The 57,301-nt window shown below is 60.8% G+C and carries 51 protein-coding genes and 3 pseudogenes (1 of these 54 cut by a window edge); 28 read left to right on the forward strand and 26 right to left on the reverse strand.

The genetic code is table 11. From position 1 onward, the window contains the following. Positions 1-146: 146 nt before the first annotated feature. Entirely contained in the window at positions 147-1,010 is an 864-nt protein-coding gene (locus AO268_RS33750; RefSeq protein WP_373562129.1) for a methyl-accepting chemotaxis protein, read from the reverse strand. After that, positions 1,005-1,760: pseudogene (locus tag AO268_RS33755) on the reverse strand (HAMP domain-containing protein); the annotation flags it as partial. The pseudogene AO268_RS33755 and the gene AO268_RS33750, both read right to left, overlap by 6 nt. A gap of 399 nt (positions 1,761-2,159) precedes the next feature. Between AO268_RS33755 and AO268_RS13335 the strand changes: the two are divergent. The 8 genes from AO268_RS13335 (at position 2,160) to AO268_RS13370 (ending at position 12,791) form a co-directional block, all read left to right on the forward strand. Further along, positions 2,160-2,567 carry a GtrA family protein gene (locus tag AO268_RS13335; protein WP_076960880.1) on the forward strand — a complete coding sequence of 136 codons (408 nt, stop codon included), beginning with the start codon at positions 2,160-2,162 and terminating at the stop codon, positions 2,565-2,567. Beyond that, complete coding sequence (locus AO268_RS13340) at positions 2,548-3,534, forward strand: glycosyltransferase family 2 protein (RefSeq protein WP_236309530.1); 987 nt, start codon at positions 2,548-2,550, stop codon at positions 3,532-3,534. The genes AO268_RS13335 and AO268_RS13340 overlap by 20 nt, the downstream gene beginning before the upstream one ends. Beyond that, entirely contained in the window at positions 3,534-4,946 is a 1,413-nt protein-coding gene (locus AO268_RS13345) for an ArnT family glycosyltransferase (protein WP_076960879.1), read from the forward strand. Before AO268_RS13340 ends, AO268_RS13345 begins: the two co-directional genes overlap by 1 nt. A 96-nt stretch (positions 4,947-5,042) precedes the next feature. Beyond that, the gene (locus tag AO268_RS13350; RefSeq protein WP_099168943.1) at positions 5,043-5,669 is read left to right on the forward strand and encodes a LysE family translocator; all 627 of its coding nucleotides are present in this window, start codon (positions 5,043-5,045) and stop codon (positions 5,667-5,669) included. A 62-nt stretch (positions 5,670-5,731) separates the two neighbouring features. Then, positions 5,732-6,694 (forward strand): arsenic resistance protein, encoded by a 963-nt coding sequence (locus AO268_RS13355; RefSeq protein WP_099168944.1) that lies wholly within the window; start codon positions 5,732-5,734, stop codon positions 6,692-6,694. Between the two features lie 242 nt (positions 6,695-6,936). Continuing rightward, positions 6,937-8,184, forward strand: a complete 1,248-nt coding sequence (gene mexE, locus AO268_RS13360; RefSeq protein WP_076961133.1) for a multidrug efflux RND transporter periplasmic adaptor subunit MexE — start codon at positions 6,937-6,939, stop codon at positions 8,182-8,184. A gap of 15 nt (positions 8,185-8,199) precedes the next feature. After that, positions 8,200-11,379, forward strand: a complete 3,180-nt coding sequence (locus AO268_RS13365; RefSeq protein ID WP_099168945.1) for an efflux RND transporter permease subunit — start codon at positions 8,200-8,202, stop codon at positions 11,377-11,379. Continuing rightward, positions 11,376-12,791: an efflux transporter outer membrane subunit gene (locus AO268_RS13370; protein ID WP_076960875.1), complete on the forward strand. Its 1,416-nt coding sequence runs from the start codon at positions 11,376-11,378 to the stop codon at positions 12,789-12,791. The genes AO268_RS13365 and AO268_RS13370 overlap by 4 nt, the downstream gene beginning before the upstream one ends. An 88-nt stretch (positions 12,792-12,879) precedes the next feature. Here AO268_RS13370 and AO268_RS13375 read toward each other — a convergent pair whose 3' ends face one another. Beyond that, complete coding sequence (locus tag AO268_RS13375; RefSeq protein WP_099168946.1) at positions 12,880-13,896, reverse strand: AraC family transcriptional regulator; 1,017 nt, start codon at positions 13,894-13,896, stop codon at positions 12,880-12,882. Between the two features lie 183 nt (positions 13,897-14,079). On the opposite strand from AO268_RS13375, the gene AO268_RS13380 reads away from it, so the two are divergent. Further along, entirely contained in the window at positions 14,080-15,282 is a 1,203-nt protein-coding gene (locus AO268_RS13380) for an MFS transporter (RefSeq protein WP_076960873.1), read from the forward strand. Here the strand turns inward: AO268_RS13380 and pssA are convergent. Then, positions 15,279-16,622 (reverse strand): CDP-diacylglycerol--serine O-phosphatidyltransferase, encoded by a 1,344-nt coding sequence (pssA, locus tag AO268_RS13385; protein ID WP_099168947.1) that lies wholly within the window; start codon positions 16,620-16,622, stop codon positions 15,279-15,281. The two genes, AO268_RS13380 and pssA, sit on opposite strands and share 4 nt — an antisense overlap. A 124-nt stretch (positions 16,623-16,746) precedes the next feature. Between pssA and AO268_RS13390 the strand changes: the two genes are divergently transcribed. Both AO268_RS13390 and AO268_RS13395 read left to right on the forward strand, forming a co-directional pair. After that, complete coding sequence (locus AO268_RS13390) at positions 16,747-17,310, forward strand: TetR/AcrR family transcriptional regulator (protein ID WP_099168948.1); 564 nt, start codon at positions 16,747-16,749, stop codon at positions 17,308-17,310. 44 nt (positions 17,311-17,354) lie between these two features. Then, complete coding sequence (locus AO268_RS13395) at positions 17,355-17,834, forward strand: nuclear transport factor 2 family protein (RefSeq protein WP_076960870.1); 480 nt, start codon at positions 17,355-17,357, stop codon at positions 17,832-17,834. A gap of 42 nt (positions 17,835-17,876) precedes the next feature. On the opposite strand, the gene AO268_RS13400 is transcribed toward AO268_RS13395, so the two are convergent. The 4 genes from AO268_RS13400 to AO268_RS13415 all read right to left on the reverse strand — a co-directional run bounded on the left by AO268_RS13400 (position 17,877) and on the right by AO268_RS13415 (position 22,085). Next, a complete protein-coding gene (locus tag AO268_RS13400) occupies positions 17,877-19,034 on the reverse strand; it encodes a PQQ-dependent sugar dehydrogenase (protein ID WP_099168949.1) in 1,158 nt (385 codons plus the stop codon). 19 nt (positions 19,035-19,053) lie between these two features. Next, complete coding sequence (locus tag AO268_RS13405; protein ID WP_099168950.1) at positions 19,054-19,371, reverse strand: hypothetical protein; 318 nt, start codon at positions 19,369-19,371, stop codon at positions 19,054-19,056. Positions 19,372-19,560: 189 nt separating this feature from the next. Continuing rightward, entirely contained in the window at positions 19,561-20,460 is a 900-nt protein-coding gene (gene lpxO / locus AO268_RS13410; RefSeq protein WP_076960867.1) for a lipid A hydroxylase LpxO, read from the reverse strand. Between the two features lie 284 nt (positions 20,461-20,744). Next, positions 20,745-22,085: an LPS O-antigen chain length determinant protein WzzB gene (locus tag AO268_RS13415; RefSeq protein WP_099168951.1), complete on the reverse strand. Its 1,341-nt coding sequence runs from the start codon at positions 22,083-22,085 to the stop codon at positions 20,745-20,747. A gap of 405 nt (positions 22,086-22,490) precedes the next feature. Here AO268_RS13415 and AO268_RS13420 point away from each other — a divergent pair, with 405 nt between their 5' ends. After that, the gene (locus AO268_RS13420; RefSeq protein WP_099168952.1) at positions 22,491-22,901 is read left to right on the forward strand and encodes a TIGR03067 domain-containing protein; all 411 of its coding nucleotides are present in this window, start codon (positions 22,491-22,493) and stop codon (positions 22,899-22,901) included. 134 nt (positions 22,902-23,035) lie between these two features. Here AO268_RS13420 and AO268_RS13425 read toward each other — a convergent pair whose 3' ends face one another. Beyond that, positions 23,036-23,848, reverse strand: coding sequence for a class I SAM-dependent methyltransferase (locus AO268_RS13425; RefSeq protein ID WP_076960864.1), 813 nt, complete (start codon positions 23,846-23,848; stop codon positions 23,036-23,038). A gap of 477 nt (positions 23,849-24,325) precedes the next feature. On the opposite strand from AO268_RS13425, the gene AO268_RS13430 reads away from it, so the two are divergent. Next, positions 24,326-24,736, forward strand: a complete 411-nt coding sequence (locus AO268_RS13430) for an Imm70 family immunity protein (protein WP_099168953.1) — start codon at positions 24,326-24,328, stop codon at positions 24,734-24,736. A 100-nt stretch (positions 24,737-24,836) separates the two neighbouring features. On the opposite strand, the gene AO268_RS13435 is transcribed toward AO268_RS13430, so the two are convergent. Continuing rightward, positions 24,837-25,493, reverse strand: coding sequence for a hypothetical protein (locus AO268_RS13435; RefSeq protein ID WP_099168954.1), 657 nt, complete (start codon positions 25,491-25,493; stop codon positions 24,837-24,839). Between the two features lie 144 nt (positions 25,494-25,637). Here AO268_RS13435 and AO268_RS33550 point away from each other — a divergent pair. The 5 genes and pseudogenes from AO268_RS33550 to AO268_RS13460 form a co-directional block, all read left to right on the forward strand. Beyond that, positions 25,638-25,855 (forward strand): annotated as a pseudogene (locus AO268_RS33550) (hypothetical protein); the annotation flags it as partial. Positions 25,856-26,406: 551 nt separating this feature from the next. Next, a complete protein-coding gene (locus AO268_RS13445) occupies positions 26,407-27,627 on the forward strand; it encodes a DUF4765 family protein (RefSeq protein WP_099168955.1) in 1,221 nt (406 codons plus the stop codon). Between the two features lie 281 nt (positions 27,628-27,908). Further along, positions 27,909-28,250: pseudogene (locus AO268_RS33180) on the forward strand (site-specific integrase); the annotation flags it as partial. 5 nt (positions 28,251-28,255) lie between these two features. Further along, positions 28,256-29,842, forward strand: coding sequence for an ABC-F family ATPase (locus AO268_RS13455; protein ID WP_076960863.1), 1,587 nt, complete (start codon positions 28,256-28,258; stop codon positions 29,840-29,842). Between the two features lie 167 nt (positions 29,843-30,009). Continuing rightward, positions 30,010-31,182, forward strand: coding sequence for an MFS transporter (locus AO268_RS13460; RefSeq protein WP_099168957.1), 1,173 nt, complete (start codon positions 30,010-30,012; stop codon positions 31,180-31,182). Here the strand turns inward: AO268_RS13460 and AO268_RS13465 are convergent. Both AO268_RS13465 and AO268_RS13470 read right to left on the reverse strand, forming a co-directional pair. Beyond that, positions 31,176-32,213, reverse strand: a complete 1,038-nt coding sequence (locus tag AO268_RS13465; protein WP_099168958.1) for an alpha/beta hydrolase family protein — start codon at positions 32,211-32,213, stop codon at positions 31,176-31,178. The two genes, AO268_RS13460 and AO268_RS13465, sit on opposite strands and share 7 nt — an antisense overlap. Positions 32,214-32,414: 201 nt before the next feature. After that, positions 32,415-33,026: an FMN-dependent NADH-azoreductase gene (locus tag AO268_RS13470; RefSeq protein WP_099168959.1), complete on the reverse strand. Its 612-nt coding sequence runs from the start codon at positions 33,024-33,026 to the stop codon at positions 32,415-32,417. A gap of 126 nt (positions 33,027-33,152) precedes the next feature. Here AO268_RS13470 and AO268_RS13475 point away from each other — a divergent pair, with 126 nt between their 5' ends. After that, on the forward strand, positions 33,153-34,061 hold the full coding sequence (locus AO268_RS13475; RefSeq protein WP_099168960.1) for a LysR substrate-binding domain-containing protein: 909 nt from the start codon (positions 33,153-33,155) through the stop codon (positions 34,059-34,061). Between the two features lie 11 nt (positions 34,062-34,072). Further along, positions 34,073-34,423, forward strand: coding sequence for an MmcQ/YjbR family DNA-binding protein (locus AO268_RS13480; protein WP_076961132.1), 351 nt, complete (start codon positions 34,073-34,075; stop codon positions 34,421-34,423). Positions 34,424-34,598: 175 nt separating this feature from the next. On the opposite strand, the gene AO268_RS13485 is transcribed toward AO268_RS13480, so the two are convergent. Further along, a complete protein-coding gene (locus AO268_RS13485; RefSeq protein WP_076960858.1) occupies positions 34,599-34,982 on the reverse strand; it encodes a DUF1294 domain-containing protein in 384 nt (127 codons plus the stop codon). Further along, positions 34,982-35,812 carry an undecaprenyl-diphosphate phosphatase gene (locus AO268_RS13490; protein WP_076960857.1) on the reverse strand — a complete coding sequence of 277 codons (831 nt, stop codon included), beginning with the start codon at positions 35,810-35,812 and terminating at the stop codon, positions 34,982-34,984. Before AO268_RS13490 ends, AO268_RS13485 begins: the two co-directional genes overlap by 1 nt. Positions 35,813-36,062: 250 nt before the next feature. Between AO268_RS13490 and AO268_RS13495 the strand changes: the two genes are divergently transcribed. The 3 genes from AO268_RS13495 to AO268_RS13505 all read left to right on the forward strand — a co-directional run bounded on the left by AO268_RS13495 (position 36,063) and on the right by AO268_RS13505 (position 38,887). Next, positions 36,063-37,697, forward strand: a complete 1,635-nt coding sequence (locus tag AO268_RS13495; RefSeq protein ID WP_099168961.1) for a methyl-accepting chemotaxis protein — start codon at positions 36,063-36,065, stop codon at positions 37,695-37,697. Positions 37,698-37,802: 105 nt separating this feature from the next. Beyond that, complete coding sequence (gene pnuC / locus AO268_RS13500; protein WP_099168962.1) at positions 37,803-38,366, forward strand: nicotinamide riboside transporter PnuC; 564 nt, start codon at positions 37,803-37,805, stop codon at positions 38,364-38,366. Continuing rightward, positions 38,363-38,887, forward strand: a complete 525-nt coding sequence (locus tag AO268_RS13505) for an AAA family ATPase (RefSeq protein ID WP_076960854.1) — start codon at positions 38,363-38,365, stop codon at positions 38,885-38,887. Before pnuC ends, AO268_RS13505 begins: the two co-directional genes overlap by 4 nt. Before the next feature lie 6 nt (positions 38,888-38,893). Here the strand turns inward: AO268_RS13505 and pvdQ are convergent, their stop codons facing one another. Then, positions 38,894-41,182 carry a bifunctional acylase PvdQ gene (gene pvdQ / locus AO268_RS13510; RefSeq protein ID WP_099168963.1) on the reverse strand — a complete coding sequence of 763 codons (2,289 nt, stop codon included), beginning with the start codon at positions 41,180-41,182 and terminating at the stop codon, positions 38,894-38,896. Positions 41,183-41,435: 253 nt separating this feature from the next. On the opposite strand from pvdQ, the gene AO268_RS13515 reads away from it, so the two are divergent. Beyond that, complete coding sequence (locus tag AO268_RS13515) at positions 41,436-41,798, forward strand: fe2+ zn2+ uptake regulation protein (protein ID WP_076960852.1); 363 nt, start codon at positions 41,436-41,438, stop codon at positions 41,796-41,798. On the opposite strand, the gene AO268_RS13520 is transcribed toward AO268_RS13515, so the two are convergent. From AO268_RS13520 to AO268_RS13545, 6 genes are all read right to left on the reverse strand, one after another. Then, positions 41,788-41,982, reverse strand: a complete 195-nt coding sequence (locus tag AO268_RS13520; RefSeq protein ID WP_099168964.1) for a hypothetical protein — start codon at positions 41,980-41,982, stop codon at positions 41,788-41,790. The two genes, AO268_RS13515 and AO268_RS13520, sit on opposite strands and share 11 nt — an antisense overlap. A 129-nt stretch (positions 41,983-42,111) precedes the next feature. Continuing rightward, entirely contained in the window at positions 42,112-42,885 is a 774-nt protein-coding gene (locus AO268_RS13525; protein ID WP_076960850.1) for an enoyl-CoA hydratase, read from the reverse strand. Between the two features lie 14 nt (positions 42,886-42,899). Further along, the gene (locus AO268_RS13530; RefSeq protein WP_076960849.1) at positions 42,900-44,027 is read right to left on the reverse strand and encodes an acyl-CoA dehydrogenase; all 1,128 of its coding nucleotides are present in this window, start codon (positions 44,025-44,027) and stop codon (positions 42,900-42,902) included. A gap of 9 nt (positions 44,028-44,036) precedes the next feature. Continuing rightward, positions 44,037-45,230 (reverse strand): acetyl-CoA C-acyltransferase, encoded by a 1,194-nt coding sequence (locus AO268_RS13535; RefSeq protein ID WP_099168965.1) that lies wholly within the window; start codon positions 45,228-45,230, stop codon positions 44,037-44,039. A gap of 12 nt (positions 45,231-45,242) precedes the next feature. After that, positions 45,243-46,010 (reverse strand): SDR family NAD(P)-dependent oxidoreductase, encoded by a 768-nt coding sequence (locus AO268_RS13540; RefSeq protein ID WP_076960847.1) that lies wholly within the window; start codon positions 46,008-46,010, stop codon positions 45,243-45,245. Between the two features lie 22 nt (positions 46,011-46,032). Then, entirely contained in the window at positions 46,033-47,685 is a 1,653-nt protein-coding gene (locus AO268_RS13545) for an AMP-binding protein (protein WP_099168966.1), read from the reverse strand. Positions 47,686-47,939: 254 nt separating this feature from the next. Between AO268_RS13545 and AO268_RS13550 the strand changes: the two genes are divergently transcribed. The 4 genes from AO268_RS13550 (at position 47,940) to AO268_RS13565 (ending at position 53,283) form a co-directional block, all read left to right on the forward strand. Then, positions 47,940-48,833 (forward strand): bestrophin family protein, encoded by an 894-nt coding sequence (locus AO268_RS13550; RefSeq protein WP_099168967.1) that lies wholly within the window; start codon positions 47,940-47,942, stop codon positions 48,831-48,833. 75 nt (positions 48,834-48,908) lie between these two features. Then, complete coding sequence (locus AO268_RS13555; protein ID WP_099168968.1) at positions 48,909-49,967, forward strand: tetratricopeptide repeat protein; 1,059 nt, start codon at positions 48,909-48,911, stop codon at positions 49,965-49,967. A 143-nt stretch (positions 49,968-50,110) separates the two neighbouring features. After that, positions 50,111-51,613 (forward strand): ATPase domain-containing protein, encoded by a 1,503-nt coding sequence (locus AO268_RS13560; RefSeq protein WP_076960843.1) that lies wholly within the window; start codon positions 50,111-50,113, stop codon positions 51,611-51,613. Further along, positions 51,613-53,283: an ATP-binding protein gene (locus AO268_RS13565; RefSeq protein ID WP_076960842.1), complete on the forward strand. Its 1,671-nt coding sequence runs from the start codon at positions 51,613-51,615 to the stop codon at positions 53,281-53,283. The genes AO268_RS13560 and AO268_RS13565 overlap by 1 nt, the downstream gene beginning before the upstream one ends. Positions 53,284-53,367: 84 nt before the next feature. Here AO268_RS13565 and AO268_RS13570 read toward each other — a convergent pair whose 3' ends face one another. From AO268_RS13570 to AO268_RS13590, 5 genes are all read right to left on the reverse strand, one after another. After that, a complete protein-coding gene (locus AO268_RS13570; protein WP_076960841.1) occupies positions 53,368-53,745 on the reverse strand; it encodes a response regulator in 378 nt (125 codons plus the stop codon). 78 nt (positions 53,746-53,823) lie between these two features. Continuing rightward, on the reverse strand, positions 53,824-55,017 hold the full coding sequence (locus AO268_RS13575) for a hybrid sensor histidine kinase/response regulator (protein WP_099168969.1): 1,194 nt from the start codon (positions 55,015-55,017) through the stop codon (positions 53,824-53,826). Beyond that, entirely contained in the window at positions 55,011-55,616 is a 606-nt protein-coding gene (locus tag AO268_RS13580; RefSeq protein ID WP_099168970.1) for a chemotaxis protein CheB, read from the reverse strand. Before AO268_RS13580 ends, AO268_RS13575 begins: the two co-directional genes overlap by 7 nt. Further along, the gene (locus AO268_RS13585; protein WP_099168971.1) at positions 55,613-56,428 is read right to left on the reverse strand and encodes a CheR family methyltransferase; all 816 of its coding nucleotides are present in this window, start codon (positions 56,426-56,428) and stop codon (positions 55,613-55,615) included. Before AO268_RS13585 ends, AO268_RS13580 begins: the two co-directional genes overlap by 4 nt. A gap of 15 nt (positions 56,429-56,443) precedes the next feature. Further along, positions 56,444-57,301, reverse strand: partial view of a response regulator gene (locus AO268_RS13590; RefSeq protein ID WP_099168972.1) — the 3' end only. It continues 2,643 nt past the right edge of the window; the window shows 858 of its 3,501 coding nt (coding positions 2,644-3,501); its start codon lies off the right edge, out of view; its stop codon occupies positions 56,444-56,446.

Here is a 57,301-nt window from a genome sequence, read left to right on the forward strand (position 1 = left end):
CTCGGCGTCGGCGAAGGTCATCTGCTTCATCGGGAAACTCGGTGGGTGGGGTCGCGGTATTTTGCCAAATCAGAAAGTCTTTTTCAGAGTTTCCCTAAGCGTTAGCGCCTTGGGGCGCCGTACATTGCTGACAACGCCCGCCCCCCTCAAAGCCGAAACCGCCCCACCGACTGCGCCAACTGCCCCGCCAGTGCCGACAACTCATCCGTCGTCCCCGCCGTCTGGCCAATCACCCGGGTATTGCCCTCCGACATCCCGGCAATCATCTCGACCTGATGCGCAATTTCATTACTGGCCAGGCTTTGTTCGCCAATGGTGCGCGTGATGTCGTGGACCAGTTGTGTGGTGTTCAACGTCGCATCCAGAATCTCGCGAATCGCACGTTCCACATCGGCCGTGACCGCCATGCCTTTATCCACCTGGGCCACACCGGCTTCCATGCTGGTCACCGCCTCGCGGGTACTTTGCTGGATGCGCGAGACCATGCTGGCGATTTCCTGGGTGGAAGCACTGGTGCGCCCCGCCAGGCTGCGCACTTCGTCGGCCACTACGGCAAAACCGCGGCCCTGCTCGCCAGCGCGGGCGGCTTCAATGGCCGCGTTGAGCGCCAGCAGGTTGGTCTGGTCGGCGATGCCCTTGATCACCTGGATAATGCTGTAGATCCCTTCGGACTCCTTGTCCAGCGTGCGGATCACCTGGGCCGACTGTTGCGCCGACTGGGCGATGCCGTCCATATCGCTCACAACCTGGTGAATGACCTGCCCGCCGTTCTTGGCCAGGGTTTCGGCCTGGTTGGCCATTTCCAGGGCGTGCACGGCATGCCGGGTGATTTCCTCGATGCTGGCGGTCATTTGGCTGGTGGCGGCCGACATGGTCCCCGCCGCCGAACTCTGCTGCTGGCTGCTGACGGCCACCTCATGGCAACCGCTGCTCAACTGCTGGCTCATACGGGTGATGCCCTGGGCGTTGTTGCGCACCGCCTCAATCATGCCGCGCAAGTCATGCTGCATGACCGCCAGGCTGCGGATCAGCATACTGGCCTCATCGCGGCCGACAGCTTCGGGAATCGATTCGCTGAGGTTGCCGTGGGCAATGCTCTCGGCAATCTGCCGCGCCAATTGCAACGGCCGCATGATGCTGCGGGTAACCCAATAGCCTTGGGCGCTCAGTAACAACAGGCACAACACCAGCACCACGCCAAGGGTGAAGTTGGCGCTGCGCACGGTTTGACGGGTCTGCTCGCCACTGGCCTTGGAGTTGTTTTCGATCAGCTCGCTCAAACTGGCCAGTTGGCCTTCCAGCTGGGTGAACGCGTTGGTAAAACCGCCCAGCTCTTGTTGCGCAGCGACGGGATCGTCCATCGCCACACCGACAAGCCGCTCACCCGAGGCAATGTACGTGTCGAGGCTGGGCTTGATACCGCTCAGCGCGGTCTTGAGGGTGTCGTTGAGGGGAAGCCCGAGGTTATCACTCAGCGCCTTGCGAAAATGCCCCGCATGTTCAGTGAGGGCTTCCTGCACTTGCTCCCGGCTGCTGACACTTTTGCCCAGCCCCACCAGCATCGCCGACAGTACATCGGCGCGCAGCGCGTCGTGCATCATGTCGGCCTCCAGGTGATTGCTCAATGCGGTCATGCTGACCTCACTGTCAATCATCGCCGCCTCCATGCGCGCATTCCCCAGGTAGTTCACCAGGCTGATGATAAGAACCGTAAGCACACTGGTGCCGATCAGCAATAACAGACGTAGTTTTATCGACATCCCTGAACCCTCTGCGGTTACGGACTAAAACAAGGTGCTGATGGCTGTCGTGTAAAACACATCGACGCGTTCGCTACCCATGATTTAAGCCTACTTGCAGGTTTTCGCTGCGGTAATGGCGATTTAGGTCTCGGTGTCTTTTGAGCCTGGCGCTCCGTAGCCACGACCGAGCCCATCCACTCGCCCCCCAGGGAGTCGCCACGCGCCAGGTAGAAACGCGGACCACTGGAATAAACAACAGTGCTTTTTCGGCTATAACTCGCAAACTCTTACAGTCAACCAACGCCAAAATTACACTTTGGTAATATAAGCGTTATTAAACACTTTTTTCACACGCTGGCTCCCATAAATAGTTAAAGTCAACGCCACACAGACTCTTGAATACGCGTAGTTCTTTCGATGAAGCCCCCTGCATACCGTGACACTTACACCCCCCTACCTTGCTATTTAACAGTTGGAATACTTGCCACCGGCACTCATTACATAACACTTTTGTTATTGTCGCAGGTTCTACCGGCACTCATTGCGACGCTGCTGGGAGCCATAGCCGGAACCGCCGTAAGTTACCAAGGCAATAAACGCTGGACGTTTACAAAAAACCACCCACCCGACGCTTATCAATGGTTGCGTTTTTGCATCACGGCCCTCGCCTATAACTGCGCAAACCTGGCGCTGATGGCCGTCCTGCTGGAGCTCTGGCCCCAGCACCTTTGGCCGATGCAAGTGATGACCACCCTCGCCCTGACGTTGATCACTTATCGAATCAATCAGTACTGGAGCTTTCGCCATGAACCCGTCAAGACCTGAGCGCCCCCCTCGCCCGCTGCTCAGTGTGGTTATCTGCTGTTATAACGAAGCCAAGGTACTCCCGATCTTTCATAAGCGTCTCATGGCAGTACTCAAGACACTAAGCATTCACCACGAAGTGTTGTATGTGAATGATGGCAGTCGCGATGGAACGCTGTCTTTACTGGACGGTTATTGCCAGACGCCCGGTGTTCGATGCCTGAATCTAAGCCGCAATTTCGGCAAGGAAGCGGCCATGGTTGCCGGTCTGGATTACGCGGCCGGGAATGCGGTGTTATTTATTGATGCAGACTTGCAAGACCCACCCGAACTTATTCCATTAATGGTTCATCATTGGCTTGCCGGCAGCGATATTGTCAATATGCAGCGCCGCAGTCGCCTATCGGATACCTCAAGCAAACGCATCAGTGCCCATCTCTACTACAAACTGATGAACTTCCTGGCTGACAAGTTTGATGTTCCCGCCGACGTCAGCGACTTCCGCCTGATCGGCCCTGCGCCCCTGGCAGCGTTGCGAGCCATGCCAGAGCGCACACGGTTCATGAAAGGCCTGATCAGTTGGCTGGGGTTCAATACCATCGAGTTGCCCTACGACCGTGAGCCGCGCAGCGCCGGCCTCAGCAAGTGGGGGCCGCTGGCATTGATCGACCTAGGCATCGAAGGTGTATTGGCGCTTTCGCGCAAGCCGTTGCGCTGGTTCAGCCTGCTCAGCCTGGTGATTTTTGTCGCGACCCTGGTCTTTCTCATCCATCAGATGAGCGTCAGCACCGTCAGCTCCCATCACGTGATCATGGGCATTGCCGCGTTTATTGCCCTGGGCATCGCCATGATCGGCGAATACCTGGGGGCCACGCTGAGCGAGGTCCGGCAACGCCCCATCTATCTGCTCAACAACCTGCTCGGCGAAGCCCCCAAGCGGCCAGAACACACCTGCCCAACCCCTCCTCGTGAACAAGAAAAGCATTGATGACCATGACAACCCGTACGCTATGGCTGCTATTGATTGCCATTTTGGGCCTGCGCCTGGCCAGCCTGGGCCTCTACCCGCTGATGGACACCTCCGAAGCCCGTTACGCTGAAATGGCGCGCAAGATGCTGGTCCTCGGGAACTGGGTAACCCCACTGTTCCAGGTGGATGTGCCTTTTTGGGGCAAGCCACCACTGTCGTTCTGGAGCCAGGCGCTGGGCATGAAGCTGCTGGGCATCAATGAATTCGCCATTCGCTTTCCGGCATGGCTGTTTCATGTTGCCAGTTGCCTGCTCATCATCCGTTTTGCCCGTGAGCAAGTGGACGAAAAAACCGCGCTCTTGGCGGCGATTATCTTTTCCAGTTCGACCCTCGGTCTGTTGTCGGCCGGTGTGGTGTTGACCGACCCGGCGCTGAGTTTCTCGGTCCTGCTGGCCAGCTATGGTTTTTGGCGCGGCATAACCCAGGGGGACCGGCGCTGGGCGCTGGCCGGGTTTGCCGGGCTGGGGCTTGGGCTGCTGGCGAAGGGGCCGTTGGCGGTCGTGTTGGTGGCGATTCCAGCGCTCATCTGGACCCTCTGCTACCGCCCATGGCGCGCGTTTTGGCGCTTGCCCTGGATCACCGGCCTCTTGCTGATGCTGCTGATCGCCGTGCCCTGGTACCTGATTGCCGAACAGCGTACGCCTGGTTTTCTCGATTACTTCCTCGTGGGAGAGCATTGGAAACGCTATGTGGTCAGTGATTGGGCCGGCGACTTGTATGGCAGTGCCCATGCCCGGCCAATCGGGGCGATCTGGCTGGACCTGTTGCTCGCCTTTTTCCCATGGACGCTGCTGTTGCCCGCGCTTTACTTTGGTTTTCGACGCTCGGCACTGGCGGGGCGCTACTACGCGTTCATTGCCCTGTGGGCCCTGGCCACGCCGGTGTTTTTCACGTTCTCCGGCAATATCCTGTGGACTTACCTGCTGCCGTCGCTGCCAGCCTGGAGCCTGTTGCTGGCGGGCGCACTCAATCACGGGCCTTGGCGTACCGGCAAAACCGTCACCGGGTTGAGCCTGGCACTGCTGCTGCCGGTGTGGCTGCCGATTGCCGCCATCGATGGCCGCGTCTTTGACCGGCCGAACAACCAGCGCGACCTTGCCAATGCCTGGCAGCAATTGCAGGCAAGCAAACCTGGAAACCTTTACTACTGGGGCCGTCGCTCCTATGCGGGGGAGTTCTATACCAATGGCCAGGCTCGCCAGGTAAAGGACTTCAGCACCCTGCCGGATGACCCCAGGTTCTATATCGCCCGTCGTGAACGCGACCTCAAGCGTGGCATCCAGGCCTTGCAGCCGTTCAACTGTGTCGAACAGCTGCGTGCCAGCCAGAGTGTGTTGTTCAGGTGCGAACCGCTCAAGCCTCCTGCCTGAGCATACCGGCCTGGGCGGTGGCGACAGCGCTCTTGATCTCGGGGCGCCCGCGGGAGCAGGATAGCTGCCTTCGCCCTGACGAAAAGGACTGTCGTTATGTTCCCCCTGGATATCTGGCTGACCTATAGCGCCGCCTGCCTGTTGCTGGTGCTCTCCCCCGGCCCGGACAACCTGCTGGCCATCGCCAGGGGCCTGAGCCAGGGGCGCATGGCGGCGGCCGTTTCGGGGCTCGCATCGGGCACCGGGATTTTGTTTCATGTGGCCACGGCCTCACTGGGCTTGACCCTGTTGATGCAGACCTCTGCCGTGGCTTTCTGGGTCGTCAAGGTCATCGGCGCCAGCTACCTGTTGTGGCTGGGCATCAAGGTCTTGCGTTCGCGCAGCCTGATCAACTTCAAGCCGGCGGCACGGCAACCGCTCAACAGCATCTTCCTCACCGGTTTCCTGTCGGCGGCGCTGAACCCTAAGCCTGGGCTGTTTGTGCTCGCGTTCATTCCGCAATTCGTCAACCCGTCACTGGGCTCGGTCACGCTACAAATGATGGTCTACGGTGCCTGGTTCGCCGCGTTGACCGCCCTGGGCTTCGCGCTCATGGGGATTTTTGCGACACGCCTCTCGACGTGGCTGCAGCGCAAGCCCAAAGTCATCAATGGGTTGAATGTGGGGGCCGGACTGACCTTCGTCGCGTCCGGGCTTTCGGTGGCGGCACTCAGTCAAAAATAAGGGCCTTGTTTCGGTTACCCTGCACGGCGCAGACCGCCCCGCCTCCGTGACCAGGACACCCCGTGACCCGAGAGCAACTTGAGCAGAACCAGATCCCCGTCTACCTCGTCGCCGTTATCGGCGCGGCCCTCGCAGGCCTGCTCGCCCCGCAGGCCGCACCGGGTCTTGGCGCCCTGGTAACCCCGGCAATTGCCGTGCTGATGTACGCCATGTTCCTGCAGATCCCGTTTCTGCAACTGCGCCAGGGGCTTGCCAACAAACGCTTTATGGCGGCGCTGCTGGTCGCCAACTTTGTGTTGATCCCGCTGCTGGTCTGGGGCCTGACCCTCGGCTTACACGACCGGCCGGCCATCCTGATCGGTGCATTGCTGGTGCTGCTCACGCCGTGCATCGACTACGTGGTGGTGTTTACCCATCTTGGCAAAGGCGATGCCCGGCTGACGCTGGCCGCCACCCCGGTCTTGCTGTTGCTGCAATTGGCGCTGCTGCCGCTGTACCTGGCGTTGATACCGGCCGGCGACGCGGCGGTGGCGATCGCCATCGGCCCGTTTGTCGAGGCCTTTTTGCTGCTGATCGTGCTGCCACTGCTGCTGGCGGTGCTGACCGGCGCCGGGGCCCGGCGCTCGCGCCTGGTCGAACGCTGGAACGACGCCTGGGCGTGGATGCCCGTGCCGGCCATGGCGGCGGTGCTGATCGTGGTGATGGGGTCGCAGATCGCCTTGGTTGCGCAGGCGTTTACACAGTTGCTGCCGGTGGTGCCCGTCTATTTAGGCTTTATGCTGCTGGCGCCCGTGGTCGGCGCGCTGACGGCCCGGGCCTTTGGTTTGCCGGCAACCACCGCGCGTTCGGTTACGTTCAGCAGTGCAACCCGCAACTCGCTGGTGGTCCTGCCGCTGGCGCTGGCGCTGCCGGAAGAGCTCCGCGCGCTGGCCGCCGCTGCCGTCATCACCCAGACCTTGATCGAGCTGGTGTTTGAGCTGATTTATATCCGCCTCATCCCGGCCCTGGTCTGGCGCAGCCGCTAGGGTTGCGCCCGTGTCGCATGCCAGCGTACCAGCAAGCCGGCGTTTTGCTGGGTTGCAGTTCGCGCAACAGTGTCTTGTCATCAATGGGATTGATAGCCCCCTAACAAAACCCCCATCCTAGAAGGCTTGGCTGACGCTTATATCATTCCGAATGATAGTTACCTTTGTTTCATTCGATTCGTGAGATAGCACACAGGCCGAGCATGATCCGCCCATCTCAAATAGATTGGCGGATGCACCTCATGGAACAGTCACTCAAACATTTGCGCTATCCCCTGGCCCTTTTGGCCGTGCTGGTGTTAAGCGCATGCGGCAAGGCCCCTGAGCAGGCCGCTGCCATGCCCGCCAGCAAAGTCAGCGTTGCCAAGGTCCTGGAACAACCGGTCAACGAATGGGATGAATTCACCGGCCGCCTGGAAGCGCCGGAAACCGTGCAAATCCGTCCACGCGTGTCGGGCCAGATCGATCAGGTAGCCTTTACCGAGGGCGCGCTGGTGAAAAAAGGCGATCTGCTGTTCCAGATCGACCCGCGTCCGTTCCAGGCTGAAGTGCGTCGCCTTGAAGCCCAGTTGCAACAAACCCGCGCCGCCGCCTCGCGCAGTGACAACGAGGCCCAGCGTGGCGAGCGCCTGCGCCAGAGCAATGCGATTTCCGCCGAACTGGCCGACTCGCGCACCACCGCCGCCCAGGAAGCCCGCGCCGCCGTGGCCGGGATTCAGGCACAACTGGACCTGGCCCGCCTGAACCTGAGTTTCACCCGGGTCACCTCGCCCATCAGTGGCCGTGTCAGCCGCGCCGCGATCACCGCCGGCAACCTGGTCACCGCCGATGTCACCGAGTTGACCAGCGTGGTCTCCACCGACAAGGTCTACGCCTATTTCGACGCCGATGAGCGTGTGTACCTCAAGTACACCGAGCTGGCGCGCCAGGGCCGTCGCGGCGCGACCACCCCGGTGTACCTGGGCCTGTCCAATGAAGATGGCAACCCGCACCTGGGTCAGATGAACTTTGTCGACAACCAGGTCAACCCGGCCACCGGCACCATCCGTGGCCGTGCCGTGTTCGATAACACTGACGGGCGTTTCACTCCCGGCCTGTATGCGCGCCTTAAATTGGTGGGCAGCGGCACCTACTCCGCCGTGTTGATCACTGACGAAGCCGTGGGCACCGACCTGGGCAAGAAATTCGTGCTGGTGATGGAGGGCGACAACAAGGCGGCCTACCGCGCCGTGGAACTGGGGCCGAAGATCGAAGGCCTGCGTATCGTGCGCAGCGGCTTGAGCAAGGACGACACCATTATCGTCAAGGGCCTGCAGCGGGTACGCCCGGGATCGCCGGTCGCCCCGCAAACCGTCCCGATGGCCAGCCAGGCCACCCTCGCCGCCTTGGCCAAACAACGACAAGCACTTGAAGCCAGCAACCTGGAACAAGTCGCCCCGCAAAATAAAACCGCGTCCAAGCTCGCCAGTGTCACGACTCCACGCGGTTAAGGGACTACACACAAGATGAATTTTTCCAAGTTCTTCATTTCGCGGCCGATCTTCGCAGCGGTCCTGTCGCTGCTGATCCTGATCGCCGGCGCGATTTCGCTGTTCCAATTACCGATCAGCGAATACCCGGAAGTGGTGCCGCCGACCGTGGTCGTGCGTGCCAACTTCCCCGGCGCCAACCCCAAGGTCATCGGGGAAACCGTGGCCGCGCCGCTGGAACAGGCAATCACCGGCGTCGAGAACATGCTCTACATGTCCTCGCAGTCGACCGCCGACGGCAAGCTCACCCTGACCATCACCTTCGCCCTGGGCACTGACCTGGACAATGCACAGGTGCAGGTGCAGAACCGGGTGACCCGCACCCAGCCCAAACTGCCGGAAGAAGTGACGCGCATCGGGATCACCGTGGACAAGGCCTCTCCCGACCTGACCATGGTGGTGCACTTGACCTCCCCGGACCAGCGCTACGACATGCTCTACCTGTCCAACTACGCCATCCTCAATATCAAGGATGAGCTGGCGCGCCTGGGGGGTGTCGGTGATGTGCAGTTGTTCGGTATGGGCGACTACTCGTTGCGGGTGTGGCTGGATCCGAACAAGACCGCCTCGCGCAACCTGACCGCCACCGATGTGGTAACCGCGATCCGTGAACAGAACCGCCAGGTAGCGGCCGGTGCGCTGGGCGCGCCACCCGCGCCGACGGCAACCAGCTTCCAGCTGTCTGTCAACACCCAGGGGCGCCTGGTCACCGAGGACGAGTTCGAGAACATCATTATCCGTGCCGGCGATAACGGTGAAATCACCCGCCTCAAGGACATCGCCCGGGTCGAATTGGGCTCCAGCCAATACGCCTTGCGCTCATTGCTCAACAACCAGCCGGCGGTCGCACTGCCGATTTTCCAGCGCCCTGGCTCCAACGCGATCCAGATCTCCAACGAAGTGCGCGACAAGATGGCGGAGCTGAAAAAGAGCTTCCCCGAAGGCATGGACTTCAGCATCGTCTATGACCCGACCATCTTCGTGCGTGGCTCCATCGAGGCCGTGGTGCATACCCTGTTTGAAGCCTTGATTCTCGTGGTGCTGGTGGTGATCCTGTTCCTGCAGACCTGGCGCGCCTCGATCATTCCGTTGGTGGCCGTGCCGGTTTCGTTGATCGGCACCTTTGCCGTGATGCACCTGTTTGGCTTCTCGCTCAATGCGCTGTCACTGTTCGGCCTGGTGCTGGCCATCGGTATCGTGGTGGACGACGCCATCGTGGTGGTGGAGAACGTCGAACGTAATATCGAGCTGGGCCTGGAGCCGTTCCCGGCCACCGAAAAGGCCATGAGCGAAGTGACCGGCCCGATCATTGCCACCGCGTTGGTGCTGTGTGCGGTGTTTGTTCCGGCGGCCTTTATCAGTGGCCTGACCGGGCAGTTCTACAAGCAGTTTGCCTTGACCATTGCGATTTCCACCGTGATCTCGGCCTTCAACTCCCTGACCTTGTCCCCGGCCCTGGCCGCCGTGTTGCTGCGCAGCCATGACGCGCCCAAGGATCGCTTCTCCAAGGTGCTCGACAAGCTGTTCGGAGGCTGGCTGTTCCGCCCGTTCAACCGCTTCTTCGAGCGGGCCAGCGGTGGCTACGTCAGCACCGTGCGCCGGGTGATCCGTGGCAGTGGCATCGCCCTGTTCCTGTATGCCGGCCTGATGGTCCTGACCTGGTTTGGCTTTGCCCACACCCCGACCGGTTTCGTCCCGGCCCAGGACAAGCAATACCTGGTGGCCTTCGCCCAACTGCCGGACGCTTCCAGCCTGGATCGCACCGAAGACGTGATCAAGCGCATGTCGGATATCGCCCTCAAGCAACCGGGTGTGGAAAGCGCCGTGGCCTTCCCCGGCCTGTCGATCAACGGCTTCACCAACAGCCCCAACAGCGGCATTGTGTTCGTGACCTTGAAGCCGTTTGACCAGCGCAAGGACGCGAGTATGTCCGCCGGTGCAATCGCGGGCGCCCTGAACGGCAAGTACGCCGATATCCAGGAAGCCTACATGGCGATCTTCCCACCGCCGCCGGTACAGGGCCTGGGCACCATCGGCGGGTTCCGACTGCAAGTCGAAGACCGCGGCAACCTGGGCTACGAGGAACTGTACAAAGAAGTGCAGAACATCATCACCAAGAGCCACAACGTGCCGGAACTGTTTGGCCTGTTCACCAGCTACACGGTCAACGTGCCCCAGGTCGATGCCGCCATCGACCGTGAAAAGGCCAAGACCCACGGCGTGGCGATCAGCGACATCTTCGACACCCTGCAGATCTACCTGGGCTCGTTGTATGCCAACGACTTCAACCGCTTTGGCCGTACCTACCAGGTCAACGTCCAGGCCGAGCAGCAGTTCCGTCTTGAAGACGAGCAGATCGGCCAGTTGAAAGTGCGCAACAACAAGGGCGAGATGATCCCGCTGGCGACCTTTATCAAGGTCAGCGACACCTCGGGGCCGGACCGCGTGATGCACTACAACGGCTTTATCACTGCCGAGATCAACGGCAACGCCGCCCCCGGCTACAGCTCGGGCCAGGCGCAAGAAGCGATCGAGAAACTGTTGAAAGAGGAACTGCCCAACGGCATGACCTACGAGTGGACCGACCTGACCTATCAGCAAATCCTCTCGGGCAATACCGCGCTGTTCGTGTTCCCGCTGTGTGTCTTGCTGGCGTTCCTGGTACTGGCCGCCCAATACGAAAGCTGGAGCCTGCCGCTGGCGGTGATCCTGATTGTGCCGATGACCCTGCTGTCGGCCATTACCGGGGTGATTCTGTCCGGCGGCGACAACAACATCTTTACCCAGATCGGCTTGATCGTCCTGGTGGGCCTGGCCTGTAAGAACGCGATTCTGATCGTCGAATTTGCCAAGGATAAACAGCAAGAAGGCCTCGACCCGCTGGCTGCGGTGCTGGAAGCCTGCCGCCTGCGTCTGCGGCCGATCCTGATGACCTCGTTCGCCTTCATCATGGGCGTGGTGCCCCTGGTGCTCTCCAGCGGCGCGGGGGCCGAGATGCGTCATGCCATGGGTGTGGCCGTGTTCTCCGGGATGATCGGGGTGACTTTCTTCGGCCTGTTGCTGACGCCCGTGTTCTACGTGTTGATCCGTCGTTATGTGGAGCGCAGCGATGCGCGCAAAGCGGCCAAGGCCTTGAAGCTGGAGACACAGCAATGAGTGTGAAGGTGTTCCTGCCGAGCCTGCTGGTATTGGCGCTCAGCGCCTGTGCCGTGGGCCCGGACTATAAAACCCAGCCATTGGAGGCGGCCACTATCACGGCCGCCGCCGATGCCCGGCAGTACGACCACGCCAAGTTTGAAGGCATCTGGTGGCAGCAGTTCGAGGACCCGACCCTTAACCAGTTGGTCCTCCAGTCGTTGAGTGGCAACCGCGACTTGCGGGTCGCCTTTGCCCGCCTGCGGGCCGCCCGGGCGATTCGCGATGACGCCAGCAATGATGCAATGCCAACTATCACCAGCCGTGCCAGCAGTGATTTGGCCAAGGGCCAGATCCCCGGCCAGACTACCCGCCGGGTCAGTAGCGAACGCTATGACCTGGGCCTGGACATGGCCTGGGAGTTGGACCTGTTTGGCCGTATCCAACGTAACCTGCAAGCCAGTGACGCCGACCAGCAAGCGGCCGAGGCCGACCTCTATCAACTGCAAGTCACGATGATTGCCGAACTGGTGGACGCCTACGGCCAACTGCGCGGCGCGCAACTGCGGGAAAAAATCGCCCTGGCCAACCTGAAGAACCAGCAGGATTCGCGCACCATCACCGAAAGCCTGCGCGATGCCGGCGTCGGCGATCAACTGGACGTGGTGCGTGCCGATGCGCGCCTGGCGGCGGTCGAGGCCAGCGTGCCGCAATTGCAGGCCGAACAAGTGCGCGAGCGCAATCGCATCGCCACCCTGCTCGGCCAGCGCCCGGACAAACTCACGGTGGACCTGAGCCCGGCCGACCTGCCGGCGATTGCCAAGGCCTTGCCGATTGGCGACCCGGGGCAACTGCTGCAACGGCGCCCGGACATTCTCAGCGCCGAACGCAAACTGGCAGCCGCCACCGCGCGTATCGGCGTGGCCAAGGCCGACCTGTTTCCACGGGTCAGCCTCAGTGGTTTCCTCGGGTTTACGGCTGGCCGCGGTTCGCAGATCGGTTCATCGGCCGCCAATGCCTGGGCCCTGGGCCCGAGCATCACCTGGGCCGCCTTTGACCTGGGCAGCGTGCGCGCCCGTTTGCGCGGCGCCGATGCCGAGGCCGACGGCGCCCTGGCCACCTACGAGCAGCAAGTCTTGCTGGCCTTGGAAGAGTCAGAGAACGCCTTCAGCGACTACGGCAAGCGCCAGCAGCGCCTGGTCTCGCTGATCCGCCAGAGCGAATCCAGCCGCGCCGCCGCCGACCTGGCCGAGATCCGCTACCGCGAAGGCACCGCCGACTTCCTCGTGCTACTCGACGCCCAGCGCGAGCGCCTGCTCGCCGAAGACGCCCAGGCCCTGGCCGAAGTGGACCTGTATCGCGGCATCGTGGCGATCTACAAGGCACTGGGTGGTGGCTGGCAGCCCGAAACGGTGGTCGCCAGCCGCCAATGATGTAGACAGAGCTCCTTTGGTTGGTCGCATCCAACCAATTTTTAGCCCCGTGGTCCATTCGGTCATGGGGCTTTTTTTGTCTGTGCGATCAGTTGACTTCGGTGAGGATCAAACTACGGTAATGCCCAGGATTGGATCCCGACCATTTGCGAAAAGCCTTGTAGAACGAACTCACATCGGCAAAGCCCAGGCGACTGGCAATCTCGGCAAAGCTGATCTCGGCTTCGGCCAGCCAGACAATCGCCAACTCCTTGCGCACGCTGTCCTTGAGCCCCTGGTAGGTCTGCCCTTCTTCCGCCAGCCGCCGACGCAGGGTGGACGCGGACATGCATAATTGCTGGGCCAGGCTTTCGGTTTCCGGCCACTGCTGGGCCGGCTGTTGGCGCAGGTCATGCTTGATGCGCATCGCCAGGCTGTCCGGGTCGCGGTATTTGACCAGGATGTTGGCGGGCGCATGGGCCAGGAAGCGCTTGAGCTCCTCGGGGCTGCGCTTGATCGGCAGGTCGAGGCAGTCGGCCGAGAAGATCATCCGGGTGCGGGGCCGGTCGAAGCGCAGGTTGTCAGAGAACATCACCTGGTAATCATCACAAAACGCCGGCTGCGCGCCGCGCAGTTCAATCGCCAGGATCGGGATGCGCCGGCCGGCCAACCAGCAAGCGACACCGTGGACGATCATCCAGTAGCAAAAATAGGTGAACGCCCGCCGCGGTTCGGGCTCGGGTTCCAGCAAGACGATTTCCGCCAAGCTTTGCTGGCGCACCAATTGCGCGGGCAGGTGTTCGAGCATCAACGACAGGAAGCCCAGGCCGGTTTCCAGGGCCTCGCCCAGGGTGGGCTGGGCCATGGAGGCATGACACAGGAACGCCAGGCTGCCGGATTTGAGCTTGCGTGGGTCCATGCCAAAGAACTCATCATCCCGGCGCCGCGCCAGCAAGCGCCAGAGCCGGGCGTACGCCAGCGCCGGGACCCGGGCGGCGGGCTGCTCCAGCAACACGGGGTCGATCCCGACCTTGTTCAGGGCCTCCCACGTCGCTGCACCGGGGGCACAGCTCTGCAACAGGGCTTCGCCAACCAGGTGGATGGAGATTGTGTCTTTTTCCGACATGGGCCAGGGCTCAAGCTTGTAGGTTGGCCATTGTAGGAGCGTGTGGGCAGATGAGAAACCCAAATTGCGCACCGATGCCGCGCGCGCGTGGGCTGTGGATTTGTATCATCGTGGTTAATCGCGCTTTGTGTTTAGCCGTCTTACCTATAACGTTCAATCGATCCTATTCACGGAAGATTTCCCATGCCTGATTCAGCCGCCAGCCTTGATGCTGCCTTGCCCACTCCAGTGACATTCAACCTGCGCCCCCTGCTGATCGCCAATATGGCCTGCACCATGGCGATGATGGCGTTTGTCTCGCTGATCGGCCCCATCGCCCGGGTGCTGGGGCTGGCGACCTGGCAGGCGGGGGCGGCGGTGACGGTGTCCGGGGTGATCTGGATGCTGCTGGCGCGCCCCTGGGGCCAGGCCAGTGACCGCCTGGGCCGGCGGCGGGTGCTGCTGCTGGGCACCGGCGGCTTCACCCTGGCGTACTGGGCGCTGTGCGTGTTTATCGATGCCTCCCTGCAACTGCTGCCCTCGGCCATGCTGGCGTTTATCGGGCTGGTGCTGGGGCGCGGGTTGATCGGGGTGTTCTACGCCGCGATCCCGGTCGGTGGCTACGCGCTGATCGCGGACAATATCGAGCCGGCCCACCGCACCCAGGCCATGGCCTCGCTGGGGGCGGCCAACGCCTGTGGCCTGGTGCTGGGGCCGGCGATTGCCGCGCTGCTGGCCCGCTACAGCCTGAGCCTGCCGTTCTATGCCATGGCGCTGTTGCCAATGGCGGGCTTTTTGGTGCTGCTGGTAAAACTGCCCCGCCAGGAACTGCACCTCAAGCAACCGCCCAAGGCCGTCAACCTCGCGGACCCACGCCTGCGCCGCCCGCTGGTGGTGGCCTTTGTCGCCATGTTGTGTGTGTCCATCGCCCAGATCACCGTGGGTTTTTTCGCCCTTGATCGCCTGAAAATGAACCCGGCTGACGCCGCCCAAACCGCCGGGATCGCCCTGACGATGGTGGGCCTGGCCTTGATCTGCTCGCAGTTGCTGGTGCGTAAACTGGAGTGGCCACCGCTGCGGATGATCCGCGTCGGCGCCATCGTCGCCGCCCTGGGCTTTGCCGGCAGCATGTTCGCCGATACGGCGTGGATCCTCTGGCTGTGCTTCTTCGTCTCGGCGGCGGGCATGGGCTGGATCTTCCCGGCGTTTGCCGCCCTGGCGGCCAATGCGGTGGAGGCCTCGGAACAAGGGGCCACCGCCGGCTCGGTGGGTGCGGCGCAAGGCTTGGGCGTGGTGGTCGGGCCCCTGGCCGCCACCCTGATCTATGCCGTCGAACCGCGGCTACCCTACCTGGTCGCCGCCGCCCTGTTGTTGCTCGTTGCGCTCTGGCCGGCACCGCGCCACTAGAGGATCCGGTACAGCAAGCGCTCGACCCGCACCCGGCTGACCCGGCGCAAGAACTTGCCAACGGCTTCGGGGTAATCCACCAGCGTCTGCAACTGCTGGTAGCCCTGGATCCGCGTGGCATGCCGGAAAATCTCTGCAAGCTCGCTGCGCCGTGGCGCCAGCCACTGGCCCTGGGGGTCGTCGATCAGCAAGGCGTTTTCCAGGTCCAGGCGGAAGGCTCGGGGGTTGAGGTTGTTGCCGGTGAGCAAGGTGTAGCGCTCGTCGACCCACATGCCCTTGAGGTGATAGGTGTTATCCCCGTCGCGCCACAGGTGCAGGCTGAGCTGGCCGCTGTCAATCATGCGCTGGTGGCGCTTGGCAAAGCGGCGCAGGCTGATTTCGTAGAGATACGGCAGCGCGGCGATGATCCTGAAGGGTTCGCTGGGCGGGATGTAGAAGTCGTTGGCGGTCTTGTCGCCGACGATGATGTCGATCTTCACCCCACGGGCCAGCGCACGGTTGATTTCCCGGGTCACCGGCAGCGGCAGGTTGAAATACGGGGTACAGAGGGTCAACTGCTGCTGGGCGCTGGCGATCAGCTCGCAGATCACCCGGCTCAGCGGGTTGTTCTTGCCCACCCCCAGCAACGGGCTGACCGACAACCCGCCAATGCCAGCCTGGCCGACCGTGGTGTCATAGGTCGCGTGCTTGAGCCGGCTGCGCAAGTCACCGATGTCATTGCGCAGGCTACGGGTGGTGGGCAGGTTGGGCAGGTCCAGGCGGTGTACCGCCTTGGACGCTACCAGCCCGTGCTCCACCAGGTGTTGCATGGAGTCGGCCAATGGTTTGTTGTGGATCAGGTGATAACGGTCGAAACGGTATTTGTCGAACTTGTGCAGGTACACATTATTCAAGCTGGCGCCGCTGTACAGCACGCTGTCATCGATCACGAAGCCCTTCAGGTGCAGCACACCAAACAGCTCGCGGGTTTGCACCGGCACCCCGTACACCGGCACGTGCGTGGGGTGTGCCTGGGTCATCGCCTGGTACCAGGCGCTGTTGCCCGGCTGCTTGCCCGCGCCGATCAGGCCGCGCTGGGCGCGCAGCCAGTCCACCATCACCACGATCTCCAGCTCGGGCCGCGCAGCCTTGGCGGCATGCAGCGCGTCAAACACCTCCTGGCCCGCTTCGTCCTGTTGCAGGTACAAGGCGACAAGGTAGATACGGTGTTGGGCCTGGGCGATGTTCTCCAGCAGGCCACGGCGAAACTCAGCGGCGCCGGACAGCACCTCGATAGCATCGGCGGTCAGGGGAAAACCGCGCAACTTGGGTAACAGGGAACGTTTGAATAACGACGGCATAGGGCCCGCAATGATCGAATCCGAAGAGCCCGAGAGCTTACACCATGGGGGTGGCCAGGTCTGCCCACGGGATGCCGAAAATAATTGATTGACCAAGAAGAACGATCGTTCTACTGTTGGCGACATGAACGATATGACCAGCAGTGAAACCCGCGACATTATCCTGGACGTCACCGAAAAGTTGATCTACCGGCATGGCATTGCGGCCACCGGCATGGATCTGCTGGTGAAAACCGCCGGCGTCTCCAGAAAAAGCATCTACCGCTACTTCGCCAACAAGGACGAACTGGTGATCGCCGCCCTGCAGCGGCGCGACGAGCGCTGGCTGCAGTGGCTGCGCAGCGAGGTCGAGCCCTACGCCGACAGCGGCGCGCGCTTGCTTGGCGTGTTCAGCGCCCTCAAGCGCTGGTTTGGCTCCGCGGACTTTCGCGGCTGCGCCTTTATCAACACCAGCGGCGAGACCGGCAACCCGCAAGACCCGGTACGCCTGCTGGCCAAGGCGCACAAACAGAAACTGTTCGAGTACCTGCTCGAACTGTGCAAGGCACATGGCACTCCCGCCCCGGAGCAACAGGCCGCGCACCTGCTGATCCTGGTGGATGGCGCCATTACCATGGCCCTGATCATGGGCGATGTAACCGCTGCTGATAATGCGCAATGCATGGCGCGAACGTTATTGGCACTTTGAACGTTGGATGGGTTTAACGATTAATGTTCTGAAGGAACTCTCAAATGTCAGACAATGCACACCTGCGTCCGCCATTACCGCCCTTTACTCGGGAATCGGCGCTTGAAAAGATCCGCCTGGCCGAAGACGGCTGGAACTCCCGTGACCCGCAACGCGTGTCGCTGGCCTACACCCTGGACACACAGTGGCGTAACCGCGCCGAATTCGCCCACAACCGCGAGCAGGCCCGGGCATTGCTCACACGCAAGTGGGCCAGGGAGTTGGACTATCGCCTGATCAAGGAGCTGTGGGCCTTTACCGGCAACCGCATCGCCGTGCGTTATGCCTATGAATGGCACGACGACTCCGGCAACTGGTTCCGCTCCTACGGTAACGAGAATTGGGAGTTTGACCAGGATGGCCTGATGTCCAACCGGTATGCGTGCATCAACGACATGCCGATTAAGGAAAGCGAACGCAAATTCCACTGGCCACTGGGCCGGCGCCCGGATGATCACCCGGGGTTGTCGGAATTGGGGTTGTAGGGGGTTTCGCGGCAAGCACCCAGTGTGCTTGCCGCTTATAGCTCAATCCTGCTGCAAACCCACCTGATACAACACGCCATCCGCTTCATCCGTGAGCACGTACAGGAAGCCATCCGGGCCCTGGCGTACGTCGCGGATGCGCGCCTTCAACTCGCCCAGCAGGCGCTCTTCGTGCACCACCCGATCGCCGTCGAACTGCAAGCGGATCAGCTCCTGGCTGGCCAAGGCGCCGATAAACAAGTTGTGCTGCCAGGCCTTGAACCGGTCGGCGTCGTAGAACGCCATGCCGCTGATGGCCGGCGACTTTTCCCATACATGGTGCGGGCCGACCGTGCCGTCTGCTGTCTTGCCAAGGGCCTCGGGAATCGGCAGCAAGGAATAGTTGATGCCATGGGTCGCCAGTGGCCAGCCGTAGTTCTTGCCACGCTCGATGATATTGATTTCATCGCCACCGCGCGGGCCGTGTTCGTTTTCCCAGAGGGTGCCGGTCCAGGGGTTCAGTGCGGCACCTTGGGGGTTGCGCTGGCCATAGGACCAGATCTCCGGCCGGGCCCCCGGCTGACCGACAAACGGGTTGTCATCCGGCACGCGGCCATCCGGGTAGATCCGCACGACCTTGCCTTGCAACTTGTCCAGGTCCTGGGCTGTGGAACGCTGGTTGTTTTCCCCCAATGTCACAAACAGGTAGCCATCGCGGTCAAACACCAGGCGTGAACCAAAGTGATTGCTGGTAGACAACTTGGGCTCCTGGCGCAGGATCACCTGGAAGTCCTGCAAGCCGCTCAGGTCCGCGCTCAAGCGGCCACGCCCCACCGCCGTGCCAGCCGTCCCGCCCTCGCCGCCGCCTTCCGCGTAAGACAGATAAACCAGGCGGTCCTCCTTGAAATCAGGCGACAGCACCACATCCAGCAAGCCCCCCTGCCCCTTGGCCCACACGTGCGGCACGCCACTCAGGGGGGCGGATAACTTGCCATCACTGCTCACAAAGCGCAGCGCGCCAGGACGCTCGGTAACCAGGAAGCCCTGCTTGTCTGGCAAGAACGCCACGGCCCAGGGGTGGTCCAGGCCTTTGACAATCGGGGTGACGCTGATGCTGCCTTGCTCGCTGGGAAACTGCCGGGTATCGGCAGCAAACGCGGGCAGTGCGGCGGCCAAGACACTGGCACAGCAGGTCGCTAAAAGAGATTTGCGTAGAAACATACCGTGGGGCTCCTTGCGTTCAGGGCCGGCGATTGCCGTTGGCATCTTGCGTCGGGGCTGAGGGTTGCGGGGCAGGACGTGCGGGGGCTGCATCACGCTGCGGGTAGCGGTTGCCGATGCCACCGTTTTCCAGGGTCGGCGGCCGAGGCACAGGCGCGGTGTAGGTGCCACGCGTGGCGGGCATCGAGGGCTGCGTGCCCTGCATGCTGTTGGGGTTGGCCCGCTTGATCGGGCTGTTATACGGGTTGTTGTTGCCGGGCAGGTTCTGCGCCTGGGCCCCGCCACTCAAGGCGAGGCCCAGGACCAGCACCACAAGGCTGCGTGTACGGCAGTTCATGACAAAGCCTCTCTGGGGCGAGGAATACCTGCATTCGATAACACGCTACGCGTTGGGTTCGGGCTGGGTAACTAAATAGTTTCCAGGCAGGTGTAACACGGCTTTGCAAAGCCTGGGCAACAGCCAGCAGATGGCGCAGAGACTGGGGGACGAATCCGTCGGACTGATATGCCCCCCCCCCGGATGAGATCAGATCAATATGAAGAGCAGCGCCAACCCGGCGAAGATCGCCCACTTTTCCAGGTAGTAGCGGCTACGGTTGCGCTTTTTCAGTTCCTTGCCCCGCAGGCGGATTTTGTACAGGCGGGTAAAGGCGCGGTTCAAGCCGCCGGTCTTGTCCCCGGCATCATTGGGCGAGCCGGCAGCGGCCATGACGTTGCGGCTGAACCAGCGATTGAACGCCGCCGCCCAGCGATACTTCATGGGCCGCTCGATATCGCAGAACAGAATGATGCGGTTTTGCGTCGTGGTGTTTTCGGCGTAGTGGATGTACGTCTCATCGAACATCACCGCCTCGCCGTCACGCCAGTAGTAGTTCTCACCGTCCACATTGATATAGCAGCCTGGATCGTTGGGAGTATCCAGGCCCAGGTGGTAACGATAGGAACCCGCGTAGGGATCACGATGGCGCACCAGCCTGGAACCTGGCGGCAATTCGGCAAACATCGCGGCCTTGATCGAACCGATACTTTGCACCAGCTCGGTGGTGCGTGGGCACAGTTTCATGGCCGAAGGGTGACTGTCGCCGTACCACTTGAGGTAGAAACGCTTCCAGCCCGACTTGAAAAACGAGTTGAAACCCACGTCGTTGTATTGATCCGAACGCTTGATCTCCCCGGCCCGCATCAGGTTCTGGCCTTCCTCGCGAATCACCTGCCAATGCTCCTGCAGCGGGCTCAGGTCGGGGAAGTCACTGGGCGACAAGTAAGGCCGGCCGGGCAACCTGGAGAACGCGTAGAGGAAGCAGTTGACCGGTGCAAGGAAGGTCGAGTGGTCGCTTAACTGCCGGCCCAGCTTATGTCGCACCCGGCCACGCAGGTGTACATACGCAATGGAGACAACGTAAAGGGCAACAATGATGAGTTTCACGGGAATTCGTCACATATCAGAAGAGTACTGGCTGCCCCTTTAGGCCCTGCCGAGCCCGGAATGGAAAATGCAGCCCCTGAAATCACAATTCGTTAACAGGCCCACGAGTGTCTTGGAGACCATTCGGATAGTGGCCAATGGCAGTTATTTTAGCCACAGATTGTAACCAAAGGTTAACTAAGAATTGTGAAAAGGTGTCTTCCAACTGTATAGCCGCGCCACCCCGAAAGTGCGGTGGCGGGTATGCCGGGCTGCGACGCAGCCCGGGAAAGGCCTCGCGCGACTCAGCCCAATGGCTGGTCATCCTTGCGTTCGCGCCGGGTAAAGCGGTCATCGTCCAGGGCTGGATAGCCCACGGTGCGGCGTGTCAGGACCAGATGGCGAACCAGCGCAATAAACATCCCCAACAGCAACCCGGCCACCAGGCTCAAGGCAACCACCAGGACTTTCTTCGGCTTGATCGGGCTCAGCGGTTCCTGGGCGCGCCGGTCAATCGTCACCAGCTTCAAGGCACTCATATCGATATTCAGGCCGCGCAGGCGGGCCACTTCAGCACGCAAGGGCTCGACATCCTGCAGGAAAATATCTTCATTGCCCCGCCGCTTCATAACCTCGACCTGGCGATTGACCTCCAGCAACTGCAGTTCCTTGCCGATTTCCGCGACACGGCTGTTGGTGAAGTCGTCGCTGGTCCGCTGCTGCAAGGCCGTGCGCTCGGCTTCCAGGGCCTCAGTACCAAGGAAGTACAGGGGAATCTGCTGGTTGTTGACCTCGGTGCGCATCACCTGGCTGGAGCCGTTGCGCCCGGCATCGGCCATGGACGACGGGGTGGTCGGGTTCTTGATGCCCATGGACTTGGCAATCGAAATGGCTTCATTGAGCTCGGCCAAGCGGTTGGAGCGCTGCATTTTCATCTGCAGGCGCAAGGCGCTGAGTTCATCTTCAAGCTGGGCGCGCTTGAGCTTGTCGCCTTCGAGCAGCTTGGCGATTTTCGATTCCTTGTCGGTTTCGTAATTGGCGCGTGCTGCGTCAATCTTGCCTTTGAGCTCAGTGAGGCGATTGTTGACGATCACCTTCAGGTCGGCGCCCACTTGCTCGCGCTCGGCGGCAATGGCGTAGTCGACAAACCCGTTGAGAATCGCCACCCCGTCCATATCCGTGGGGTATTGCAGTTCGAGGCGAATATAGCTGCTCAAGGAGTCCGCTTTCTTCGGGTCAGGCAGGATCAGCTTGATCGAGTTGCGGTTGAACGCCTCGAAACTCTGTTCCAGGCTGCGCCCCGGCTCCTGGAACGCCTGGAACAACGCCGGGTTGGCCTTGAAGAAGCTCAGTCGCGCATCGTACGAATCCAGTTGCGCGCCCACTTTGGCCAGCGCGTCCGCCGGCGGCAACTTGTAGACTTCGGAACGATTGAGGGCATCCAACTCATTGATAGCCGCAGGGCGCAGCACACTGCTGACCTGGTACTCACGGGGGGCCAACAACGCGTAGCCAACGCCCACCAGGCCTGCAAAAAGGGTACAACCGATTACCAGTTTCTTTTGCCGCCAGATCGAGTGGAACAGGTCAAATAAATCAATTTCATCAGACACCACGGGGGCTTGAACCTGAGGAGTTCTATTCAAAATGGGGACACCCTTCAAAAAGTGGACACTGGCTGCCCACTACACAATAGATCTGAATAACCAATTGAGAATGCAGGGACAACGCCCTGGATATGGCTAATACGACATAAGGCAACGGTCATCCGACCATTCAGTCACTGAAAAAGTCCCTACCGCATCGAGATTGTTTTCCTTCAGAAAGATTAATGTCATATAGGACGCCGCTCAGCGTAGATGACATATCAAGAAACATCCTTCTCACGATAGGCCAAAATCGTTTTAAATATCTGCTGGCAAAGGAAAAAACCCGACAGGCGCACAACTTTGGGAGATTTCCTACGAAACCTAATAACCAAACTCGACAGGAAACATTTCTTGCTGTCGGCGAGCCCGCCATTGAGGCCTTATCAAAACAGGAGTTTTTGCATGCCATTGCCCTCTTCCCACGCCACCCCGTGCCCGACCGAACGGGATCGACAGGCCCTGCAAGGCACTTGGGAGCAGATCGCCCTGGAAGACAGCGGCATCACCAACCCACCGGATGAACACAGTGCGCCCGGTGCGCTAACCACAATTGAGGGGGATCGATTCCAGGTCATGACCCTCGATGGCAAGGTCTTGCTGGAGGGGTGTTTTACCCTGGACGCCCGCACCACGCCCAAGAGCATTACCTGGATCGATGCCATCGGGGCCGACGCCGGCAAATGTCTGCCTGCGAGCTACACCCTGGAAGATGAGCGCTTCGTGTTTATCGCGGCAGATGAAGGCATGCCCCGGCCGACGCATTTCAGTACGACGCCAGGGCAGACAATGCGCACCTTCGTGCGCCGGGCTTGAGGGGGTTGGGTGGCATCCGTTTTAGCGACAGGATTTTCACAAACGCTTCACGTTTGGCGCGATAGGTTGAACCCAACTCCTCAAGTAAATCCCTTGGCCCGCCGCCCCAGCGGGCCTTTTTTTGCCTGGCTTTTTCAGGCCGGGCACTTGACGGCGGTCAGGGTGTAGCACATCGGCAATTGCGCCGCCTGGTCCTCGTACTGGTCGTAGACTTCTTCACGATTGGAGTGTGGGTACTCCTGCAGATGCCGCAGTTGCAACCCCGCCGCGATGGCCGCGCTGACAATCTCCCCCAGGGTATGCACGAACCAGTAAGAGGCAGCCGCGGCCCCCTTGCTCGCCCCCTCATAGACAATTGCCTCGTGCTGCACAAAAGGCTCGCGGCGAAAGTATGAAGTGGCCGGCAACATCGGGTTGGCAGCTTGGGGGTCGAACACTTCCAGGAACGGATGGGTCTCGTAGATCACCAGCGTCCCCCCTGCTTTCAGGGTGCTGGCGACATGCCGCATAAACAGCGCGATATCCGGCATCCAATTCAGCACGCCGATGGTGATCAGGGCGATGTCAAACCGCCCGTGCAGGCGCTCGGGTAAATGATGAATATCGGTTTCGATAAACTCAGGTGAATGTGGCGACCGGCTGGCCAGTTCCGCAGCCTGGGCAAGAAACGCATCGGACTGGTCGATCCCGACCACGCTGCTGGCGCCAAGCCCATACAGCGACAGGCTTTCACGGCCGTTATTGCACCCCAGTTGTACCGCGTCCCGGCCCTTGATCCCCACTTGCAACAATAGGGCGGTCAGGGTCGGATCCAGGCAACTGAACCCCGGCTCGCCAACGGCCTCAAGCAGGCCTTGCCAGTGCTCGGTCGCTTTATGGTGTGCGGCGGATTCGTTCCAGGCGGCCTTGTTACTGGCGATGGCCTGTTGAGCAGACAGCGTGTCCATTGCGTCTCCAAACGGTTGAGCGTGCGCAACACAATGGCAATGAGCGCCGTCAAAAAATAAAAAGGTGGTTCGCCCCGCACCGACAGCCTCGCCATCCCTGAACCGGTAAAGAGCCATCACTGCAGGGCGAACGGTGGAAACTTAATCCACGGCCATTGGATGTTCAACTGTTATCAACACGGGATCGGACAATCGAGACAATTTCGATACAACTTGATGAATTTTGTAGAATTTACAGCCCAAATAACCAAGCCAGGCACTGCTCGCCGTCCGACAGGCCTGCCTGTCATATAACTCGCGCCTCACCTATGCGACAATGCGCGCCAAATTCCAACATGCACCCCATATTTTCCTGTTAACTTTGGCCCGCCAAAATACTGGATATATACAGGTTTAACGGTGTTCGCAGGGAAGCGCTATACTCAATATCCAACGGTTAATCACACAGGCCGCAACGCCACGTCACGAGGATCGCAGATGACAGTCGGAGTAACAGTGGGGTCAATCACAGAAGAACTTGGCGCGCCATCGTTCGTGCACTCTTTTTTCTCAACCATCAGCGCTCATTGCGAACCCACTGGTTGGGGGCGCAGCCTTCCACACCTGATGAATGAACTCTACCAGGGCCGCCTCGCTCATGTGAGCGCCCTGTTTGCACTTACGGAACTACGGATGGCGAAAGCCACGTTGAGCAACTTACCTCCCTCATCTGTTGTCTGGGACATCGAGAACCGCTTGGCCAAACCACCTTGGGGCGACAACATCGCACCACACATTACGAACCTTGGTAACTACTTCGTATCGAGTACCGGGCGCGACGTTTTCCACATACTTGAAGAGGTGTTAGCCACCTCTATCGAAGAGCGACGGGATGTCCTTCTTCAGTGACAGGCTGTAGCCGGCCGCTATAGGACACAGGGGTTGTAGATTTCAACTTGGACTTTCAAACCCCTTGAAGTTTTCAATTATAAAAATCTGAAAATCCCCCTCAGCGCCGCCTTAATGCTTCCTCAATAAGTGATGAGGGATCAATGGCATAGCCCTTTTGCCCAAGCAATTTATAAAAATCTTTATTGCTATTTTCAAATACTGCCAAATTCGAGGTCTTGACACCAGAAGCATCTAACTCCTGCAAAATAAAATAAATAACATCTCCTTTTGCCCACACGGCTTGTTTGAAGCTGATGCCATTCTCATTATCAGTGCTGAGTTTTGTAACAAGCGGCAGACCCATTTTTTCCTGGATCTCCCCGACTAGACCGCTACTCTGTGAACGTGAATAAATTCTCAGTTCGTACATTGACAATATTTCTTCCACTTCAGAATAATGGAAAACTATTTTATTCTTCTTTTCTTCAAATTCGCCAGAAAGACTCAGACCATTGTAATTTAATAAATTCGGCGAAGAGCTTTCCGATCTCTCATACCCAAACAATGTTTTTTCTTCCGATGAAACTGCATCAACACCAGCTACCTTATAAATAGATTGAATATTTTCTTTAAATGTAAGATTTGCCAAGTCCAGGCCATCAGAAACGGGTTTTGAGCTTTGGGTGGTATTCCCCCCAACGTCCTTATCATTATTTTTTGAAAAGCAAACCGGAGCAATGACAAACAGAAGAACAATGAAAGCAATTTTTTTCATGTCTACTTGCCTCATAAAAATTTACTGAATTAGATTTTCAAAAAACGATGATCAATTAAGCACAGGGAGGCCGCCAAGGTCAAAAACTCCGATGTTTAGCAAGCCTCCCCCTATCATCACTCATTCCGTGCTCGCGCAGGTCCTATGAGCAAACGCAAACCTTACAACCTCAAAGTCCGTATTGACCGATCCTACCGGTCGCGATTGATTGCCAACCACGTCACAGTAGTGAACACCGACCCCAGTGGCCATCAGGGCATGGTCAATCACAAGTCGCTGAAGACATCGCGCCGGAGAAGATTGGCCAGGCCGTTTGCAGCATTCCCCACCGATGGACGATCTACCTGAGCACCCTGTGGGTTTTGCCAAATCGCTCCAAATGAACGCCTGTGACGGCGACGAATAACCCTCCCTGCTCGCTGCATCCGGTCACGGAGGGCGGCGCCTGAATATGGTAACTGCAAACGAATCAAATAATTCCCCTAATGCGTAGCAATGCATTTATCAGTGTGTCTGCTCAGGCGCCTCAGTCAGAGATAAATATCCAAGCAGTTCCCCTCTCCTGTGTTGTAGCTAAAAAACCTTAATCATCAGAGCGAATTCGGAAGTTACCTCGCCATCATTAAAAAATAACTCCCACCTAAACTTCACCTCTTTCAAATCCAGAAAACCAATTAACTTACTGAAATAAAAAGTTAATAAAAATTAATAAATATCTTCTATTACCCCAATAGACCCCCACTATTTGAAACACTCTTGACACAATATTTCCTGGATGCAACTTTGTGTCTCGAATGTTTGATAAAGGAACTACTGATGGCCAAATGATTATATAAAAATCTTAATCTGACTTGCCATAAGCACGCTCTAGTTGCTTACGGCTTCGTACAATTAAATATAGGCAGATATACACATGAAAAACATCAAGCTACTCTCTTTGCTGGCACTGGCTATTTCAGGTGTAGCACTCGCGGCGCCGCCCCCTCGTGAGGAACCTTCCGATAAGCCACCGACCACTCAGACCCCGACAATAGATCATGACAAAGCTCTTGAAGATGCAAAGAACAACCCCGGGAAAGTAGTCGATCTAGGAGGTGGAGTTACCACCACAACCGCCCCGTATGATCCGAGAATTAGAACCGACTATACTTTCAACGACTTTCTGAAAATCGTAAATAAAGCATTTACTCAGCCAGTTACCTCCTTCTTTGAGTCTGCTGATGATCTCCATGCTGCGTTAAATAATAAAACTCCAACCTTTGACCCATCGGATCGGGAGGTTTTAAGCAAGGTAGGTCAAGTGATTGCAACGGTGGTCGGAGCCTCAGGCGGCGTGGGAGCCGTTATGGTCACTACTGGCCAGGTTGCAGGCATCGCCAGTGACGAAGTTCAGACAAAAATGAACTCTTTCCCTCTTGGTTTTAGGCTTCAGGGAAAGGAAGTTATTACCATTGAGCCTCTTGGTGGCCCTCGAAAGGTGAGTTCCTCTGGTGAAACTGTAAATCCAGACGGTAAACCAATCACAAGTATCCTTAAGAGGATAAACGGCCGGATAGGAATTCCACTGAGCCCCGTAAACCCACCAAGACTTCCATCTAATTTGGAGCTTGAACGTCTGCCCTCATATGCTGAGTTACCGCCAGATCACCCAGAATTTCTTATTGACGAAAGTGAAGACGGACCTTTGCCTAGTGAACTGACAGACAAAAGCAACAGCCTTTCTGCGACGCCAACTAAAGAAGTAATGAATAGGGCAGTCAATCCGCAGCGCGGAGAGGAACTTGTTACTTTATTTCGGGGAACCTCAAAATTATCAATAGAATCGATGGCTGCAAATGGAAGTGCTGGAGGGGAGCCAGTCAATGTACTTGCAGCTCCACCTACTACCAACGAAGTTAAAAGACAAGTTGGAAGAGGGGCCTTTCTTCCAGAATTTTCCACGAGTATAGATACTGCAAATCGATTCTCCAGAGGCCGCTATCTAGTTGTGGCCCGCATAAAGGCTAAGTACCTTAGTAGAGGTAGCAAGGTGGAGCATGGATTCATTGCAAATAAAAATGCGCCTATTGAAATCTTAAAAATATATGATCGGACTTTTGGACAACCTGAGCGTAATATTCCAAACGCATCATAAATTTTAATCAATCGTAAATGACGGGGCGACCATGCCCCGTCATCTTTCTGTCTGGGTGAGGCTCTACCAAACCTGAAACATGAGTAGTCCGGTTTACTCATGCGGGCTCCCAAACGCCAGCCTGTCAACTCTTATTCTCCGGTCTACGGCTCCGCACCATAGGCAAGCCTACGCCATGGAGCAAGATCAGCAATCGGCGACAAGTAGACCAGGTACGAGAGTGGGAACGCCTGGTAAGCCTCGTCAGCAAGCGCGGAGCGACCGCGTTCTTCGCCACCGTAAGGGTGCTGGAAACACCTTTCGTTTTTCCGCCCTCGAAGCACTCGGAGTACGTGAAACAGACATCCGACCTGCACAAACAATGGACTCCGGCGTTAAAAGCTTTGAACATCCGTCGTCGCCCGCCATACAACTGTCGCCACACCTATGCGACAATATGCATTATGTCTGGCATGAACCCCGCCTTCATCTCCCAGCAGCTCGGCCATAGCGTGCAGATGCTGCTCTCGACTTATGCGCGTTGGATCAACTCAAGCTCGGACTGGAGCGAAATGCAAAAGCTCCAGATTGGTCCCAAATTGGTCCCAGCTCAAATAAGCGCACCCCAAGCTATTGATAGGTAAAGTAATTGATCTCCACAGCTAACATCACCATGCAGTTCGGCGCCAAGCCGCTGTTTGAGAACGTCTCGGTCAAGTTCGGCGCCGGTAACCGTTATGGTTTGATCGGTGCCAACGGTTGCGGCAAGTCGACCTTCATGAAAATTCTCGGGGGCGACCTCGATCCGTCCGGCGGCCAGGTCATGCTGGAGCCGAACGTGCGCCTGGGTAAACTGCGCCAGGATCAGTTCGCCTACGAAGAATTCAACGTGATCGACACCGTGATCATGGGTCACGAAGAGCTGTGGAAGGTCAAGGCCGAGCGCGATCGCATCTACTCGCTGGCGGAAATGAGCGAAGAAGATGGCATGGCCGTGGCCGAGCTGGAAACCGAGTTCGCCGAAATGGACGGCTACACCGCCGAATCCCGTGCCGGTGAACTGCTGCTGGGCCTGGGTATCGGCATCGAGCAGCACTTCGGCCCGATGAGCGAAGTGTCGCCAGGCTGGAAGCTGCGTGTATTGCTGGCCCAGGCGCTGTTCTCGGACCCGGAAGTGTTGCTGCTCGACGAACCGACGAACCACCTGGACATCAACACCATCCGCTGGCTGGAAAACGTCCTGACCCAACGTAACAGCCTGATGATCATCATCTCTCACGACCGTCACTTCCTGAACAGCGTGTGCACCCACATGGCTGACCTGGACTACGGCGAACTGCGCCTGTTCCCGGGCAACTACGACGAGTACATGACCGTGGCGACCCAGTCCCGCGAGCAGTTGCTGTCGGACAACGCCAAGAAGAAAGCGCAGATCTCCGAACTGCAATCGTTCGTCAGCCGCTTCTCGGCCAACGCCTCGAAAGCCAAGCAGGCCACGTCCCGCGCCAAGGCGATCGACAAGATCCAATTGGCCGAGGTCAAGCCTTCGAGCCGTGTGAGCCCGTTCATCCGCTTCGAGCAAACCAAGAAGCTGCACCGCCAGGCGGTCATCGTCGAGCGCATGGCCAAAGGCTTTGACGGCAAGCCGCTGTTCAAGGACTTCAGCTTCCAGGTTGAAGCCGGCGAGCGCGTGGCGATCATCGGCCCGAACGGTATCGGCAAGACCACCCTGCTGCGCACCCTGGTCAACGAACTGACCCCGGACGCCGGTAGCGTGAAGTGGACCGATGCGGCTGAACTGGGTTACTACGCCCAGGACCACGCCCATGACTTTGAAGACGACATGAGCCTGTTCGACTGGATGGGTCAATGGACTCAAGGCGAACAAGTGATCCGTGGCACCCTTGGCCGCATGCTGTTCTCCAACGACGAGATCCTCAAGTCGGTCAAGGTCATCTCCGGTGGCGAACAAGGTCGCATGCTGTTCGGCAAGCTGATCCTGCAAAAGCCCAACGTGCTGATCATGGACGAACCGACCAACCACTTGGACATGGAATCCATCGAGGCGCTGAACCTGGCGCTGGAGAACTACCCGGGCACGCTGATTTTCGTCAGCCACGACCGTGAGTTCGTATCGTCCCTGGCCACCCGTATCATCGAGCTGAGCCCAAGCGGCGTGATCGACTTCAGCGGCACCTACGACGACTACCTGCGTAGCCAGGGTGTGGTGTTTTAAGGGCAGCCAATAGCGGTTAGCCACAAGCTGCAAGTAAAAGCCCCGTCAGCAGTGACGGGGCTTTTTGCATTGACGGAAATGACGCTGTCGTTGGATCGTTAGCCTGCTTCCTTTTTCCCCATGCCCTTGCCATGATGCGTTCACCGCCCTGCCGCGAATAAGCCTCCATGCCTGCCGCCCCCAGCTCCCTGTCGATCACCCTGCAGATCGTCTCCATCGTCTTCTATACCTTTATCGCGTTTATCTGCATCGGCCTGCCGATTGCGGTGATTCCCGGCTACGTCCATGAACAACTGGGCTTCAGCGCCGTGGTGGCAGGCATCACCATCGGTTCGCAGTACCTGGCCACCCTTCTCAGCCGCCCCATGGCTGGGCGTATCTCGGACAACCTCGGCACCAAACGGGCGATCGTGCTCGGTTTGAGCGGCATCCTGCTCGGCGGCGTGTTGACCTTTTTCGCCACGCTGCTGCACAGCCTGCCCAGCCTGAGCCTGGGGGTCCTGCTGGTCGGCCGCGTGCTACTGGGCGTGGCCCAGGGCCTGATCGGCGTGGGCACCATCAGTTGGTGCATGGGCCAGGTCGGCGCCGAACACACCGCGCGCTCGATCTCCTGGAACGGTATCGCGTCCTATGGTGCTATCGCCATTGGCGCACCGCTGGGCGTGGTGATGGTTGCGCAATACGGCTACAACAGCCTGGGCCTGGCCCTGGCGCTGCTGGCCGGGCTGGGCCTGGTGCTGATCCGCAAAAAAACCTCGGTGCCGGTGGTGCGCGGCGAGCGCCTGCCGTTCTGGGCGGTGTTCGGGCGGATTGCACCGTTTGGCGCCAGCCTGTGCCTGGCCTCCATCGGCTACGGCACCCTGACCACCTTTATTACCCTGTTCTACCTCAGTCGCGGCTGGACCGACGCCGCCTGGTGCCTGACGGTGTTTGGAATCTGTTTTATCCTCTCGCGCCTGCTGTTTATCTCCAGCATCAACCGTTTTGGCGGCTTTCGCGCAGCAATTGCCTGCATGAGCCTGGAAACCCTCGGCCTGGCCCTGCTATGGCTCGCGCCCTCTCCCGCCATCGCCCTGATCGGTGCCGGCCTCACCGGGTTTGGCCTGTCGCTGGTGTACCCGGCACTGGGCGTCGAAGCCATCAAACAGGTGCCCAACAGCAGCCGCGGCGCGGGGCTGAGTGCCTATGCGGTGTTTTTCGACCTGGCGCTGGCGATTGCCGGGCCATTGATGGGCGCGGTGGCATTGAACCTGGGTTACTCGTGGATCTTCTTCGGCGCGGCGCTGCTCTGCGTCACGGGCCTGGGCCTGACCTTGCTGCTGATGCGCCGGGCCTACTGATCCGCGGTCTGCATGCCGGCCCGCGCGTGCTGGCCGAGGGTGCGGCTGAAAAAACGCCCGGCCTCGGAGACCAGGTCGCGGTGGATGCCCTCGCGGTCCACCCCATCGGCATCGGTACACAGCGCTGGCATCAGCGCCAGTTGCTCGTCATCGCAGGGCGCCATGAAGATAAAGTGCCCGGCTCCGGCCAACAGTTTGAAATCCGGCGGCTGCGGCAGCTTGCGCGCCAGGGCGGCGGCGTTTTTGTCCACGGCCACCAGCTTGTCGCCATCGCCGCTGTACAGCAGCACCGGCACATGTACGTCGCCCAGGGTATGACGACCAAACATCAGGCTCAGCGGGGCCATCAGCATCAACGCGTGGATCCGGGGATCGGCCTGGGGTTGCAGGTCATCGCGGTCGACCACCAGCTCACCCTTGGTCGTACAGGCGTCGCGGTCTTCGGGACGTTCCTGGCAATAGCGGCGCAGGCGCTCGAAATCCGGCCTGGCCCCGGCCAGGATCAGTGCCGTCTCGCCGCCCGCCGAATAGCCGATCACGCCCACCTGGCCCACATTGACAAACGGCGACAGCATCGGGTCGCCCAGGGTGGCGCTAATCGCTGCAGAAATCTGGAGCGGGCGCCCATACAGGTTACTCAAGGTGCCCAGGCGGCTGTGGTCCTTGTAGTTGTCACCAGGATGCAGCACCGCCACCACCACAAACCCTTTGCGCGCCAGCGACGTTGCCAGGTCGTGCAAGGCCAGGGGCGTGCCGGTATTGCCGTGGGACAGCATCAGCAGCGCAAAGCGGCCGATGGCGACCTTGGCGTCCTCGGTGGCGGCGACGCGATACGCGCCCACCTGGTTGATATGTTCCGCGCCCGTGGACGGATAAAACGCGATGGCTTTCATCGGCTGCCCATCCAGTGGGTCGAGAAAGCTCATGCGGTGATAACCCACGCTCCAGTGGGGGTGCGGGGCCACGGCAGCGTGCACGGGAATGAGGCCACCGAGCAGGCAAAGCAGCAAGACTGCACAAAAACGCATCATGGGGCTGTCCACCTGGGCTGTGTGACGCCTGCGAGTCGGTTCAGGCTCAGGCGGCATGGCCCTGCAATGCATAACCTGCGCCAGATTCGCCCGCCCAAAACAAAAAAACCTGTATCCCGCTGGTTTTCAGGCCAGCAGAATACAGAGTCTAGGCGTCTCGGATCAGATTGACAGCAAGTCGCGGCGATCTTTACACAGGGCTTACGCGGCGACGAACAACTGCTCGCTGATCACGGTATTGGCGTCGTTCAGCGCCTTGCTGCGCACTTCGTCACCATAGGCCAGGCCATGGGCGCGGACGAACTCGACATCAGTGATGCCCAGGAAGCCCAGCAACAACTTCAGGTAGTCCTCGTGTGCGCCGCTGGAAGGCTGGCCTACGTGCAGGCCGCCAGCCGTGGAGACCACGATGACTTTCTTGTTACCGCACAGGCCTTCCGAGCCGGCTTCGGTGTAGCGGAAGGTCTGGCCGGCGACGGCAATGCGGTCGATCCAGGCCTTGAGCTGGGTGGGGATGGTGAAGTTATACATCGGCGCGGCGATGACCACCGCGTCGGCGGCCAGGAACTCGGCCAGGGTCGAGGCGCTCAGGTCGGCTTCGTGCTTCTGCACTGCATCCCGCAGCTCGGCGGCGGTGCCCAGGGCGCCCAGGGTAATCCCGGAAAAATGGTTGATGCCTTCGCTGGCCAGGTCGCGGTAGGTGACTGCCACACCCGGCTCGGCCGCTTGCCAGGCCTTGACCACTTCGCGGCTCAACTGGCGGGAGGCCGAGTTGTCGCCCAGGATGCTGGAATCGATATGCAAGAGTTTCATGTGGGATCTCCAAGTGAGGATCGCCACCGGGCGATCTGATGGAGAGAATCCTACAGGTCATTCCAATAGCCGATTAGCCAATTAAAATGCGATAGTTCGTCCCACTGACAGGACAATAGGCCAACCATGCAAGACCTCAATGACCTCTACTATTTCGCCAAGGTGGTGGAAGCCGGTGGCTTCGCGGCCGCTGGCCGGCTGCTGGGGATCCCCAAATCCCGGCTGTCGCGGCGCATTGCCGAACTGGAAGAGCGCCTCGGCGCTCGCCTGCTGCAGCGCACCACCCGGCAACTGACCTTGACCGCCGTCGGCGAACGTTACCTGGGGCATTGCCAGGCGATGCTGCTGGAAGCGGAAATGGCCGACGAAGCCGTAGTCAACATGTCCAGCGAGCCACGGGGCCGCCTGCGGGTCAGTTGCCCGGTGGGCCTGGCCCATGAAATCCTGCCGACCGTGGTGGCGCAATTCCTCGCGGCCCACCCGTTGGTGCAACTGGAGATGATGCTGATCAATCGCCGCGTAGACCTGGTGGCCGAGGGCGTAGACGTGGCCTTGCGCGTGCGCGAACTGGGGGATGAAGACCCGCTGCTGGTAACCCGCCGCCTGCGCCAGGCTCAGACGGCCATGGTCGCCAGCCCCGAGTTTATGCGCGGTCGCCGGATCGAAACCCCGGCCGACCTCAAGCAACTGCCCATACTCGGCGCACTGGAGGCCGACCGTCTGGTCCACCTGCGCATGCTCGACCCGGTCGGCAATGTCACTGACCTGGCAATGGAGGCACGCCTGGGTATCGACGACTTCCTCGTACGCAAGGCCAGCGCCCTCGCCGGCCTGGGCTTTACCGTGCTGCCGATGATGTATTGCGAGCAGGAGCTGGAAACCGGCCAACTGGTGCAACTGCTGCCTGAATGGTCATTGCCCGGTGGCTGGCTGCAAGCGGTCTACCCACACCGACGCGGCGTGTCCCCAGCCGTGCGCGCCTGGATCGACTTTTTGGCCCATGCCTTCAAGAGTTGCGGAGATCGACGGCTATGAATACCCGGATCATGAGCGAAGACGACGTCGCCCGGTTCTGCCTGGGTTTGCCCGGTGCCCGGGAGGATTACAAGTGGGGCGGCGTGCGGGTGTTCTCCATTGCCGGCAACAAGATGTTCGCCTTGCAGAACCTGCGGGGCGATTCCCTGGCGTTCAAGGTCGACAAGGAACTGTTCCTCGGCCACGTGGACCGCCCCGGCATCCACCCGGCGCCGTACCTGGCGCGGGCGCAGTGGATCATCATGCAGGTGCCCTACCCGCTGGGCGGCGAAGAACTGCGCGGCTTGCTGCAGCGCTCCCACCAGTTGGTGGTGAGCAAGCTGCCCAAGCGCACGCAGATCGGCCTGAGGCTGGACGAGTAAGCCAGTCCAGGTCGTCTTGCACACAACTTGATCATCGAGACATGCACATACCCCTGTGGGAGCGGGCTTGCTCGCGATAGCGGTCTATCAGTCAGTTAATCTGGCACTGACACACCGCTATCGCGAGCAAGCCCGCTCCCACAAGGGCGCAGCTTCGCTCTCAAGCCCCACATGGCTAGAAGACTGACAGCAGCGTCCCACCAAGGAACAACTGATCGATCCAGAACACCTGGTGCAGCAACACGATCAGCCAGAACACCACCTGGTACGACACCTTGCGCGTCTTGTGGCGAAACACCTGCTGGGCGAGCAAGGCGCCCGGCCAGCCACCGGCCAGTTCCAGGGCATGCAGGATCTTCTCCGGGGTGCGCCAGCTGTCGCTTTGGGCCTTGCGTTTGTCGCTCCAGTACAGGCAAAACGTCACCACGCTGACCAGGCCATAGGCCGCCAACGGCACCAGCGACACCCCGCGATACGCCAGCAGGGCCGCGCCGAACAACGGCACGGCACACAACAGTGCAAACACCACAGCCTTCAAGCGCAGATGCTGGATTGTCATCACGCCTTGGCCGCCGCCCAGTCAATCCAGCCGAACTGCCAGGTGGCCAGGATCAGCAAGCCGAACGCAATGCGGTACCAGGCAAACACCGCATAGCTGTGGCTGGCGATGAACTTGAGCAAGCCACGCACCGCAATCATCGCGAAGATGAACGAGACCACAAAACCGACGGCAAACACCGGCAGATCCGCCGGCTGGAACAGGTCACGGTACTTATAGCCCGAGTACACCGCCGCGCCGACCATGGTTGGCATTGCCAGGAAGAACGAGAACTCGGTGGCTGTCTTGCGCGACAGGCCGAACAACAGGCCGCCGATAATGGTCGAGCCGGAACGCGAAGTGCCCGGGATCATCGCCAGGCACTGGGCAAAGCCCACTTTCAAGGCGTCTTTCCAGGTGATGTCATCCACCGTTTCGGCATGGACTTCATGCTCGCGGCGCTCGGCCCACAACATGATCACGCCACCGATCACCAGTGCGGTGGCCACGGTGATCGGGTTGAACAGGTATTCGTGGATCAGGTCGGCAAAAATCACCCCCAGCACCACCGCCGGCAGGAAAGCGATCAGCAGGTTGACCGTGAAGCGCTGGGCATTGCGCTGGGTCGGCAGGCCGGTCACCACGTCGAGGATCTTGCGCCGGAACTCCCAGACCACCGCCAGGATGGCGCCCAGTTGAATGATGATGTTGAACGCCATGGCGCGTTCGCCACCGAAGTCGAGCAAGTCGGCGACGATGATCTGGTGCCCGGTACTGGAGATCGGCAAGAACTCCGTCAGCCCTTCGACAATGCCAAGTATCAATGCCTGAAAGGCAGTCCAAAGATCCATTATTCCCCCAAAAGGTCATGCGACGGCATGCCTCGTTGATATTTTCTAGGTGTTCACTAACGATGAGCACGCTGCAAGGCTGCGCGCAGGATCAAGGCCGAACTGCAAAAATTCTGTGAAAAATCAGGCAGGACTCAGGTTTTTTGATTCCGGGCCGAAAGCCTATCAGACAAGCCCGAATTTCGCTGCGCGTTATCGCTGGCCGATCAATGCAACACCGAAAATTATAAGAACGCGGAGTGACAAGACTATGAATAGTTTGCGCAATATGTCGATCAGCCGACGCCTGTGGATGATCCTGATAGTCGCCGTGTTGATGTTGCTGACCCTGGGTTTGCTGATGCTCAAGCAGATCCACGACGATCTCTACCAAGCCAAGAGCCAGCAGACCCAGCATGTGGTGCAGACCGCCAGCGGGATTCTGAACTTTTATCACACCCTCGAAACCACCGGCGTGCTGACCCGCGAAGCGGCGCAGAAGCAAGCCCTGAGTGTGGTGCGCGGCCTGCGCTATGACCAGGACGACTACTTCTGGATCAATGACCTGACGCCGGTAATGATCATGCACCCGGCCAACCCCAAGCTCGACGGCCAGAACCTTTCGACCATCCGCGACCCGGACGGCTTTGCGATCTTCAACGAGTTTGTCAGCCTGGCCAAGGCCAAGGGCAACGGTGTCGTCAACTACCGCTGGCCGAAGCCCGGGGCGGATGCGCCGGTGGCCAAGACCTCCTATATCCAGTTGTTCGAGCCCTGGGGCTGGATCATTGGCTCCGGCATCTACGTGGATGACGTACAGGCCCAGTTCCGTGGCCAAGTGTGGGAAGCCTCGCTGGTCGGCCTGGGCATTGCGCTGATCATGGCCCTGCTGGTGGTGCTGATTGCCCGCAGCATCGTGCGCCCGCTACAGGAAGCGGTGCACGCCATGGCCAATATCGCCAGCGGCGAAAGCGACCTGACCCGCAGCCTCGACACCCATGGCCAGGACGAGGTCACGCAACTGTCGCGGCACTTCAACACCTTCACTGCCAAGCTGCGCCAGGTGGTCAGCCAGTTGCAGGTGTGCGCCAATGCCCTGGGCCAGTCGTCCGCCGAACTGGGCAGCAACGCCAGCCAGGCCCATGACCGCAGCCAGCAGCAGTCCCAGCAAATGGAGCTGGTGGCCACCGCCATCAATGAAGTGACCTACGGCGTGCAGGACGTGGCGAAGAATGCCGAACACGCCGCCAGCGAAATGCGCGATGCCCAGACCCAGGCCGAACAGGGCCAGGTCAATATCGACGGCAGCCTGCAACAGATCGATGCACTGTCCGGCACCATCAGCCAGGCCGTGGAAGTGATCCGTACCCTGTCCACCGAAAGCACGCAGATTGGCGGGGTGCTGGAGGTGATCCGCAGCATTGCCGACCAGACCAACCTGCTGGCCCTCAACGCGGCCATCGAAGCGGCCCGCGCTGGCGAGCAGGGCCGCGGTTTTGCCGTGGTTGCCGACGAGGTACGCCTGCTGGCCCAGCGCACGCAAAAATCCACCGCCGAAATCCAGAGCATGATCGAACGCCTGCAAGGGCATTCCGAAGCGGCGGTCAAGGTCATCAGCGACAGCCACCAGGCCTCGCAACTGACCATTGAACAAGCCGGCCAGGCAGGTGCCAGCCTGACGGCCATCGGCCAGGCCCTGCGCAACCTCAACGGCCTCAACGCCTCGATTGCCAGCGCCACCCTGCAACAGGCCCACGTGGTGGAAGACATCAACCAGAACGTGACCCAGGCCGCCGGCCTGTCCCACAGCACTGCGCTGGCGGCCCAGCAGTCGAGCGTAGCCAGCGTGCACCTGAAGGACTTGAGCGAAGAGCTCAACGGCCTGCTGCGCCAGTTCAAGGTCTAACCCCCCACGGTGTAGGCGCTGGCTTCCAGCGCCTACACGGGTTCTGCATTTTGCCCGGGAGGTTGGGTACAATCGCCCTCCTCTTCGACTCTTCCAAGGAATCCCATGTCCGGGCTTGAACTGTTTGCCGCCGCGCTGGGGGTGATTGCCGTCTGGCTGACGGTCAAGCAGAACCCGTGGTGCTGGCCGATCGGCCTGGTCATGGTGTTGCTGTACACCTGGGTGTTCTTCGAGGTGAAGCTGTATTCGGACATGCTGCTGCAAGTGGTCTACGCCGGCCTGCAAGTCTACGGTTGGTGGCAATGGACCCGGGCCGGCGAGGTGCGCCAAGGGCGGCAGGTCACCCGCCTCGGCACCCAGGCCGTCCTCCTGAGCCTGAGTCTCGGCGCCGTGGGCAGCCTGCTGCTGGGCGCGGCCATGGCGCACTGGACCGATGCCGCCCAACCGTGGCTGGATGCAGCGCTGACCGGTTTCAGCCTGGTGGCGCAGATGTGGATGGCGCAAAAACGCGTGCAATGCTGGGCGCTATGGATTGTGGTTGATGTGATTTTTGTCGGCCTGTTTGTCTACAAAGGGCTGTACCTGGCGGCCGCGCTCTATGCCCTGTTCACCGTGATCGCCGTGCAGGGCTGGCGGGAATGGCGCGCCGACCCGGCGTTGCGCGCATGAAGGTGCTGGTAATGGCAGGCCCCGAGTCCAGCGGTAAAAGCTGGCTGGCCGAGCAGTTGCAGGCGCATTTCGGCGCGGTGCTGGTGGGCGAGTATGTGCGCTACTTCATCGACCACTACCAGCGCGATACCACCCTGGCCGACATCCCGGACATCGCCCGCGGCCAACTGGCCTGGGAAGATGCCGGCCGTGCGCGGCAGCCGCAACTGTTGATCCTCGACACCCACTTGCTGACCAACAAGCTGTGGAGCCTGACCCTGTTTGGCGATGCCCCGGCATGGCTCGATGAGGCGCTGCTGGCCCGCCACTACGACCTGCACCTGCTGCTGTCGCCCGAAGGCATTGGCTGGACCGCCGACGGTCAGCGCTGCCAGCCGGACCTGGCCGATCGCCTGGCCTTCTTCCAGGCCAGCCGCGACTGGCTGGAGCAGCATCACCAGCCCTTCAAGGTGATTGACGGGGATTGGCAGGCGCGGCATGACCAGGCGTTTGCCGCCGTGGCGCAGCTGCTCGCAGAATAACCCCCCCTACTCGTGGATCACCTGCCGTTGATACTGCGGATCAGCCTTGATCTGCTGTTCGGTAAACGGCAACGGGCTGAGTTTTTTCGCGGAAAACGCCAGGGTCTGGTCCTTGAAGTACGGCGATGCCGGATCGCTGGACAGTGAGAACGCCAACACCCCTTCGGCCTTGGGCCCCTGATCGTCGAAGGTGACGATCTGCAAGTAACTGCTGCCGCTGACCACCTCACGCTTGCCATCGGCCCTCGGCACGCTTTGCATGGCGTTGTAGATCCCCAGTTCCTGCGGGCCGCCATGCATCGGGGTGCTGCCCGAGACCTGGATATCGCCCCAACGCGCACCCTCCGGCAACCCCAGCTCGCTCACCTGGGCGATTGACGCCAGCATCGCCTCACGCAATGCCCCGGCCACCTCCGGCTGCTCGATAAGCAAGCCGCGCGGGGTGGTTTGCGCATGATCCGGGTCAAACGCAACACGCCACACCTGCGGCACGTGCTGCATGCGCGCCATGATCTGGATGAAATGCACCAGGCCCAGGCCGCTGTCGAGGTTGGCTTTCTGGTCCCAGTCCTTGAGGCGGGTACACAGGGTTGTCAGCGCTGCATCCGTCTGTTGCGCGCAAAACCTGAGCAAGTCCGGCATCACCTGCCCGGCCAGGTACACCTGGTTATCCAGCACCATGTGCTGTAAATCGCCGACGGTGATCGGCTGCTTATCCAGGTCCTGCAAACGCTGCAAGGCAAAACGCGCACGGGCGCCCAGGGCGATGCGGTCCTGGCTGACCACCGGCGAAAAGCCGGCCAGCGGCGCCTTGGGGTTGGCCATCCAGGCCGAGTCGTTGGAATGCTGCACATAGTCCTTGCGCTGCAACTGCGGCAGTTGCTCAGCGGCGAAGATCCCCGGCTGTGCGGCACGCGGGTCGATATCCCAGGCACAGGCACTGTGGGCACCGTCAAGCATGATCATCTGCAGGCCGGCACGCGGGTCACTGCATTGCGCGAGCTTTTGCGCACTGACGTTCGGCACCACCGACAGGTTCATATACAGGCTCTGCCCCTGGTCATCCGCCGCCAGGGTATTGACCCACGGAATGCCCTGCAGGACCTGCACCGAGGTTTGCAGGTCCTTGAGGCTGCGGGCCTGGTTCATCGCATACCACTGGTGCAACACGCGGTCGTTGCCCAGGTTGGCGTCGCGCAGGCTGAAGGCGTACTGCCCGTTCCAGTCGAGCTTGCCCGGCCATTGCACCACCGGGCCGAACTGCGAACTGTAGACCGTTTGGGTGTGGGGCTCGGCACCCTTGACCTGCACGGTTACCTGGCTTTTCTGCATGGGGATCGACTTGCCGTCGAGCAAATAGCGGGTTGAATCCTTCGGGTCCAGGGTCAAGCGATACAGGGTGAAGTGCTTGGATGTATCGACCGTATGGGTCCAGGCCACATGCTGGTTGAAACCGATATTGACCACCGGCAGGCCCGGCAAGGCGGCGCCCATCACATCCAACTGACCAGGGATGGTCAGGTGCATCTGGTAAAAGCGCATGCCGCCGATCCACGGGAAATGCGGGTTGGCCAATAACATGCCGCGCCCGTTGAACGAACGCTCGCTGCCCACCGCCACCGCGTTGCTGCCACGATCCAGGGCAAAGCGCTGCTGCTTCAAGGTGGCGACCTCAAACGCTCGCGCATTGCCCTGCACCGCCACGCCGGGCTGGGGCGGTGTCGCTCCCGCCAAGGCCTCGGCAAATTGCCCGACACCGCCTTCCACCAGCAAGCGTCGGGTCAGCTTGACCAGGTCATCGGTGCTGATCGGCCGCACCCAGGCGCCCTGGCACTGCATCGGCAGGCCCTTGGCCCCGCGCTCTTGCAGGTAACGGTTGTACCCCGCCACATAGCCTTCGAGGCGCTGCTGCATCGCTGGGGGCTGCGCCTTCCAGAAGGCCGCCACCGCGTCGGGGGTATTGAGCCAGGTAAAGAACACATCGCTGGTCAGGTTGTTGCGCTCCTCCAGGGTCGCCTGCTCGGCGCCGAAATAGCGGGCGCGCTGACCGTTGACCGTCACCACTTCGTTGGCCAACAAACACAGGTTGTCTTGCGCGTAGGCATAGCCGATGCCATAGCCCAGGCCGCGCTCATCGTTGGCGCGGATATGCGGGATACCAAACCCGGTGCGGCGGATCTCGGCGCTCATTGCACCGGCCTGTACTTCGCTCGCCTGGCGGGCCGTCGCCCCCAGGCTCACCCCCAGCAACACACCCGCCACGCAAACCCTGGACAACCCGTTGGAAATAATCACGCAGACCCCATCGTCAAACCAAATTAAACGCCCAAGGCGAGGCCGGCTCGCGAACACCAACCCATGGGTAAAGACGTAGAAAATCGGAGAAATTTAGTCCGCCCGCAGACTATTCCCAGGTGTCAGGCATGTGACAAACCCGATACTGACAAAATTTATACCCTTGGGACTTCATGATTTGCGCCGCTCATACGTCTTATTAACTAAGAGCGCCATCGTTTTCCTGATCAAGGCTCTGATAAGGAGTTTTTGCATGTACAACCCGCAACTGCCCACGGATGGACATTCTATGGCACACGACGCCGCTTACGGCGCGGCCCCCGAGCAGCAAGGCAACCAACGCATCCGCCATCTGCTCAAGTGTTTTGGGTTGCGCACCAGCCTGATCCGGCTGAAAGTCATCGACGCCCTGCTCACCGCCGCCGACAACGGCCGCTCGCTGGGGGTACGGGGTGTGCACAGCCATTTGCTGGAACTGGGCATCCCGCTATCGTTTCTCAGTGTGCGCGAGGTACTCAAGCGCCTGTGCAGCGAGGGGGTGATCATCCTCAACAGCGATAAAAGCTACAGCCTCCATGAAGAGGCTGCCAAGGTCCTGACCGACGTCACAGGTTAGGCTTGACCTTGCGGCGCATGATGCCGTTGATCACCACCACAATCACCGCCACGGCAATGGCGATGTACTGGAACGTCTTCTCACTGATGGTGCCGATGTTCTGCAAGTAGGACAGGCCAAACATCGTGCCGAGGACGACCAGGGAAATCAGAATCGAGTAAATCAAGCGTTGCTTCTGGGTCATGATGGGTTCCTGAAACCTGAAGATTGTATCTGGGGCGTATCAGGGGCGCATGTTACAGGCGATCAAACACTTTGGCACCCACACACAACCCATTGTAGGCGCGAGCTCGCTCGCGCCTACAGGGCCAGGTTATTGGTCCTTGAACTGCGGCGCACGCTTGGCCACGAACGCCGCCATGCCTTCCTTCTGATCCTGGGTCGCGAAGGCCGCGTGGAACACCCGGCGTTCAAAGCGCACACCTTCCGACAGGCTGACCTCAAAGGCGCGGTTCACGCTTTCCTTGACCATCATACTGATCGGCACCGATTTGCTGGCAATCAGCGCCGCCACCTTGAGCGCTTCGTCCAGCAACTCGTCGGCCGGCACGATCCGCGCCACGATGCCACAACGCTCGGCCTCCACCGCATCGATAAAACGCCCAGTCAGGCACATTTCCATGGCCTTGGCCTTGCCCACCGCACGGGTCAGGCGCTGGGTGCCGCCCATGCCCGGCAGTACGCCCAGGTTGACTTCCGGCTGGCCGAACTTGGCCGTGTCGCCGGCCAGGATAAAGTCGCACATCAACGCCAGTTCACAGCCGCCGCCCAGGGCAAAGCCGTTGACCGCCGCGATGATCGGCTTGCGCCGGTTGGCCACGCGATCACTGTCGCTGAACAGGTCGTCGAGGTAGATCTGCGGGTAGGTCAGCTCGGCCATTTCCTTGATATCGGCGCCGGCGGCAAAGGCTTTCTTCGAGCCGGTCAACACAATGCAGCCGATCTCGGGGTTGGCTTCCAGGCTGTCCAGGGCCTGGTTCACTTCGCTGACCAATTGCGCGTTCAAGGCATTCAGCGCCTGCGGGCGATTGAGGGTAATCAGCCCGACACGGCCTTGAACGTCGAGCAAAATGGTTTCGTAACTCATCGATCCGTTCCTCTTCAAAGATTGCGCGAAATGACCATGCGCTGAATATCACTGGTGCCTTCATAGATCTGGCAGACCCGCACATCACGGTAGATCCGCTCCAGCGGGAAGTCGCTCAGGTAACCGTATCCGCCCAGGGTTTGCAAGGCGGCAGAACAGACTTTCTCGGCCATTTCCGAGGCGAACAGCTTGGCCATGGACGCTTCCACCAGCGCCGGCTGGCCGCTGTCGCGCAGGGCCGCTGCGTAATGCACCATCTGCCGGGCCACGGCGATCTGGGTGGCCATGTCTGCCAGGCGGAAGGCCACGGCCTGGTGCTCGATCAGCGGCTTGCCGAAGCTTTCCCGCTCGCGGGCGTAATCACGGGCCGCTTCAAACGCGGCGCGGGCCATGCCCACCGATTGCGCGGCAATGCCCACACGCCCGCCCTCAAGGTTAGCCAGGGCGATTTTGTAGCCTTCGCCCTCCTCGCCCAGGCGGTTGGCGACGGGCACCTTCACATCCTCGAAGAGAATCTGGCAGGTGTCGGACGCATGCTGGCCCAGCTTGTCCTCGACCCGCGCCACCTTGTAGCCCGGCGAGTCAGTGGGCACGATAAACGCACTGATCCCACGCTTGCCGGCCGCCGGATCAGTCACCGCAAACACAATCACCACCCCGGCGTTCTGCCCGGAGGTGATGAACTGCTTGCAGCCATTGAGCACGTAGTGCTCGCCCTCAAGGCGCGCGCGGGTCTTCAGGCTGCTGGCATCCGACCCGGCCTGGGGCTCGGTCAGGGCGAACGCGCCGAGCATCGCACCACTGGCCAGGGGCTTGAGGAACTGCTCCTTTTGCAAGTCATTGCCGAACTTGAGGATGGGCACGCAGCCCACCGAGTTATGCACGCTCATGATGGTCGAGCACGCGCCGTCACCGGCCGCGACCTCTTCCAGGGCCATGGCATAGGCCAGGTAGCCGGTGTCGCAGCCACCCCACTGTTCCGGCACAAGCATGCCGAAAAAGCCCAGCTCGGCCATCTCGGCGATAGCCTCCCTGGGGAAGCGATGCTCGCGGTCCCACCCGGCGGCGAACGGCTTGAGCCGTTCCTGGGCAAACTGGCGGGCCGCGTCGCTGATTTGCAGTTGTTCGTCATTGGGCAACATAAAAACTCCTTAATCCAGGCACTCGACGGCCATGGCCGTGGCTTCGCCGCCGCCGATGCAGATGGCCGCGACACCGCGCTTGAGGCCCCGCTGGCGCAGGGCCGAGAGCAGGGTCACGAGGATCCGCGCACCGGATGCGCCAATCGGGTGCCCCAGGGCACAGGCGCCGCCATGGACGTTGACCTTGTCGTGGGGAATGTCCAGCTTGCTCATGGTCACCAGGCTGACCACGGCAAAGGCTTCGTTGATCTCGAACAGGTCGACATCGCCCAGGCTCCAGCCAGTCTTGCTCAACAGCTTGCGGATCGCCCCCACCGGCGCCACCGGGAACAGCCCCGGCTCATCGGCAAAGGCCGCGTGGCCATGGATCACCGCCAGGGGCTTGAGCCCGCGCTGTTGCGCTTGGCTCTGGCGCATCATGAGCAAGGCCGCCGCACCGTCGGAGATCGAGCTGGAGTTGGCCGCCGTCACTGTGCCGCCTTCGCGAAACGCTGGCTTGAGGGTCGCGATCTTATCCAGCTTGGCCTTGGGCGGCTGCTCATCGTCAGTGATGGTCTTTTGTTCCTTGCCCACGGTGACCTGCACCGGGACGATCTCGGCGCTGAAGCGCCCGGCACTGATCGCCTGCTGGGCGCGGGTCAACGAGGCAATGGCAAAGGCATCCTGGGCCTCACGACTAAAGCCGTTGGCCTCGGCGCAATCCTCGGCAAAGGTGCCCATCAGGCGGCCCTTGTCGTAGGCGTCTTCCAGGCCATCGAGGAACATATGGTCAAGCACCCGGCCATGGCCCATGCGGTAGCCGCTGCGCGCCCGGTCGAGCAGGTAAGGCGCGTTGGACATGCTCTCCATGCCGCCGGCGATCACCACCTGCACGCTGCCGGCCAGCAGCGAGTCATGGGCCAGAATCGCCGCTTGCATGCCCGAACCGCACATTTTGTTGAGGGTGGTGCAGCGCGTCGACTTGTCCAGGCCGGCGCCCAGGGCGGCCTGGCGTGCCGGGGCCTGGCCGAGGCCGGCGGGCAGTACGCAGCCGAACAACACTTCATCCACGGCGTCGTGGGCGATACCGGCGCGCTCGACAGCCGCGCGAATCGCGGCGGCGCCCAGTTGCGGCGCGGTCAGGCCCTTGAGTTCGCCCTGGAACCCGCCCATGGGCGTGCGCACGGCACTGACGATAACAATCGGATCGTGGAGCTGGGTCATGACAAATCCTCCTTACTTGGCTGCCATGCGCAAGGCACCGTCAAGACGGATCACCTCGCCATTGAGCATGCTGTTTTCAATGATATGCCGGGCCAGCGCGGCGTACTCGGCCGGTTTGCCCAGGCGTGGCGGGAACGGCACGCCTGCCGCCAGGGAGTCGCGGACCTGCGGGGTCATGCCAGCCATCATTGGCGTTTCAAAGATGCCCGGGGCGATGGTCATCACGCGGATACCGAAGCGCGCCAGCTCACGGGCGGCCGGCAGGGTCAGGCTGGCAATCGCGCCCTTGGACGCCGCGTAGGCGGCCTGGCCGACCTGGCCGTCGAAGGCCGCCACCGAAGCGGTGTTGATGATCACCCCGCGCTCACCATCGGCATCCGCCGTGCTTTCGGCAATCGCCGCTGCGGCCAGGCGCAGCAGGTTGAAGCTGCCGACCAGGTTGACGTTGATCACCTGGGCGAAGCTGGCCAGGGCATGGGGCCCGTTCTTACCGAGGATTTTCTCGCCACGCACCACGCCCGCGCAGTTGACCAGGCCATGCAGGCCGCCAAACGCCGCCACAGTGGCCTGTACCGCGGCTTCGGCGGCCGCTTCCTGGCTGATATCCGCCACCACGCTACGCGCCTGTGCCCCCAGTTTTGCCGCCTGGGCCGCCACGGCGTCGGCATTCAGGTCCACCAGCATCACCTTGGCGCCTGCGGCCACCAACATTTCGGCAGTCGCCGCGCCGAGGCCCGAAGCGCCGCCGCTGACCATAAACACCTTGTTTTCAATCTGCATCGTTGTTTCCTTAAAAGAGGGATCAAGCCGTGGTCGCTGCCTGGACCTTGGCGATTTCCTGGTTACGCAAAATAAAGCGTTGCAGCTTGCCGCTCGGGGTCTTGGGCAAGTCGCTGACAAATTCGATTTCCCGTGGGTAGGCATGGGCCGCCAGGCGCTTGCGCACATGCTGGCGCAGCTCTTCGGCCAATGCGGCGTCGGCGCGGTACTGGCTGTTGATCACCACAAAGGCCTTGACCAGCTCGGTGCGTTCCGCGTCTGGCTTGCCGACCACGGCCGCTTCGATCACAGCCGGGTGCTCGACCAAGGCGCTTTCCACGTCGAATGGCCCCACGCGGTAGCCAGAGGTGGTGATCACATCATCACTGCGCCCGACAAAGCTGATACTGCCATCGGGGTTCAACTCCACGGTGTCGCCGCTCAAGTAATACTTGCCGACAAAGGCCTTGGTCTTGACCCCTTCGTAGCCGGCGAACCAGCACATGGGTGACTGCTCGCGGTCGATGGCAAGGATGCCGGGCTGGCCGGCGGGTAGTTCCTGATGATTGTCGTCCAGCACCACAATGCGGTGCCCCGGCGAGGCAAAGCCGGCCGAGCCGACATGCACCGGGTGTTCCAAGCCATGGTGGTTGCACAGGACCATGCCCAGCTCGGTCTGACCATAGTGGTCGTGGATGGTCACGCCCAGGTTATCGGCGAACCAGCGGATCACTTCCGGGTTCAGCGGCTCGCCGGCGCTGCTGACAATGCGCAGCCGGCCCTTGATCGAGCGCGCGAACTGCTCGCCACCGGCGATCAGCAGGCGGTAGGCCGTGGGCGAACCGGTCAGGTTGGTGATCCCGTATTTATTGATGACCCGGCAGGTGCTTTCCAGGGTGAACGGACCATCGTAGAAGGTGATCGGATGGCCCATGGACAGCGGCCCGGTCACGCCGAAGTAAATGCCGTAGGCCCAACCCGGATCGGCGACGTTCCAGAACGCGTCTTCGGGGCGCAGGTCCACGGCGTCGCGGGTGTAGCTCTGGAACGCGACCAGGGCCTTGAGCGGCACGGCCAGGGCTTTCGAGGGGCCGGTGGTGCCGGAGGTGAACATCAGCAGGAAGGGATCATCGGCGCCCAGCAGGACCGGCTCGCACACATTGGAATAGTTGGGCAACTCGGCCCAGAAGCTGAAATCGCCACGCACAATGCCTTCGCCCTTGGCACCGGCCACGGTGACGATGGTCGGGCAGTCGGCGACCTCGGCCAGCTTGCTGCGGTTGACCGCGTCGGTCACCACCAGCGCCGCGCCGGAGCTGTTAAGGCGATGCTCGATGGCCTTGGGGCCAAAGGCCGTGAACAGCGGTTGATAGACCGCGCCAATGCGCCAGGTGGCGAGCACCGTCACCAGCAATTCGGCGGTGCGTGGTAACAGGCCGGCCACCTTGTCACCACGCTTGACGCCCTGGGCCAGGAAAAAATTGGCCAAACGTGCCGCCTGGTCCTGCAATTGGCTGAAGGTGACGGTGGCGCTGCCGCCATCCTTGCCCTCCCAGAACAACGCGATGCGCCCCGGCAGCGCGTGCCGGTCGCAGCATTCGACGCAGGCGTTGAGGCCTTGCAGGTGCCCGGCCAGTGCGGCCTCGACGGTTTGCTGGTAGTTGAACTGGGTGGTCGCAGCCAAATAATCGCGCATCGTGGCAAATCCCTCGGTCTTTTGTTGTTTTGGGGGGCGTGCTTTTGCAGGGTGAAGCTGCGCAAATAGTGGCGCCAGAGCCGCGCACGGACAATGGTCAAAGCTTTCAATGTGGCTGACTGGTTTGGCCAATAACGCTTTAGAACAAACGGTTGTGTCATAGAGGCCAACAATCGCCCGGTCAACGCAAGCGATTGGACGCCCCGCCCGCCAGCTTCTAATCTGAGGGCCTGCGCCACCGAAGAAGCCCCTCGATGATTGTTCGCCCCAAACCCAACCTGTTCGCCATCCTGTTCTCCCTCAAGGGCTCGATTGCCAAGCGCATTGCCCTGCGCAGCCTGCTGGTCACGCTGCTGGCCTCGGTGATCGTGCTGGTGGAAACCCTGCACCCGGCCTATTTCTCCAAGGTCAACGCCACGCCGTTCACCCTGCTGGGGCTGTCGCTGTCGATTTTCATGAGTTTTCGCAACAACGCCTGCTACGACCGCTGGTGGGAAGGCCGCAAGCAATTGGGGCAGATGGTCATTGAAGTCCGCTCGCTGATCCGCGAAAGCCACCTCTTCACCCTGCCCGGCGAGCGTGAAGGGCTGTTGCGCGGCCTGTGCGGTTTTGCCCATGGCCTGGTGGCGCGCCTGCGCCTGGAAGACGAGGCCCGGGCCATCCAGCCGTGGATCAGCGTGGAGCCCAGCCACCCGAACCTGCCTGACCGGATCCTGCAAACCCTCGGTGCCCACTGCTCGGACGCCGCGCAACAGGGGCGGATCAGCGACTGGCGCTACACCCAGCTGGAAACCCGCCTGGTGGGCCTGAGCCAGGTGCAGGCCGCGTGCGAGCGGATCAAGAGCACGCCGCTGCCCTTCCCCTACACCTTGCTGCTGCACCGCACCATCTATCTGTTCTGCATCCTGCTGCCGTTTGCCATGGCCGAGCCCCTGGGCTGGCTGACGCCGATTTTCACCGCCATTGTCAGCTACACCTTCTTTGGCCTGGATGAAATCGGCGACGACCTAGAAGACCCCTTTGGCTTCGACGAAAACGACCTGCCGTGCAATGCCATCGTGCGCAGCCTGGAACGGGAGATCCTCGCGGCCCTCGGCGAAACCGCCCTGCCCGCGCCGTTGGCGCCGGTGGACTACGTGCTGACGTGACACAGGTTTGACACTCGCCGGTGTCTGACCGAAGCTGATCACTTTGCACTAGCTGCCCAGCTTTCGGACGCCTGCATGTCAAAGTCACGCCGTTACGCGATCATCGGCCTGAGCGCCCTGTTATTGGTTGTACTGATTTTTTGGTATTTCTCCCGCACCCCCAGCGTGTCCGTGCCGCCGGCGATTGCCCACGGTTACTCCAAGGCCCTGAAACAGGCGCATAACGGCGAACCTGGCGCCGCGCGCGTGCTGTATCAGCAACTGGGCCGGCCGGACCTGTCCGATGTGCGCCGCGCCGCCCTGCATGGCGAGCTGCCCAACTACCCCAGCCCCCAGGCCTTGAAGCTGGCGGACAAGGACTTGAGCCACCCATCGCCGCGGGTGCGCCAGGCGGCCATTGCCAGCATTGTTGGCCTGGTGCCCAGCGGCCAGCGCACCCTGTTGCTGGGCCCCCTGCTCGACGATGACGAGCAAAGTGTACGGTTTGCCGCGGCCAACGCCCTGCTGGGCCTGTCGCCCGACACCCTGGGCCTGTACTTCGGCCCCTTGCAGTTGGTGCTGGATGAATATGCGAAGTACCTCAAGGCCCAGCCCGAAAGCCCCGAAGGCTGGATCCAGCTGGCCCGCCTGTACATCCACAGCGCCCTGCTGCCCGAGGCGCAACATGCCCTGGAACAGGCCTTGCGCCTGGACCCGGAAAACCTCCCGGCCGTGGTAGCGCGCATCGAGCTGCTGGACAAACAGGGCAAGGTCGATGACTCGCGCCAGGTGCTGGCCACCCAGTTGCAGGCCCACCCCGAGTCGGCCTACCTGCAACATGCCCTGGGCATGTGGCTGCTGCACCATGGTGAGCGCGAATACGCCCTGCTGGGCCTGTCCAAGGCCGTGGAGCTGGAACCCGACAACCAGGATTACCGCTACGACCTGGCCACCACCCTGCATGACCAGGAAGAACTGGAAGCCGCCCAGCGCCAGTTGGAAGAAATCGTCCAGCGCCATCCCGCCAACCGCAAGGCGCGGGTCCTGCTGATCAACTATTGGAAGGAAAGCGGCCAGTTGCAGAACGTCCAGGTGTTGTTGGCCCAGTTGGAACAGCAAAACCCGGACGATCCCGCCCTGCAGCAGGGCCTGTGAACCGCGCCAGCCCTTGCACACTGTGCGCTGGATTACACAATTGCCATAAAACGTTGAACCGCCCCACAGCCCAACGGTCAAGTGAATAGGGCGCGCCTTTACCCGGCGCGCCCCTCAACTTATACGTGACCCGAGGGCACTTCTTGTCTACATCCAAAGAGCTGTTCACAGCAAAGGCGGCCACCGGTATCGAAGGTCTTGACGACATTCTTTGCGGGGGCCTCTCGCGTAGCCATCTGTTCCTGCTCGAAGGCGAGCCCGGCACCGGCAAGACCACCGTGGCCCTGCACTTTCTCCAGGCCGGGTCCAAGGCCGGGGAACGATCGCTGTATATCACCCTGTCGGAAACCGAGCGCGAACTGCGCCAGGGCGCCAAGTCCCACGGTTGGGACCTGGATGAGCATATCCATATCTTTGAACTGACCCCGCCGGAAAGCCTGCTCAATGCCGAGCACCAGCAAAGCCTGCTGTACTCCTCCGACCTGGAACTGGGCGAAGCGACCCGGCAGATCTTCGAGGTGGTGGAACGGGTCAAGCCGACCCGCGTGGTGATCGACAGCCTCTCGGAGATCCGCCTGCTGGCGCAAAGCTCGTTGCGCTATCGAAGGCAGATCCTGGCGATCAAGCACTACTTCGTGCGCTACGACGCCACCGTGCTGCTGCTGGACGACCTGACCACCGAATCCCTGGATAAAACCGTGCACAGCGTGGCCCACGGAGTGATCCGCCTGGAAGAACTGACCCCCAACTACGGCGCGGAACGGCGCCGGGTCCGGGTGGTGAAGTACCGTGGCCAGAAGTATCGCGGTGGCTTCCACGACTTCACCATCATGGAGGACGGCGTGCATGTGTTCCCGCGCCTGGTGGCGGCCGAGCATCGCGGCGGCTACAAACGCCAGACCCTGACCAGCGGCATTCGCGAGATGGATGCGCTGCTCGGTGGCGGTATCGAGACCGGTTCCAGCACCCTGATCCTCGGCCCGGCAGGCACCGGCAAGTCGTTGATCTCGATGATCTTCGCCGCCGCAGCAGTGGCCCGTGGCGAAAAAGCCGCGCTGTTTATCTTCGATGAAGAACTGGGCCTGCTGTTCGACCGCATGAAAAACATGGGCATCGACCTGGCCGCCCTGCAAGCCACCGGCAACCTGTTGATCGAGCAGGTAGACGCCGCCGAGCTGTCGCCCGGCGAGTTTTCCCACCGGGTACGGCGCTGCGTCGATGAACGCCAGATCAAGACCGTGGTCATCGACAGCATCAACGGTTACCAGGCGGCCATGCCTGAAGAAAACGCCCTGGTGCTGCATATGCACGAGCTGTTGCTGTACCTCAACCGCCGGGGCGCAGCGACCTTCATGACCGTGGCCCAGCACGGCCTGGTGGGCGACATGCAAGCGCCGGTGGATATCACCTACCTGGCCGACACCGTGATCCTGCTGCGCTACTTCGAGGCCCTGGGCAAGGTGCGGCGGGCCATTTCCATCATCAAGAAACGTACCGGCAGCCATGAATCGACCATTCGCGAATACCGCATCGCCAGCCGTGGCATGACCATCGGCGAACCCCTCGAAGCCTTCCAGGGCGTGCTGCGCGGGGTGCCCACCTACATGGGCGCCGGCAACCCGCTGCTCAAGGATGAAAGCCTGTGATGAGTAGCCTGCCGGCCGTCTCCGAGCGCGCGATCATTCTCGCGCCCCTGGGGCGGGACAGCTCACTGGCCTTGATGATGCTCAACGAGGCAGGTTTCAGCGGGATTGCCACCCCCAACCTGTCAATGCTCTGCAACGAACTGGAACAGGGCGCGGGCCTTTTGATCATCGCCGCCGAAGCGTTGCACGGGGTCGGGTTGGAGCCGCTGCTGGACTATCTGCACCAGCAGCCGGCCTGGTCGGACCTGCCCATCGTGCTGCTGACCCACCATGGTGGCAATGAACAGAACGCGTCTTCACACCTGAGCGCCCGGCTGGGCAACATCACCTTGCTGGAGCGGCCGTTCCACCCGGTGACCCTGATCAGCCTGGTGACCACCGCCCTGCGCGGGCGCCGACGCCAGTACGAAGCCCGCGACCGCCTGATTGACCTGAGCCAAAGCGAACTGCGCCTGCAACGCACCCTGGAAACCCTTGAGCAGCAAGTCGAAGAGCGCACCGCGCAATTGCGCAGCAACGAAGAAGCCTTGCGCCAGTCGCAGAAAATGGAAGCCGTCGGCCAATTGACCGGCGGCATCGCCCATGACTTCAACAACATGCTCACGGGCATTATCGGCAGCCTGGAACTGCTGCGCCGGCGCCTGGCCCGGGGCCGCCTGGATGACCTCGACAGCCTGATCGACCTTGGCGTGACCTCGGCCAACCGCGCTGCCGGCCTGACCCACCGCCTGCTGGCGTTTTCCCGCCGCCAATCGCTGGACTCCAAACCGGTGGAGATCAACCAGTTGGTAGCGTCCATGGGCGAACTGCTGCAACGCAGCCTCAACGAAAGCAGCGTGCTGGAGATGCAACTGAGCGCGCCGCTGTGGACCGCCGAAGCCGACCCCAATCAGCTGGAAAGCGCCCTGCTCAACCTGGCCCTGAATGCCCGGGATGCCATGCCCGACGGCGGGCGGCTGGTGATCGAAACCCGCAACCGCCACCTGGACAACGTGTTTACCGCGGCCTACGGCACCCTGACCCCGGGCGACTACGTGGAGCTGAGCGTCAGCGACACCGGCTGCGGCATGCCGGACACCGTGATCAGCCGGGCCTTCGACCCGTTTTTCACCACCAAGCCCATCGGCCAGGGCACCGGCCTGGGCTTGTCGATGATCTACGGCTTCGCCCGCCAGTCCCATGGCCATGTGACCATCCACAGCGAGGTCGGCAAAGGCACCACGGTGAGCCTGTTCCTGCCAAGGTTTGTCGGTGAAGTCACCGCCGAGGCGCCCCTGGACCCGGCCCTGTTGCCCTTTGCCAATGCCGGAGAGACCGTGCTGATCGTCGAGGACGACCCGGCGGTGCGGGTGCTGGTGAGCCAGGTGCTGAGTGAATTGGGCTATGCCTTTGTCGAAGCTTCGGATGCCGGCAGCGCCTTGCCGATCATCGAGTCCTGCCAGCGCATTGATCTACTGATCAGTGATGTGGGGTTGCCGGGGATGAACGGGCGGCAATTGGCGGAAATCGGCCGGCAGATACGCCCGGACTTGAAAGTGCTGTTTATTACCGGGTATGCCGAGCATGCGGCCGTGCGCGGCGGGTTCCTGGATCCGGGAATGCAGTTGATCACCAAGCCGTTTACCTTCGACCTGTTGACGGCGAAGGTGCGGGAGATGATTGGGGCCTGACGCCTATAAAACGTGCGGGGCACTTCCCGAAAAATGCTCCCGCGTCGCGGCACCGTCAGCGCATCCTGGCGCGAACTTGAAAGCTCAGGCCAATAGCCGCTGGATATGCTCCTGCAGCGTATCCAGATCAAACGGCTTGGCCAGGATCGGTGCATTGCGCGTGATCGGGCTGTTGCAGTCGAGGATCTCCTGGGGATAACCGCTGATAAAGATCACCTTCAACTCTGGGCGCAATTTGATCGCCGGCTCGGCGATCTGCACCCCGGAAATCCCGCCAGGCAGGCGATAGTCAGTCACCATCAGGTCCAGGTGCGGCTTGGAGGCAAGGATTTCAAAGGCCTGCTCGCCGTCAATGGCCTTGAGAACCCGATACCCAAGGCCCGACAGGTATTCGCCCAGCACGAACATGATCGACTCGTCATCCTCGACGATCAGTACAACATCTTGTGCATCTTCACTCATGGGAAGCCTTTGTCCGGTCAATTGCTGCTGATACGACCATGGGGTCACGCAGAGGTTGCGTCAGTGTGACGATTGGTTTCACGCCCCGGCCCCCAAGGGCAGGCACACGCGGAACAATGCGCCCTCGCCTATCCGGCTCTGGACTTCAATTGTGCCGCCATGGGCCGCAACGATCTGCTCGGAAATAAACAGCCCCAGGCCCAGCCCTGCCACGGCATGGTTGGCGGACACGCGCTCGAACTGCTGGAAAATCCGCTTCTGGTTGTCTTCGCTGATACCGATCCCGCGATCCTGCACTTCCACCCTGGCCTCGCCATGTTCGGCGTATACCCGCACCGCCACCGGGCTCTTGGCGCCATAGCGCAGGGCGTTGGTCAGCAGGTTGGACACCACCTGTTCAATGCGGAACTCGTCCCACTTGCCCTCCACCGGCTGTGGCGCATCCAGTTGCACCGACGACTCGGCCGCCGCCACTTGCGGGGCAAAGTTCTCCAGCAGGTTGCGCACCAACTGCGCCAGGTCGAACTGCCCCGGGCGGATCGACAGCTTGCCGGTGCGGATCCGCGACACATCCAGCATGTCTTCGATCAGGCGGATCAGGCTCTGGATCTGCCGCTCATCGCGGTCGACCATGGCGTGCATCTTGTCCAGGGTGAACGCTGCCGCGTTGTCCCGGGCCAGGTGCATCTTGCGCAGCTGGGTCTCCAGGATCAGGCCGTTGAGGGGGGTGCGCACTTCGTGGGCAACGATCGACATAAAGTCATCGCGCATGCGCACCGCCTGCTCCAGTTCCGCCTGGGTCGCCTGCAGGCGGTTGAGCAACAGTTCCTGCTCGCGGCGACTGTGTTCCAGGGCTTCGACCTGCAGCTTCATGGCCTTGCTCTGGCGATACAGGTCGACGAACACATTGACCTTGCTCTTGACCGCATGGATATCCAGCGGCTTGTGCAGGAAGTCCACGGCGCCGCTCTCGTAGCCCTTGAAGGCGTAGTTGAGCTCACGGCCGGCCGCGCTGACAAACACGATGGGAATATTCTTGGTTTTTTCGGTGCCGCGCATCAGCTCGGCCAGTTCAAAGCCATTCATGCCCGGCATCTGCACGTCGAGAATCGCCATGGCGAATTCGTGCTCCAGCAGCAGCGACAAGGCTTCGTCGGCGCTCAATGCCTTATATACATGGCGGTCCTCGCGCTTGATCAGCGCTTCAAGCGCCAGCAGGTTTTCCGGCAGATCGTCGACGATCAGCAGTTTGGCCTGGATAGTACTCAACATGGGGAAGATTCCAGGGAAGCCAGCAAATCGCCAATGTGGCTCAAAGTGAGAATATGGTCAGGTGTATGCAGCGCCAGGGCCGCCTTGGGCATCACGGCCACCTGGGCCTGTGCCGGGTCCTGGACCACGGTGGTGCCGCCGCGCAGCTTGACCTGGGCCAGGCCGCGTGCGCCGTCCTGGTTGGCGCCGGTCAGCAGGATCGCCAGCAGGTTCGGGCCATAGGTGTCGGCGGCCGACTCGAACAGATAATCAATGGCCGGACGGGAGTGATGCACACGCTCCTCCTGGCTCAGGGACAGGCTGCGGTCATGCTCCACCGACAGGTGGTAACCAGGGCCGGCAAAATACAGGGTGCCAGGCTGGATCATTTCCTTGTCCCGCGCTTCCACCACGGTCATGGCCACACGTCGGCCAAACACTTCGGCCAACTGGCTGCGGCGCTCATCCGGCAGGTGCAGCACGACGATGATCGGCAAACGGAAGCCCGGCGCCAGGCCCCCGAAAATACTCAGCAACGCCTCGACCCCACCGGCGGATGCGCCAACGACAATGGCTTGGACACCCGACACACACGCCGGGCTGGCAGCGGCTTGATTCATGATTTGCGGTAGATCCGTTCTTGCTTGACCAAGGGTTCAAACTGCTTGCTGTAAGCGGAAAAATCCAGGGTTTCCTTACTGCCCAGCACCAGGAAGCCGCGATGGCACAGCGACTCGTGGAACAGTCCAAATGCGCGATCCTGCAATTTTTTATTGAAGTAAATCAGTACATTACGACATGAAATTAATTGAGTTTCTGAGAATACACTATCGGTCGCCAGGCTGTGATCGGCGAACGTGACGTTCTCGCGCAGGGTCTTGTCGAAGATCGCGTAATCGTAGGCTGCGGTGTAGTAGTCGGCAAACGAACGCTGCCCCCCGGCCTGCTGGTAGTTGTGGGTGTACGCACGCACGTTCTCCAGGGAAAAGATCCCCTGCTTGGCCTTCTCCAGGGAGTTGGGGTTGATATCGGTGGCGTAGATGATCGTGCGCTCCAGCAAGCCCTCCTCCCGTAGCAGGATGGCCATGGAGTACACCTCTTCCCCGGTGCTGCAACCGGCGATCCAGATCTTGATCGACGGGTAGGTCTTGAGCAGCGGCACCACTTCCTGGCGAATCGCCAAAAAGTGCGACGGGTCGCGAAACATCTCGCTGACCGGAATGGTCAGGAACTGCAACAACTGCATAAACGCCGTGGGATCGTGCAGCACCCGCTCCTGCAAGGCCGAAATGGTCTTGCAGTCGAACTGGCGCAAGGCATGGGCCACACGGCGCTTGATCGAAGCCCCGGAATAGTCGCGAAAGTCATAGCTGTACTTGAGGTAAATCGCCTCGATCAACAAGCGCAGTTCAATATCAGTACTTCGATCCACTTAGTGTATTTCCACTTAAATGCGTTCCATCTTGGGCAACCACACCCGGATCAGCGAGAACAGCCGGTCCAGGTCAATGGGCTTGGCCAGGTAATCGTTGGAGCCCGCCGCCAGGCAGCGCTCCTGATCGTCCTTCATGGCCTTGGCCGTAACCGCAATGATCGGCAACTTGCGCCAGCGCGGGTCCTGGCGGATCAACGCGGTCGCCTCGTAGCCGTCCATTTCCGGCATCATCACGTCCATCAGCACCAGGTCGATGTCCTCGACTTCATTGAGCCTCTCGATCGCCTCACGGCCGTTACGGCCGATCACCACAATCGCCCCCTTGTGTTCCAGGGCACTGGTGAGGGCAAAGATGTTGCGCACATCGTCGTCCACCAGCAGCACCTTGCGCCCCTCGAAGACCTTGTCGCGGCTGCGGGCGGTCTTGAGCATCTTCTGGCGTTCCTGGGACAGCTGGGATTCGACTTTGTGCAGAAAGAGTGTCACTTCATCCAGCAACCGTTCAGGTGAACGAGCGCCCTTGATGATGATCGAGCGCGAATACTTGCGCAGTTCCGCCTCTTCATCCCGGGTCAGGTTGCGCCCGGTGTAGACGATCACCGGCGGGAACGAGCAGATATCCTCGGTGGCCATGCGCTTGAGCAGCTCATTGCCGAGCATGTCCGGCAGCTTGAGGTCGATGATCATGCAGTCGTACACCGTGCTGCGCAGCAGGTCCAAGGCTTCCTGGGCGAAACCGACGGCGGTGATCTCGATATCATCGTCGCCGATCAGGCGGGCAATGCTGTCGCGCTGCAAGTCGTCGTCTTCCACCAGCAGGATGCGCTTGACCTTCTGCGTCAGCTTGGCCTCCAGGCGGGCAAACACGTC

Source organism: Pseudomonas sp. ICMP 8385, assembly GCF_002699915.1.
In the GTDB taxonomy this organism is placed as follows: Bacteria; Pseudomonadota; Gammaproteobacteria; order Pseudomonadales; family Pseudomonadaceae; genus Aquipseudomonas; species Aquipseudomonas gessardii.

Excerpts from the sequence above, each read along its gene's own strand:
- AO268_RS13470 (WP_099168959.1), bottom strand. The coding sequence starts at position 33,026 with ATGAAACTCTTGCATATCGATTCCAGCATCCTGGGCGACAACTCGGCC.
- AO268_RS13380 (WP_076960873.1), top strand. The coding sequence starts at position 14,080 with ATGCCTGATTCAGCCGCCAGCCTTGATGCTGCCTTGCCCACTCCAGTG.
- AO268_RS13395 (WP_076960870.1), top strand. The coding sequence starts at position 17,355 with ATGTCAGACAATGCACACCTGCGTCCGCCATTACCGCCCTTTACTCGG.
- AO268_RS13365 (WP_099168945.1), top strand. The coding sequence starts at position 8,200 with ATGAATTTTTCCAAGTTCTTCATTTCGCGGCCGATCTTCGCAGCGGTC.
- AO268_RS13490 (WP_076960857.1), bottom strand. The coding sequence starts at position 35,812 with ATGGATCTTTGGACTGCCTTTCAGGCATTGATACTTGGCATTGTCGAA.
- AO268_RS13530 (WP_076960849.1), bottom strand. The coding sequence starts at position 44,027 with ATGTTGCCCAATGACGAACAACTGCAAATCAGCGACGCGGCCCGCCAG.
- AO268_RS13515 (WP_076960852.1), top strand. The coding sequence starts at position 41,436 with ATGTACAACCCGCAACTGCCCACGGATGGACATTCTATGGCACACGAC.
- AO268_RS13350 (WP_099168943.1), top strand. The coding sequence starts at position 5,043 with ATGTTCCCCCTGGATATCTGGCTGACCTATAGCGCCGCCTGCCTGTTG.
- pssA (WP_099168947.1), bottom strand. The coding sequence starts at position 16,622 with ATGCCGTCGTTATTCAAACGTTCCCTGTTACCCAAGTTGCGCGGTTTT.
- AO268_RS13335 (WP_076960880.1), top strand. The coding sequence starts at position 2,160 with ATGAAGCCCCCTGCATACCGTGACACTTACACCCCCCTACCTTGCTAT.
- AO268_RS13375 (WP_099168946.1), bottom strand. The coding sequence starts at position 13,896 with ATGTCGGAAAAAGACACAATCTCCATCCACCTGGTTGGCGAAGCCCTG.
- AO268_RS13505 (WP_076960854.1), top strand. The coding sequence starts at position 38,363 with ATGAAGGTGCTGGTAATGGCAGGCCCCGAGTCCAGCGGTAAAAGCTGG.
- AO268_RS13555 (WP_099168968.1), top strand. The coding sequence starts at position 48,909 with ATGTCAAAGTCACGCCGTTACGCGATCATCGGCCTGAGCGCCCTGTTA.
- AO268_RS13340 (WP_236309530.1), top strand. The coding sequence starts at position 2,548 with ATGAACCCGTCAAGACCTGAGCGCCCCCCTCGCCCGCTGCTCAGTGTG.
- AO268_RS13480 (WP_076961132.1), top strand. The coding sequence starts at position 34,073 with ATGAGCGAAGACGACGTCGCCCGGTTCTGCCTGGGTTTGCCCGGTGCC.
- AO268_RS13475 (WP_099168960.1), top strand. The coding sequence starts at position 33,153 with ATGCAAGACCTCAATGACCTCTACTATTTCGCCAAGGTGGTGGAAGCC.
- AO268_RS13535 (WP_099168965.1), bottom strand. The coding sequence starts at position 45,230 with ATGACCCAGCTCCACGATCCGATTGTTATCGTCAGTGCCGTGCGCACG.
- AO268_RS13570 (WP_076960841.1), bottom strand. The coding sequence starts at position 53,745 with ATGAGTGAAGATGCACAAGATGTTGTACTGATCGTCGAGGATGACGAG.
- AO268_RS13370 (WP_076960875.1), top strand. The coding sequence starts at position 11,376 with ATGAGTGTGAAGGTGTTCCTGCCGAGCCTGCTGGTATTGGCGCTCAGC.
- AO268_RS13525 (WP_076960850.1), bottom strand. The coding sequence starts at position 42,885 with ATGAGTTACGAAACCATTTTGCTCGACGTTCAAGGCCGTGTCGGGCTG.
- AO268_RS13565 (WP_076960842.1), top strand. The coding sequence starts at position 51,613 with ATGAGTAGCCTGCCGGCCGTCTCCGAGCGCGCGATCATTCTCGCGCCC.
- AO268_RS13520 (WP_099168964.1), bottom strand. The coding sequence starts at position 41,982 with ATGACCCAGAAGCAACGCTTGATTTACTCGATTCTGATTTCCCTGGTC.
- AO268_RS13425 (WP_076960864.1), bottom strand. The coding sequence starts at position 23,848 with ATGGACACGCTGTCTGCTCAACAGGCCATCGCCAGTAACAAGGCCGCC.
- AO268_RS13540 (WP_076960847.1), bottom strand. The coding sequence starts at position 46,010 with ATGCAGATTGAAAACAAGGTGTTTATGGTCAGCGGCGGCGCTTCGGGC.
- AO268_RS13390 (WP_099168948.1), top strand. The coding sequence starts at position 16,747 with ATGAACGATATGACCAGCAGTGAAACCCGCGACATTATCCTGGACGTC.
- AO268_RS13345 (WP_076960879.1), top strand. The coding sequence starts at position 3,534 with ATGACCATGACAACCCGTACGCTATGGCTGCTATTGATTGCCATTTTG.
- AO268_RS13435 (WP_099168954.1), bottom strand. The coding sequence starts at position 25,493 with ATGAAAAAAATTGCTTTCATTGTTCTTCTGTTTGTCATTGCTCCGGTT.
- AO268_RS13495 (WP_099168961.1), top strand. The coding sequence starts at position 36,063 with ATGAATAGTTTGCGCAATATGTCGATCAGCCGACGCCTGTGGATGATC.
- AO268_RS13445 (WP_099168955.1), top strand. The coding sequence starts at position 26,407 with ATGAAAAACATCAAGCTACTCTCTTTGCTGGCACTGGCTATTTCAGGT.
- AO268_RS13400 (WP_099168949.1), bottom strand. The coding sequence starts at position 19,034 with ATGTTTCTACGCAAATCTCTTTTAGCGACCTGCTGTGCCAGTGTCTTG.
- AO268_RS13580 (WP_099168970.1), bottom strand. The coding sequence starts at position 55,616 with ATGAATCAAGCCGCTGCCAGCCCGGCGTGTGTGTCGGGTGTCCAAGCC.
- AO268_RS13465 (WP_099168958.1), bottom strand. The coding sequence starts at position 32,213 with ATGATGCGTTTTTGTGCAGTCTTGCTGCTTTGCCTGCTCGGTGGCCTC.
- pnuC (WP_099168962.1), top strand. The coding sequence starts at position 37,803 with ATGTCCGGGCTTGAACTGTTTGCCGCCGCGCTGGGGGTGATTGCCGTC.
- AO268_RS13405 (WP_099168950.1), bottom strand. The coding sequence starts at position 19,371 with ATGAACTGCCGTACACGCAGCCTTGTGGTGCTGGTCCTGGGCCTCGCC.
- AO268_RS13430 (WP_099168953.1), top strand. The coding sequence starts at position 24,326 with ATGACAGTCGGAGTAACAGTGGGGTCAATCACAGAAGAACTTGGCGCG.
- AO268_RS33750 (WP_373562129.1), bottom strand. The coding sequence starts at position 1,010 with ATGCAGCATGACTTGCGCGGCATGATTGAGGCGGTGCGCAACAACGCC.
- AO268_RS13460 (WP_099168957.1), top strand. The coding sequence starts at position 30,010 with ATGCCTGCCGCCCCCAGCTCCCTGTCGATCACCCTGCAGATCGTCTCC.
- AO268_RS13485 (WP_076960858.1), bottom strand. The coding sequence starts at position 34,982 with ATGACAATCCAGCATCTGCGCTTGAAGGCTGTGGTGTTTGCACTGTTG.
- AO268_RS13545 (WP_099168966.1), bottom strand. The coding sequence starts at position 47,685 with ATGCGCGATTATTTGGCTGCGACCACCCAGTTCAACTACCAGCAAACC.
- mexE (WP_076961133.1), top strand. The coding sequence starts at position 6,937 with ATGGAACAGTCACTCAAACATTTGCGCTATCCCCTGGCCCTTTTGGCC.
- AO268_RS13550 (WP_099168967.1), top strand. The coding sequence starts at position 47,940 with ATGATTGTTCGCCCCAAACCCAACCTGTTCGCCATCCTGTTCTCCCTC.
- AO268_RS13420 (WP_099168952.1), top strand. The coding sequence starts at position 22,491 with ATGCCATTGCCCTCTTCCCACGCCACCCCGTGCCCGACCGAACGGGAT.
- AO268_RS13575 (WP_099168969.1), bottom strand. The coding sequence starts at position 55,017 with ATGTTGAGTACTATCCAGGCCAAACTGCTGATCGTCGACGATCTGCCG.